General features: G+C 69.4%; 49 protein-coding genes and 1 pseudogene (1 of these 50 only partly in view). 32 read left to right on the top strand and 18 right to left on the bottom strand.

The window, feature by feature from the left end:
• The 5 genes in view from AB0I59_RS32310 to AB0I59_RS32290 are tightly spaced (at most 10 nt apart) and all read right to left on the bottom strand, a layout consistent with a single transcriptional unit that may run on beyond the window.
• A protein-coding gene (locus AB0I59_RS32310) for a M28 family metallopeptidase (protein ID WP_061259509.1) crosses the window boundary here: on the bottom strand, window positions 1–1,172 show its 5' portion. The gene continues 139 nt to the left of window position 1, outside the view; the window shows 1,172 of its 1,311 coding nt (coding positions 1–1,172); it begins with the start codon at window positions 1,170–1,172; its stop codon lies beyond the left edge, outside the window.
• 8 nt (window positions 1,173–1,180) lie between these two features.
• The gene (locus AB0I59_RS32305; RefSeq protein ID WP_358138879.1) at window positions 1,181–1,990 is read right to left on the bottom strand and encodes a carbohydrate ABC transporter permease; all 810 of its coding nucleotides are present in this window, start codon (window positions 1,988–1,990) and stop codon (window positions 1,181–1,183) included.
• Entirely contained in the window at window positions 1,987–2,868 is an 882-nt protein-coding gene (locus tag AB0I59_RS32300) for a carbohydrate ABC transporter permease (protein ID WP_063818917.1), read from the bottom strand. The genes AB0I59_RS32305 and AB0I59_RS32300 overlap by 4 nt, the downstream gene beginning before the upstream one ends.
• Window positions 2,865–4,118, bottom strand: coding sequence for an extracellular solute-binding protein (locus AB0I59_RS32295; protein WP_061259475.1), 1,254 nt, complete (start codon window positions 4,116–4,118; stop codon window positions 2,865–2,867). The genes AB0I59_RS32300 and AB0I59_RS32295 overlap by 4 nt, the downstream gene beginning before the upstream one ends.
• A gap of 10 nt (window positions 4,119–4,128) precedes the next feature.
• A complete protein-coding gene (locus AB0I59_RS32290; protein ID WP_061259508.1) occupies window positions 4,129–4,986 on the bottom strand; it encodes a poly(ethylene terephthalate) hydrolase family protein in 858 nt (285 codons plus the stop codon).
• Between the two features lie 67 nt (window positions 4,987–5,053).
• Here AB0I59_RS32290 and AB0I59_RS32285 point away from each other — a divergent pair, with 67 nt between their 5' ends.
• Complete coding sequence (locus AB0I59_RS32285) at window positions 5,054–5,740, top strand: TetR/AcrR family transcriptional regulator (RefSeq protein ID WP_358138876.1); 687 nt, start codon at window positions 5,054–5,056, stop codon at window positions 5,738–5,740.
• On the opposite strand, the gene AB0I59_RS32280 is transcribed toward AB0I59_RS32285, so the two are convergent.
• The 3 genes from AB0I59_RS32280 to AB0I59_RS32270 form a co-directional block, all read right to left on the bottom strand.
• Complete coding sequence (locus tag AB0I59_RS32280; protein ID WP_358138874.1) at window positions 5,710–7,593, bottom strand: hypothetical protein; 1,884 nt, start codon at window positions 7,591–7,593, stop codon at window positions 5,710–5,712. The genes AB0I59_RS32285 and AB0I59_RS32280 overlap by 31 nt on opposite strands.
• 20 nt (window positions 7,594–7,613) lie before the next feature.
• Window positions 7,614–9,197, bottom strand: coding sequence for a zinc-binding metallopeptidase family protein (locus AB0I59_RS32275; protein ID WP_358138872.1), 1,584 nt, complete (start codon window positions 9,195–9,197; stop codon window positions 7,614–7,616).
• Between the two features lie 69 nt (window positions 9,198–9,266).
• Window positions 9,267–10,277 carry a LacI family DNA-binding transcriptional regulator gene (locus AB0I59_RS32270; RefSeq protein WP_358138870.1) on the bottom strand — a complete coding sequence of 337 codons (1,011 nt, stop codon included), beginning with the start codon at window positions 10,275–10,277 and terminating at the stop codon, window positions 9,267–9,269.
• Window positions 10,278–10,444: 167 nt separating this feature from the next.
• Here AB0I59_RS32270 and AB0I59_RS32265 point away from each other — a divergent pair, with 167 nt between their 5' ends.
• The 5 genes from AB0I59_RS32265 to AB0I59_RS32245 are packed head-to-tail and all read left to right on the top strand — an operon-like array spanning window position 10,445 to window position 16,998.
• On the top strand, window positions 10,445–11,734 hold the full coding sequence (locus AB0I59_RS32265) for an ABC transporter substrate-binding protein (RefSeq protein ID WP_061259505.1): 1,290 nt from the start codon (window positions 10,445–10,447) through the stop codon (window positions 11,732–11,734).
• Window positions 11,728–12,582: a carbohydrate ABC transporter permease gene (locus tag AB0I59_RS32260; RefSeq protein WP_061259472.1), complete on the top strand. Its 855-nt coding sequence runs from the start codon at window positions 11,728–11,730 to the stop codon at window positions 12,580–12,582. The genes AB0I59_RS32265 and AB0I59_RS32260 overlap by 7 nt, the downstream gene beginning before the upstream one ends.
• Window positions 12,579–13,397, top strand: coding sequence for a carbohydrate ABC transporter permease (locus AB0I59_RS32255; RefSeq protein ID WP_061259471.1), 819 nt, complete (start codon window positions 12,579–12,581; stop codon window positions 13,395–13,397). The genes AB0I59_RS32260 and AB0I59_RS32255 overlap by 4 nt, the downstream gene beginning before the upstream one ends.
• Complete coding sequence (locus AB0I59_RS32250) at window positions 13,394–14,383, top strand: serine hydrolase domain-containing protein (protein WP_061259470.1); 990 nt, start codon at window positions 13,394–13,396, stop codon at window positions 14,381–14,383. The genes AB0I59_RS32255 and AB0I59_RS32250 overlap by 4 nt, the downstream gene beginning before the upstream one ends.
• A gap of 14 nt (window positions 14,384–14,397) precedes the next feature.
• Window positions 14,398–16,998 carry a family 78 glycoside hydrolase catalytic domain gene (locus AB0I59_RS32245; protein ID WP_358138867.1) on the top strand — a complete coding sequence of 867 codons (2,601 nt, stop codon included), beginning with the start codon at window positions 14,398–14,400 and terminating at the stop codon, window positions 16,996–16,998.
• 971 nt (window positions 16,999–17,969) lie between these two features.
• On the opposite strand, the gene AB0I59_RS32240 is transcribed toward AB0I59_RS32245, so the two are convergent.
• Window positions 17,970–18,989: a sugar kinase gene (locus AB0I59_RS32240; protein WP_358138865.1), complete on the bottom strand. Its 1,020-nt coding sequence runs from the start codon at window positions 18,987–18,989 to the stop codon at window positions 17,970–17,972.
• A gap of 104 nt (window positions 18,990–19,093) precedes the next feature.
• The gene (locus AB0I59_RS32235) at window positions 19,094–19,918 is read right to left on the bottom strand and encodes an IclR family transcriptional regulator (RefSeq protein ID WP_358138863.1); all 825 of its coding nucleotides are present in this window, start codon (window positions 19,916–19,918) and stop codon (window positions 19,094–19,096) included.
• A gap of 177 nt (window positions 19,919–20,095) precedes the next feature.
• Between AB0I59_RS32235 and AB0I59_RS32230 the strand changes: the two genes are divergently transcribed.
• The 6 genes from AB0I59_RS32230 to AB0I59_RS32205 all read left to right on the top strand — a co-directional run bounded on the left by AB0I59_RS32230 (window position 20,096) and on the right by AB0I59_RS32205 (window position 26,417).
• Window positions 20,096–22,951 (top strand): FAD-binding and (Fe-S)-binding domain-containing protein, encoded by a 2,856-nt coding sequence (locus AB0I59_RS32230; RefSeq protein ID WP_358138861.1) that lies wholly within the window; start codon window positions 20,096–20,098, stop codon window positions 22,949–22,951.
• Window positions 22,952–23,515: 564 nt separating this feature from the next.
• Window positions 23,516–23,665 (top strand): hypothetical protein, encoded by a 150-nt coding sequence (locus tag AB0I59_RS32225; RefSeq protein ID WP_358138859.1) that lies wholly within the window; start codon window positions 23,516–23,518, stop codon window positions 23,663–23,665.
• Window positions 23,666–23,680: 15 nt separating this feature from the next.
• Complete coding sequence (locus AB0I59_RS32220) at window positions 23,681–24,559, top strand: DMT family transporter (RefSeq protein ID WP_358138857.1); 879 nt, start codon at window positions 23,681–23,683, stop codon at window positions 24,557–24,559.
• A complete protein-coding gene (locus AB0I59_RS32215) occupies window positions 24,556–25,416 on the top strand; it encodes a DMT family transporter (protein ID WP_358138855.1) in 861 nt (286 codons plus the stop codon). Before AB0I59_RS32220 ends, AB0I59_RS32215 begins: the two co-directional genes overlap by 4 nt.
• 98 nt (window positions 25,417–25,514) lie before the next feature.
• Entirely contained in the window at window positions 25,515–25,883 is a 369-nt protein-coding gene (locus tag AB0I59_RS32210; protein ID WP_358138853.1) for a hypothetical protein, read from the top strand.
• A 168-nt stretch (window positions 25,884–26,051) separates the two neighbouring features.
• Window positions 26,052–26,417, top strand: coding sequence for a hypothetical protein (locus AB0I59_RS32205; protein ID WP_358138851.1), 366 nt, complete (start codon window positions 26,052–26,054; stop codon window positions 26,415–26,417).
• 219 nt (window positions 26,418–26,636) lie between these two features.
• Here the strand turns inward: AB0I59_RS32205 and AB0I59_RS32200 are convergent, their stop codons facing one another.
• From AB0I59_RS32200 to AB0I59_RS32185, 4 genes are all read right to left on the bottom strand, one after another.
• Complete coding sequence (locus AB0I59_RS32200; protein ID WP_358138849.1) at window positions 26,637–26,867, bottom strand: hypothetical protein; 231 nt, start codon at window positions 26,865–26,867, stop codon at window positions 26,637–26,639.
• Between the two features lie 206 nt (window positions 26,868–27,073).
• Window positions 27,074–27,616: an HK97 family phage prohead protease gene (locus AB0I59_RS32195; RefSeq protein WP_358138847.1), complete on the bottom strand. Its 543-nt coding sequence runs from the start codon at window positions 27,614–27,616 to the stop codon at window positions 27,074–27,076.
• 469 nt (window positions 27,617–28,085) lie between these two features.
• Entirely contained in the window at window positions 28,086–28,256 is a 171-nt protein-coding gene (locus AB0I59_RS32190) for a hypothetical protein (protein ID WP_358138845.1), read from the bottom strand.
• A 1,005-nt stretch (window positions 28,257–29,261) separates the two neighbouring features.
• On the bottom strand, window positions 29,262–29,987 hold the full coding sequence (locus tag AB0I59_RS32185; RefSeq protein WP_358138843.1) for a hypothetical protein: 726 nt from the start codon (window positions 29,985–29,987) through the stop codon (window positions 29,262–29,264).
• A 457-nt stretch (window positions 29,988–30,444) separates the two neighbouring features.
• Between AB0I59_RS32185 and AB0I59_RS32180 the strand changes: the two genes are divergently transcribed.
• Window positions 30,445–30,948: a phage holin family protein gene (locus AB0I59_RS32180; RefSeq protein WP_358138841.1), complete on the top strand. Its 504-nt coding sequence runs from the start codon at window positions 30,445–30,447 to the stop codon at window positions 30,946–30,948.
• Between the two features lie 189 nt (window positions 30,949–31,137).
• Window positions 31,138–32,613 carry a hopanoid C-3 methylase HpnR gene (hpnR, locus tag AB0I59_RS32175; protein ID WP_358138839.1) on the top strand — a complete coding sequence of 492 codons (1,476 nt, stop codon included), beginning with the start codon at window positions 31,138–31,140 and terminating at the stop codon, window positions 32,611–32,613.
• 144 nt (window positions 32,614–32,757) lie between these two features.
• On the opposite strand, the gene AB0I59_RS32170 is transcribed toward hpnR, so the two are convergent.
• The gene (locus AB0I59_RS32170; RefSeq protein ID WP_061259457.1) at window positions 32,758–35,595 is read right to left on the bottom strand and encodes an AfsR/SARP family transcriptional regulator; all 2,838 of its coding nucleotides are present in this window, start codon (window positions 35,593–35,595) and stop codon (window positions 32,758–32,760) included.
• A 219-nt stretch (window positions 35,596–35,814) separates the two neighbouring features.
• Here AB0I59_RS32170 and AB0I59_RS32165 point away from each other — a divergent pair, with 219 nt between their 5' ends.
• The 5 genes from AB0I59_RS32165 (at window position 35,815) to AB0I59_RS32145 (ending at window position 39,453) form a co-directional block, all read left to right on the top strand.
• Window positions 35,815–35,979: a hypothetical protein gene (locus AB0I59_RS32165; RefSeq protein WP_228642974.1), complete on the top strand. Its 165-nt coding sequence runs from the start codon at window positions 35,815–35,817 to the stop codon at window positions 35,977–35,979.
• Between the two features lie 72 nt (window positions 35,980–36,051).
• Window positions 36,052–36,558 carry a MauE/DoxX family redox-associated membrane protein gene (locus tag AB0I59_RS32160; protein WP_061259503.1) on the top strand — a complete coding sequence of 169 codons (507 nt, stop codon included), beginning with the start codon at window positions 36,052–36,054 and terminating at the stop codon, window positions 36,556–36,558.
• On the top strand, window positions 36,558–37,100 hold the full coding sequence (locus tag AB0I59_RS32155) for a TlpA disulfide reductase family protein (protein ID WP_061259456.1): 543 nt from the start codon (window positions 36,558–36,560) through the stop codon (window positions 37,098–37,100). The genes AB0I59_RS32160 and AB0I59_RS32155 overlap by 1 nt, the downstream gene beginning before the upstream one ends.
• Window positions 37,097–38,929: an ABC transporter ATP-binding protein gene (locus AB0I59_RS32150; protein WP_358138836.1), complete on the top strand. Its 1,833-nt coding sequence runs from the start codon at window positions 37,097–37,099 to the stop codon at window positions 38,927–38,929. The genes AB0I59_RS32155 and AB0I59_RS32150 overlap by 4 nt, the downstream gene beginning before the upstream one ends.
• The gene (locus tag AB0I59_RS32145; protein ID WP_358138834.1) at window positions 38,926–39,453 is read left to right on the top strand and encodes a S26 family signal peptidase; all 528 of its coding nucleotides are present in this window, start codon (window positions 38,926–38,928) and stop codon (window positions 39,451–39,453) included. Before AB0I59_RS32150 ends, AB0I59_RS32145 begins: the two co-directional genes overlap by 4 nt.
• Before the next feature lie 98 nt (window positions 39,454–39,551).
• Here the strand turns inward: AB0I59_RS32145 and sigJ are convergent, their stop codons facing one another.
• Complete coding sequence (gene sigJ / locus AB0I59_RS32140) at window positions 39,552–40,541, bottom strand: RNA polymerase sigma factor SigJ (protein WP_358138832.1); 990 nt, start codon at window positions 40,539–40,541, stop codon at window positions 39,552–39,554.
• Window positions 40,542–40,715: 174 nt separating this feature from the next.
• On the opposite strand from sigJ, the gene AB0I59_RS32135 reads away from it, so the two are divergent.
• From AB0I59_RS32135 to dnaE, 4 genes are all read left to right on the top strand, one after another.
• Complete coding sequence (locus AB0I59_RS32135; RefSeq protein WP_358138830.1) at window positions 40,716–41,117, top strand: hypothetical protein; 402 nt, start codon at window positions 40,716–40,718, stop codon at window positions 41,115–41,117.
• Between the two features lie 217 nt (window positions 41,118–41,334).
• Window positions 41,335–41,841 (top strand): carboxymuconolactone decarboxylase family protein, encoded by a 507-nt coding sequence (locus AB0I59_RS32130; RefSeq protein ID WP_061259452.1) that lies wholly within the window; start codon window positions 41,335–41,337, stop codon window positions 41,839–41,841.
• 483 nt (window positions 41,842–42,324) lie between these two features.
• Complete coding sequence (locus AB0I59_RS32125; RefSeq protein WP_358138828.1) at window positions 42,325–42,819, top strand: hypothetical protein; 495 nt, start codon at window positions 42,325–42,327, stop codon at window positions 42,817–42,819.
• 249 nt (window positions 42,820–43,068) lie between these two features.
• Entirely contained in the window at window positions 43,069–46,659 is a 3,591-nt protein-coding gene (gene dnaE, locus AB0I59_RS32120; RefSeq protein WP_061259450.1) for a DNA polymerase III subunit alpha, read from the top strand.
• A 469-nt stretch (window positions 46,660–47,128) separates the two neighbouring features.
• On the opposite strand, the gene AB0I59_RS32115 is transcribed toward dnaE, so the two are convergent.
• Window positions 47,129–47,623 (bottom strand): cupin domain-containing protein, encoded by a 495-nt coding sequence (locus AB0I59_RS32115; protein ID WP_358138825.1) that lies wholly within the window; start codon window positions 47,621–47,623, stop codon window positions 47,129–47,131.
• Between the two features lie 380 nt (window positions 47,624–48,003).
• Between AB0I59_RS32115 and AB0I59_RS32110 the strand changes: the two genes are divergently transcribed.
• The 9 genes and pseudogenes from AB0I59_RS32110 (at window position 48,004) to AB0I59_RS32070 (ending at window position 56,467) form a co-directional block, all read left to right on the top strand.
• Window positions 48,004–48,654, top strand: a complete 651-nt coding sequence (locus tag AB0I59_RS32110; RefSeq protein ID WP_061259448.1) for a site-specific integrase — start codon at window positions 48,004–48,006, stop codon at window positions 48,652–48,654.
• Between the two features lie 360 nt (window positions 48,655–49,014).
• Window positions 49,015–49,143, top strand: coding sequence for a hypothetical protein (locus tag AB0I59_RS32105; protein ID WP_358138823.1), 129 nt, complete (start codon window positions 49,015–49,017; stop codon window positions 49,141–49,143).
• A gap of 878 nt (window positions 49,144–50,021) precedes the next feature.
• Window positions 50,022–50,228: a hypothetical protein gene (locus AB0I59_RS32100; protein WP_358138821.1), complete on the top strand. Its 207-nt coding sequence runs from the start codon at window positions 50,022–50,024 to the stop codon at window positions 50,226–50,228.
• Between the two features lie 12 nt (window positions 50,229–50,240).
• A pseudogene (locus AB0I59_RS32095) lies at window positions 50,241–50,501 on the top strand (transposase); the annotation flags it as partial.
• 157 nt (window positions 50,502–50,658) lie between these two features.
• Window positions 50,659–51,372, top strand: coding sequence for a TetR/AcrR family transcriptional regulator (locus tag AB0I59_RS32090; protein ID WP_358138819.1), 714 nt, complete (start codon window positions 50,659–50,661; stop codon window positions 51,370–51,372).
• The gene (locus AB0I59_RS32085; RefSeq protein ID WP_358139008.1) at window positions 51,254–52,990 is read left to right on the top strand and encodes an ABC transporter ATP-binding protein; all 1,737 of its coding nucleotides are present in this window, start codon (window positions 51,254–51,256) and stop codon (window positions 52,988–52,990) included. Before AB0I59_RS32090 ends, AB0I59_RS32085 begins: the two co-directional genes overlap by 119 nt.
• The gene (locus tag AB0I59_RS32080) at window positions 52,987–53,124 is read left to right on the top strand and encodes a hypothetical protein (protein ID WP_358138817.1); all 138 of its coding nucleotides are present in this window, start codon (window positions 52,987–52,989) and stop codon (window positions 53,122–53,124) included. The genes AB0I59_RS32085 and AB0I59_RS32080 overlap by 4 nt, the downstream gene beginning before the upstream one ends.
• A complete protein-coding gene (locus AB0I59_RS32075) occupies window positions 53,121–55,073 on the top strand; it encodes an ABC transporter ATP-binding protein (protein ID WP_358138815.1) in 1,953 nt (650 codons plus the stop codon). The genes AB0I59_RS32080 and AB0I59_RS32075 overlap by 4 nt, the downstream gene beginning before the upstream one ends.
• Window positions 55,074–55,606: 533 nt before the next feature.
• Entirely contained in the window at window positions 55,607–56,467 is an 861-nt protein-coding gene (locus AB0I59_RS32070; protein WP_358138813.1) for a hypothetical protein, read from the top strand.
• A gap of 368 nt (window positions 56,468–56,835) precedes the next feature.
• Here the strand turns inward: AB0I59_RS32070 and AB0I59_RS32065 are convergent, their stop codons facing one another.
• Window positions 56,836–57,315, bottom strand: a complete 480-nt coding sequence (locus AB0I59_RS32065; RefSeq protein ID WP_358138811.1) for a MarR family winged helix-turn-helix transcriptional regulator — start codon at window positions 57,313–57,315, stop codon at window positions 56,836–56,838.
• Window positions 57,316–57,671: the final 356 nt, after the last annotated feature.

The following is a 57,671-nucleotide window of genomic DNA, read 5'->3' as shown; positions in this document are numbered from 1 at the left end:
AGCGGCACCCCTTCGGGGTGGAAGAAGGCCCCGTCGGTGGGCGGCATCGGGGAGAACACGTCCGGCGGCAGCACGAACGAGCGTCTCAGGTCCTCCGCGACGAGGGCCGCCGCCACCAGGCTCTCCAGCTCCGGCTTCCTGGTGGTGAACCACCAGCCGGGCTCGGGGTCGCCGGTGGGCACCAGTTCGCCGTCCACGACCACGCACCGCCGGGCGGCGTGCTCCAGATGGAGCTGGAGTACGACGTCGCCCAGCAGGCCGCGGTTCTCCTCGATGAAGGCCCGGGTGCCCGCGGCGTGCGCCATGTGACCCGCGGTCAGCAGGAAGATCAGGTTGTGCGGCCGGTCCCGCTCGGGCACGCCCGCCCAGTACTGGGCGGCGGCCAGCACCAGCGCGATCCCCGAGGCGTCCTCGACGGCCGAGGCCCAGGGCGCGTCGTGGTGCGAGCCGATGATCACCCACTGGTCGGAGCGGCCGGGGAGCGTGCCGATCACGTTGTGCGAGACGGCCGGGCCCGTCTCCGACTCGACGGTGAGCGTGCCCGTGCAGGGGCCCTCGTCGACCAGGTCGAGCACCCGCCGCGAGTCGCCGCCCGACAGCCAGACGGCCGGGAGGTCGCGGTGCACGGCGTCGTAGGGCACGTAGTAGTCGCGTGTCTCCCACGGCACCCCGGTCAGCGCCCCCGCGAAGGCGGCGGCGCCGCCGTCCATGACGCCCTGGATGACGTCGAGGTAGTCGAGCTGGAACGGCAGCGTCTGGACCAGCTCGTCGAAGACGCCCTCGGGGTCGTGCGCGGCCGTCGCCAGGTCCCTGACGTAGGACTGCGGCAGCTCGGTGAAGGTGTACTCGGGCACGACGATCGCGCCCGGCACGACCTCGCGCCTGACCGGCGCGCTCACGATCGCCTTCGGCGTGGTGTACGGCAGGGCGGACGCCGCCACCCGCACGACTCTCGACGGGTCGGCGTCCAGGCGCACCACCAGGGCCGCAGTCACCGGCCGCCAGACGGGCAGCTCGACCGGCGCCAGCCGTACGTCGTGGAGCCCGAACTCGGTGAAGCGCTCGGCGGCCCACGCGGCGGTCCAGTCGTCGGCCGGGTAGCCGGGACGCCTGATGCCCCGCGAGGTGACCGTCTCGATCCACTCCATCATCCGCACAGCGTCGGGGACCATGTCCGGGATCATCGTTTCAGCCCTCCGAAGGTGAGCCCCGCCACGTAGTAGCGCTGCAGCGCCACCATCAGGATGAACGGCGGCACGGCGGTGACCAGTGCCGCGGTGGTGGTCAGGTGATAGGTGACGCCGACCTCGCTCTGGAAGTTGGCCAGCCCCACCGGCAACGGCCACAGCTCCTGCTCGTTGGCCACGATCAGCGGCCACAGCAGGTTGTCCCACTGTGCCAGGAAATGCACGAGGAACAGGGTGATGAGCGCGGGCTTGAGCAGCGGCACGGCGATGCGCGCGAAGATGCGGAACTCCCCCGCGCCGTCGACCCGCGCGGCCAGCAGCAGCTCCTTCGGGATGCCGAGGGCGAACTGCCGCACCAGGAAGACGCCGAACGCGCTGATCATGCCGGGCACCATCATGCCCTGGAAGGTGTTGACCCAGCCGAGCTCCTTCACGATGAGGAAGACGGGGATGACCAGGACCATCGGGGTGAGCGCGAGCGTGCCGATCACCAGCGCGAACAGGACGCGGCGGCCGGGGAAGGACAGCTGGGCCATCGCGTATCCGGCGGCGGCCGAGAACATCACGTCCAGGACGCCGGTGCCGACGCACAGGATGAGGCTGTTGCGCAGGTAGGTGGGCAGGTTGCCCTCGCCGAACAGCACCCCGATGTTCTCGGGCAGGTGGAAGCCGTTGAAGACCAGCCCGCGCAGGTCGGTGTCGTCGGGCGCCGAGGCGACGACGAGCATGGCGTAGACCGGCAGCAGCATGAACCCGACCGCGACGATCAGCCAGACGGCGCGCAGGATCGTTCCCGCCCTCATTCGTCGCCTCCCTTCAGGAACCCGAACTGCAGCGCCGAGACGATCACCATGGCGACGAGCAGCACCATGCCCATCGCGGCGGCGTAGCCCATGTGCTCGTAAGGGAAGGCGTTGGCCCAGATGTAGTACGGAAGCACCTGGGTGGCGTCGGCGGGCCCGCCGCCGGTGAGCAGGAAGGCGGGCACGAACGCCTGCATCGATCCGGCCACCGAGATGACCAGGACGAACAGCAGGGTCCTGCGCAGCAGCGGGAGCGTGATCCGGGTGAACGTGGTCACCGCCCCCGATCCGTCGATGGCGGCGGCCTCGTACACCTCGCCGGGCAGCGCCTGCAGCCCGGCGGTCAGGATGATCACGAACAGCCCCATGCTCTTCCAGACGACCATCACGACCAGGGCCCAGATGGCCAGGTCGGAGCTGGTCAGCCAGGACTGCGGATCGATCCCGACCAGCCCGAGGAGGGTGTTGGCCATGCCGTGGTCGGAGTAGATGATCACCCAGACCATGGACGTGGCGGCGAGCGGCATCACGGCCGGAATCATGACGAGCGCTCTGAGCCAGCGGTTGAGCCGTCCCGGCTTGCTCAGCGGCACGGCCACCAGCAGGGCCAGCACGATCGTCGGGACGACCGTGCAGACCGTGTAGACGACGGTGATCCACGCCGAGTTGAGGAAGCCGGGATCGGCGAACATGCGCTCATAGTTGGCGAGGCCGATCCAGTTGGGCGTCCCTGCCATCTCGTAGTCGGTGAAGCTGAGATAGATGGCGGCCAGGAACGGGACGAGCCAGAACACGACGAAGAAGACGGCCACCGGAAGGGTCAGCGCCACGCCCGCCGTGGCCTGGGGCCGGGCTCTGACCCTGCCGAGCACGCTCACAGGACCAGTCGCACGGTGGAGTCGAAGGTTGCCGCGGCCTGGGCGGGGCTCGCCTTGCCGTGGGCGACGGAGTCGACGGCGCTGGCCGCGGCCTTCGCCAGTTCGAGGGTGCCGGGGATGATCGGGCCGAAGTCGACATGCGGGATGCTGTCGGCGACGATCTTCATGATCTCGGACTTGCCGCGCGGCCCGGCGTCGCGCCAGCCCTTGGTCGGGATGATGATGCCGTTGTCGAGGTTGGCGGTCACCGACGGGGCGCCCTGCAGGTAGTTGACGAGGTGCCAGGCGGTGAACTGGTTGGGCGAGTCCTTGGCCACGCCCCAGCCCCAGGTGTAGGCGGGAACGACGGGCGGGCCGCCGGCCCAGGTGGGCATGGGCGCGACGCCGTACTGCTTGCCGAAGGTGAGCGTGTCCTTGCCCAGCTTCTCCAGCGCGGGGCCGAGGAAGGCGCCGCTGACGACCATGGCGGCCTCGCCGGAGTAGAACAGGCCGAGCGCGCCCAGCGGGTTGGAGAGCGTGGGGTTGCCGATCCCCGCCATGTACGTCAGGGCGCCCCGGCCCTGCTCGGTGGCCAGCGACGCCTTCGCGCCGCCCGCCGCGACGAGCTCGCCGCCCTTGCCCTGGATGAGGGCGGTCAGCATCATGAGGGCCCACTGCGGGTCGCCGTAGAGCCACTGCAGGCCGACCCGCCTGCGGTCCTTGGAGGTGAGCTTGGCGCTGTACTCGGCGACCTCCTCCCAGGTCACCGGGGGCTTGTCGGGGTCGAGTCCGGCCTCCTCGAACCGGTCCTTGCGGTAGTAGAGCATGCAGGGGTTGAAGTCGATGGGCACGCCGTAGGGCACGTCCTGGTAGGTGAGCGGGGTGGTCGTGCCCGGCTCGTAGTTCTGTAGCGGGAGCGCCTTGGTGTCGACGGGCGCGAGCCGCTTCTTCTTGGCGTGCGCGGGGAAGCTCCAGTGGCCGATCTTGAAGACGTCGGGCGGGGCGCCGCCGCTGAAGGCGGTCAGCAGTTTGGCGTCGAGCTGGCCCACGGGCAGGTAGAGCAGCTTCACGTCGACCTGGAACTCGGCGATGTAGCGGTGCACGAGCTCCTGGAACTGCCCGCCGGTGTCCTGCGAGCCGTGCAGCCAAACGGTGACCTCGCCGTGCGGCCTGCCGTCCGCGGCCTGCTGCCGAGGCTGGTCCTTGCCGCATCCGGCGAGCAGGGTGAGCGCGCCGACGGCGAGTAGCCCACGCCGCGTCAGATCCGCCATGGTGGTTCTCCTAGGTGAGGTTCTTGAGGGCCTGGTTCTGCCAGGCGGAGTTGGTGGGGAGTTCGGCGGTGCCGCCGGCGAACGCCCCGCGGGCCTGGGTGTCGGCCTGGAGGCGGTACCTCAGCCAGGCGGTCACGTAGCCGAGGAAGGCCCCGCCGGTGTTCTGGATGTCGTTGTGCCCTGCGCCCTTGAGCAGCGCCCTGCCCGCTCCCGCGGTGGCCTGGTCGTAGTAGCCCTGCACGGTCGCGGCCGAGGAGATCAGCCAGTCGTTCGCGCCGCTGAGGAAGAGCACCGGGCAGGTCAGGTCGGCGACGGAGAACTCGTCTCCTGGGCTGGCCATCCACTGCGCGGGCACGGCGATCGGCACGACGGTCTTGATCAGCCCGGCGGAGTGGTTGGCCGCGTTGATGGATCCGCCCGCGCCCTGGGAGTGGCCGACGGCGGCGACCTGGGCGGTGTCCAGCTTGCCGTGGAAGACGCTGGCGGGGTCGGTGTTGAGGCCGATGAGGTGCTGGGCGGCGGCGAGGATCTCGGCGCCGGTGCCCGTGGTCGTGTCGGTGGAGGCGACCACCGCGAAGCCCCACGAGGCGAGGTGGTTGAGCAGCCCCGGATAGTTGTCGGGGGTGGCCCACGAGCCGTTGCCCCATGTGACGATCGGGTGGGTGACGCCGCCCGAGCCCAGGGTCTGCGGGTAGTAGAGCCGGTGGCCGCCCGAGGTGCCGGTGGCGACCGGCCACGGACCCGCTGCCTTGTAGATCGTTTCGATGGTGGAGGCGGCGTTGGCCTCGGTGGTCCACGACAGGAATCCGGCCGACATGAGGCCGAGCGCCCCTGCCCGCAACGCCTGCCGACGGGTGAAGTTCTCCATGGTCACCTCGTAGGGGGATTTGGAGACGTGAACGTCTCCTAAGAGAGGGAAGTACGATCGGTGAGCGATGTCAAGACATGAACAGAAGGAAGTTCCGGCGGCCCAGCCACTCCCCAGGGGGCGGCACGGACTCTCGCCCGACACGGTGCGCAACTCCCAGCGAGACCGCCTCGTGGAGGCCATGCTGAGGCTCGTCGCGAGGCGTGGATACGCCGCCACGAGCGTGCCGGACGTGATCGCCGCCGCGCGGGTGTCGCGCAACGCCTTCTACGCCCAGTTCGCCGACAAGGAGGCGTGCTTCCTCGCCGGATGCGAGCGCGACCTGCCCGAGATGATCGACTCGATCTACACGGCCGCGTCGGGGGCGGGCGACCGCTGGAGCGAGGCGCTCTGGCTGGGGATGGCCGCCTACCTGCGGTGGTGGCAGGAGCGCCCGGAGTACGCTCAGGCGTACTTCGTGGAGTTGCCGAGGGCGGGTGAGCGGGCTGTCGAGCAGCGTGACGCCGCCTACCGCCCCTTCCTCGACATGCTCGGGGCGCTGGCCGCGCGGGCCAGGCTGGAGGATCCCTCGCTGCCGCCGCTGCGTGCCGCGGTGCCCCGCCTGATCGTCTACGGGATCACCGAGTTCATCGCCTCGGAGGTGCGTGAGGGCCGCGTCGCCATTCTGACGTCGTCGGCCGGCGACCTCTACCACTACACGGTCGCCCTGCTCGCCGGCCCCGATCACGGCAACGCGACCACCCCTTCCGCCTGAACCAGCCAGCCTTCGGGGAAGCACTCCTCCGCCGCCATATGGGCGACGGCGGCCAGCAGGCCGCCGTTGCCCGGCAGGTAGAGGGGCAGCAGGCCGGGCCACTGGTGGTTGTGGCCGCTGGCCAGGTAGGTGTTCTTCGGGGCGTCCATCAGCAGCGCGTCCACGGCGGTGTCAGGCTCGCCGAGCCTGGCCGCGCACATGGCGAGCATCGGATAGTCCCAGCCCCAGGTGCTCTCCAGGTCCCAGTCGGCGAGCACGTCGTGCAGGGTGGCCCGCATGGTCTCGGGGTCGATCAGCGGGGTGGGCGGCACGAACCCGAGCGCGCCGGTCATCGAGGGGTGGTCGGTCCTGATCGTGTACGGCTCCACGCCGATGGCCGCGTAGACGCCGTCGCGCACCAACGGCCGGGCCAGGCCGTGCAGGACCCGCGCCCACTCCGGGTCGGGATCGAGGCCGAGCAGGCACCGCCACCGCTGGGCCGTCTCCAGCCCCCACCACCAGTAGGCCAGCTCGAACGTGGGATCGCGCACCGACCGCCTGGACTCGTAGTAGGACTCCTGCGCCGGGACCAGCGGCGGCCCCAGATGCCCGCCGCCCGCGAAGGAGGCCATGAACTCGGCCGTCTCGAACACCAGGTCCCGGTAGTCCTCCAGCGCCCCCGGGCGGACCCGGCGGAGCAGCTCGGCGAAGTAGATCAGGTGCGGCTGCTGCCAGACGATGAAGGCGCCGATCTCGCTCGGGCTCTCCCTGCCCTCCGGCCCCACCTGCTTGGGCCAGCGGGCGCCGCGGAAACCCTGCCGGCCGGCCGTGGCCCTGGCCCGCGGCAGGATCGAGCGGTACCACGGCAGGCTCCGCTCCAGCAGCTCGGGCCTGCCCCACAGGGCGAAGTGGGCGGCGTGCCACCAGTGCATCTCCAGGTGGAACTTGCCGCTCCAGGAGTTGACGGCCAGCCCGGTCTCCTGCGGCGGGGTGGAGCCCGCGCAGTTGACCGCGGTGAGGTACTGCGAGAGCACGACCCGGCGTTCGAGCTCGGGCGCTCGCGGGTCGGTGCTGCCGTCGAAGGTCACCGCTCCCCCGCTCGTCCAGAACCTCTCCCAGTGGGCGGCGGCAGCCGTACGGACCTGGGAGAAGGACGGGAGGGCGGGGCCGACGGGGTGGCGCGCGAACTCGACGACGAGCTCCAGCTCGTCGCCCTGGATCAGGTACACGTGACCGCCGCGCGACGTGAGCCGCGCCGGCCCCGCCCACTCGGCGGCCACGTGGTATCGGTCCGCGTCCAGGACGCGGGTGAAGTCGCAGCGCGAGCCGTACGGCGTGCGCGTGAGCGCGTGCGTGGTGGTGTGCCTGTCGGGTTTGTCCCAGTCGGCGGTGGTGTGCCAGCCGTCGCTGGCGTAGGGGAAGGCGATCCTGATCCCGCCGCCCACGACGCGGATGGCCAGCAGGTCCCGCTCGGGGTGACAGACCGTCTCCACCTCGTACGGCAGGCCGCCCAGCTCGAAGGAGCTGGACAGCGTGCCGGTCCACAGGTCGAGGGTCTGCGCCGACCGGCCGAGCGGGGCGGCCTCGTCGACGTCGAGGCCGATCCGGCCGAGATGCAGGCGGTGCGGGTTCACGTGCAGCCAGCCACCCGCCTCGGTGGCCGGATACAGGTCCGGATAGCCGACTCCGTCGTAGTCGGTGAACGCGTCCTCCAGCACGTGGCCCTTGGGGTTGGGCATCGTGTGCCAGCCCCACTGTGCCTGCGTGCCCAGCGGCGCGAAGGTCTGCAGCCCGGTGGCGTCGGCGGTGAAGGCGAACTCCCCGTTGCCGACGGTGAGCGGGCACCCGGCGTCGGCGATGGTGTGCCGACGCACGAGCGTCCTCCTGTCGATGCTCACGCACACCCCGGCGTGCCGGAGGCGCGCTGCTGGCGCATGGCGGTCACGTCGCCCGCGACGGCCGACTGGGCCATCGGGCCGAGGTCGAGCACGACGTCGGTGAAGGCGAGCGACGCCTTGCGCATCGCCGGCAGGTCGATCGCCTCGGTGCCGAACTGCGGCGAGAACAGCGTCTTGGGCGCGGCGATGGGCGAGATGACGGGCAGCAGGTGCTGGTTGTACGGCGTGCCCTCGCCACCGAAGCCGCAGTGGTGCGGCACCGTGACGAGGTCGGCCGCCGACAGGCCCTTGAGGATCGCGGTGCGCTTCACGTCCCAGTACTGGATGTGGCCCTTGACCAGTTCACGCAGCGGCGTGCTCTCGCTGACGGGGACCATCAGCAGTTCGGTGAGGGTGGAGTTGGCGACGAGCTGCTTGCCTGGCAGGCCGTTCGGCCGGGCGACCGCGTCGTAGCGCTTGGCGCCGAGGTGCTCGAGCACGACGACGGAGGAGACCCCGCCCTGGTCGTACTCGGCGTCGAGCTGGGCGGCGAGCTGACCCGCGCCGCCCTCGCGGACGCTGGGGCCGGTCAGGTGCTGGTAGAGGTGGCCGGTCACGAACGCGAACTGCACGGTGCGCGGACGGCACTCCACCGGTAGCGACGACAGGTAGCGGGCCATCTCGATCATGGTGAGCGGCCCGTTGTCCCACACCGGGCTCATGCCGTCGGTGTGGCTCTCCACGACGATCTTCTGGGCGCTCCCGCCGGGAAGCGTCGCGAGCAGGGTGCGGGTCGTCGTCGGCGTCCAGGCGGCGTTCACGGTCAGCGTGGCCTGGACCGGCTGCCCGGCGGCCAGCGCGTCCTTGATCTGCTTGCCCTGGTCGGCGCCGACGTACGCGCCCGGCACGCCGTACGGCAGGCCCTCGTAGGGCGCGTACATGCCCTGGATCTGCGCGTGCGGGAGCTGGCTGACCTCGATCACGCCCACCGCGCCCGCGGCGGCGGCCGCCTTGAGGTCGGCGTCGGCCGCGGCCGGGGCCTCCATCGACTCCGAGCCGAGCAGGTTGATCGTGAGGCCCGGGTCGTACATGGAGTAGCCGAGGCCACCGAGCGGATAGAACAGCAGGTTGGGCAGGCTGGTCCACGGCAGGTCCCTGACGACGATCTTCCCGGCGGCGTTGGCCGCGGTGATGTTCGTCCCCGCGGCCAGGTGGACGAGCGGCGCCGAGACGCCGCCCGCGCCGGTGGAGGAGGAGAACGGCACGGGGGCCGCGACCTGCACGGCCGTACCGCCGACGGTCAGGCCGGTACCGAGGCTGTCCCAGCGGTCGATGGCGTAGGGCAGGGAGGAGAACTGGAGGCCGGGGATGGCCGCCATCTCGTCCTCCAGCCAGTCGACGTAGTCGGCGTGCGCGGTGGAGCCGGTCGGCCTGGGGCCGAACGCCTCCTGCTGCTCGGCCAGGGTGCTCAGGCGGGCCTCGGAGGCGAACGCGGCGGGGTCGACCCTGACCGGGCAGGCCAGAGCGGCCGCCTGGGCGAAGGCCGGTTGCGCGGGCGCGACCAGCGGGAGGAGAAGGGCGAGGAGAGCGAGTCGTCTCACGTGGGGGGTCCTTCCATCGAATCGTTTTAATACGTGGTCCGCGACAGTCCCCCGACATGCGGCTGGTTCTCAGGGGCGAGGCGGTCCTGTGGTTCCGCGGACGATCAGCGTGGGCGACACCGACGACGTCACCGAACGCGTGCGTCCCTCGATGCGTTCGACGAGCAGGCGCGCGGCGGTCGCCCCGATCACGTGCCCGTCCTGGTCGACGCTGGTGAGCGAGATGCGGTTGAGCGAGGCGATGCCGATGTTGTCGTATCCGGCGACGGAGAGGTCCTCCGGCACCGACAGGCCCGCCTCGTCGGCTGCGCGCAGCACGCCGAGCGCCGCGATGTCGGCCCCGGCGAAGATCGCGGTGGGCCGGTCGTCGCGCGCGAGCAGTTCCCGCGCGCCCTCGAAGCCGCCCTCCTCGGTGAAGGAGGTGGCCAGCACGTCGTCGGCGAGCCCGTGGGCGCGCATCGCCTGGCGGTAGCCTTCGGCGCGCACCGTGTGCGGCAGTCCCTGGGCGCGGGCCCGCTCCAGGTGGGTGATGTGCGCGATCCGGGTGTGCCCGAGCCCGACCAGGTGGTCGACCACGAGCCCCGCCCCCATCACGTCGTCGTCGACGACCGCGTCGTAGGCCGCGGCGCCGCCGTGCCTGCCCACCACGACGACCGGGGTGGCCGTCGCGATGGCGGCGAGTTCGGCGTCCGCCATGACCGGCGAGATCAGGATGAGCCCGTCCATGCTCCGGTCGATCATGGCGTCGGTCATCCTGGCCTGCGTCTTGGGCTCGATCCCGCCGGGTCCGAGCAGCACCTGGTACTCGGTGTCGGCCAGCCGGCCGGTGACGCCCTCGATGATGTCGGGGAAGAACGGGTTGCGGGTGTCCGAGAGCATGACGCCGAGGGTGTAGGTGCGTCCGCGCAGGGCGCGGGCCGCGGCGTGCGGGCGGTAGCCCAGCTCGTCGATGGCCTGCGTCACCTTGGCCTGCATCTCCGCGCTCACGCCGTAGGCCCCGCGGACCACCTTGGACACGGCGGCCGTGGAAACCCCGGCTCGCCTGGCCACATCGGCGATCGTCACCCGTCCGCTCGTCACACGCCGTCCTTCATAGAGCTTTCGTAGAACGAACTACACACTTTTCTGAAACGTGAGGCTAACCCGTCACCGCTACTCAGGTCTACCTCTTGACGGGCGATTCTCTCGTGCCCTAACAATGGAGAACGTTCTACATAATACTCCCCAACATGAACAGGAGCACGGGCGTGAGAGCACCATCTCGTCTGCTCGGCGCGGCGATCGGGGCCGCCCTCGCCCTGTCTCTCTCCGGCTGCGGGTCGTCCGCCCCGGAGGGGACCGGTCAGGTGAAGCTGACCCTGTGGCACAACAGCGCGGACCCGGCGCCGCTGCTGGAGATGTACAAGAAGTTCGAGAAGCAGTCCGGCCACAAGATCGAGCTCGTGTCGATCCCGTCCGACGGCTTCGAGGACACCACCCAGACCAAGTGGGCCACCGGCGACCGCCCGGACATCCTGGAGTACCACGCGACGACGAGCGGCCTGCTCGCCCTCAACCCGGCCGAGAACCTGCGCGACCTGACCGGCGAGGCGTACATCGCCAGGTCCGGCGACCTCTACCAGTCCGCCGGGTCCGTCAACGGCAAGGTCTACGCCGCCATCACCGGCTTCCCCCAGGTCTTCGGCCTCTACTACAACAAGAAGGTCTTCACCGCGGCCGGGCTGACCCCGCCCACGAACTTCGCCGAGCTCGCCGCCGCCTGCCCCACGCTCAAGGCCGCCGGGGTCACGCCGGTCTTCGAGTCGGGCGGGTCGATCTGGCCGGTGCAGATCCTGCCCATCCTCTACCTGGCAGGCGCCAACCAGTCCAACGCGTACGGCAAGGCCATCGCGGGCCACAGCAGCACGCTGGCCGACGCGGGCTCGCCCTTCGTCGCCGGCCTGACCGCCTACGCCAAGCTGAAGGCCGACGGCTGCTTCAACAAGGACATCGTCACCGCCAAGTTCGAGGACTCCATGAAGGCCCTCGTGACCGGCAAGGCCGCCATGGTCGCCCAGCACTCCGACATGCTCCCGGCCCTCCTCGCGGCCGCGGGCGGCGACCAGAAGACCGTCGACGAGTCCGTCGGCTTCGTCGGCCTGTCGAGCGACAAGCCGCTCGCGACCTACGCGCCCGGCCCGATCGGCACGTTCTACCTGCCCAAGACCGGTGACGCGGCGCGGGAGAAGGCGTCGCTCGACTTCGTGCGCTTCATGACCGGCCCGGCCTACGCCGAGTACGTCACCGCGTCCAAGACCTTCCCCGTGTTCAAGGACGTGCCCAACCCGCAGGGCGTCTCGTCCGTGCTGCAGGACGTCAAGAAGGCGTACGACACCGGCGCGGTCATCGCCTTCAACTCCGACATCCCCGGCATGGGCGGGCTGGCCCAGCTCATGTCCGAGCTGATCGCCGGGCAGAAGGATCCGCAGAAGGCGGCGACCCAGCTACAGGGCCAGGTCGAGCAGGCGGCCAAGGCGGCAGGGCTGCCCGGATGGTGATGCGGAACAGGGCGGCCTGGCTGCCGTGGGCACTGCCCGCGATCGTGCTGGTCACGGTCTTCTTCGTCGCCCCGTTCCTGCTCAACGTCCGGTTCGCGTTCTCCTCCTGGACGAGCTTCCGAGCCGAGATCACCTGGAACGGGCTGGAGAACGTCCGCACGCTGATCGACCAGGACCTGCTGGCCAACGCGGTCACCGTGACCGTGCTGTACGCGATCCTGTGCATGGCGATCCAGAACACGGTCAGCCTCTCGCTGGCCCTGGCCCTCCAGCGGACCAGCGGGATCAACACCGTCTTCCGCTCGGCGTTCTTCCTGCCGACGCTCATCTCGCCACTGGCCGCCGGATACATCTGGCGCGGGCTGCTCGCCCCCGACGGGGCGATCAACTCCTTCCTCGGCGTCGAGTGGGCGTGGCTGGGCGAACCGTCCACCGCGCTGGTGGTGGTCGCGTTCATCGACGCGTGGAAGTGGAGCGGGCTGATCACCCTCGTCTACATCGCGGGCCTCAACTCCATCCCGAAGTCGCTGCTGGAGTCGGCGAAGGTCGACGGGGCCGGGCCGTGGACCCGGTTCCGGCGGGTGGTGTTCCCGCTGCTCGCCCCGGCGCTGACCTTCAACGTGGCGGTCACGCTGGTGGGCGCGCTCAGCGCGTACGACGTGATCGCCGCCACCACCGGCGGCGGGCCCGGCGACCACACGCGGGCCCTGAACGTGGTGATGCGCCAGCAGTGGGGGCAGGGCTTCTTCGGCTCCGCCAGCGCGCTGGGCTTCACCGTGACGCTGTTGGTGATCGCCACCGCCGTGCCTCTCGTGTGGTGGCTGCGGCGCAGAGAGGTGACGGGATGAGAGCGGTCCTCAAGTACACGGCGCTGACACTCTTCGCGATCCCGTGGGTGCTCGTGCCCATCTGGCTCGTGGTCGTCAACTCGTTCAAACCCGCGGGCGAGGCAGCCGAGCTGGGCCTCGGCCTGCCCAGGACGTGGGCGATCGCCGAGAACTACGGCATCGTGCTCGACCGGGGCGGCTACCTGATGGGGCTGGTCAACAGCCTCAAGGTGACCGTGCCGATCGTGGTGGCCGTGGTGTTCCTCGGCGCGGCGGCGGCGTGGGCGTTCGGGCGCAGCCGGTCGCGGTGGTTGCAGGCGGCCTACTTCGTGATGGGGCTGTCGATCCTGCTACCGCCGTCGATCATCCCGACCGTCTACCTGCTGCGCGCCCTGTCGCTGGACGGCGGCTCGCTCGGCTACGTGCTCACGATGACCGGCTGCCGCCTGGGCATCGTGATCTTCCTGGCGACCGGATTCGTCCGGGCGTTCCCCCGCGACCTGGAGGACGCCGCCGCCATCGACGGCGCCTCCCGCCCGCAGGTCTTCGTCCGCATCCTGCTGCCCCTGCTGCGGCCGGTGCTGTTCGTCGGCAGCGTGGTCCTGATCATCAACGTCTGGAACGACTTCTTCTTCGCCCTCTTCCTGCTCCAGGGCAGCGCGAACGCCACGCTGCCGCTGAGCCTGTTCCAGTTCGCCTCCGGCACCTTGCAGAGCCTGAACTGGAACCTCGTCTTCGCCCACGTCCTGCTCACCACGCTGCCCCTCGTGGCGGTGTACGTCGTCGCGCAGAAGCGCGTCCTGGCCGGTCTTACGGAAGGTGCATTAAAGGGATGACCACTCACGGCATCGCGCTCGACTGGGTCAGGCGCGAGATCAAGGAGGGGCGGCTGCCGTGCGCGGTGTTCGGCGCCGCCACCTCCGACGGGATCCAGGTGCTGGAGGCATTCGGCGAGCACGACGGCCGCGCGACCAGGACAGAGGACCACTTCGCGCTGTTCTCGGTGACCAAGCCGCTGATGGGGCTGGCCGCCCTGCGCCAGGTCGAGCGCGGGTTGCTGTCGCTGCGCCGCCCGCTGCGGGACGTACTGCCGAACTTCGCGCGGCCGGACGTGACGCTCTGGCACCTGCTCACCCACACCAGCGGCATCGCCGAGCAGACGCTCACGCCCGACGACCTGCTGGAGCACCTCGTCACCGCGCCGTCGATGTTCGAGGCGGGCACGCTCAGCCAGTACTCCAACCTGGCCTTCGCCGGTATCGCGGAGATGGTCCGCGACGTCACGGGCCGCGACGTGGCCGACGTGATCGACTCCGACCTGAACACGCTGGTGCCCGGCGGCGGGCGGATCACGTTCGACCCGGCGTGCGACGCGGCCGAGGTCCACGGCATCGAACTGCTCGGGCCTGGCTTCGACTTCGACAAGTTCATACGGCTCCGCCACCCGGCAGGGGCGCTGTTCTCCCGCGCCGAGGACCTCCTGGCGCTGGGCGGGGCGCTGCTGCGCGGCGACCGCGAGCTGATCCACCCGACCACCCTGGCCGCCATGACCACCCCGCAGACGACGGGTCTGGTCAAGCTGCAGCCCGACCCGGTCAACGCCGGGCAGGACTGGGGCCTCACCTGGAACCTGCGCCACTCGGCTCCCGGGCTGCTCGACCGGCGGCTGTACGGGCACGGCGGCGCCTCGGGGTGCCAGTGGTGGATGTACCCGGAGCAGGACGCGTGCTTCGTGCTGCTGATCAACGTGATGGCGCCGAGCCTGTCCGGCGTCGACGTCGACGGTCTGCACAACGCCTTCACCACCGGGCTCGATGCGTGAACCGGGATTCGGGGGTGCTCGGAGTGCAGGTCTCAGGCGCGCAGGCGCCGTTCATCCGTTCGGCCCCGCCCGGTTCACGGGCGGGCCTGACGTGCGGTCTGGCGGATCCGGTGGGCGTGGACGAGCCGTCGCCCCGGCTGTCGTGGAACGCCCGGCTGCTCAGGGAGGCCACCGTGGTGGTGTCCTCGGACGGGCGCGAGGTGGGGCGGTCGCCCGTGCCTGCCGGATCGCACTACGCGGACGTGCCGGATGAGTGGCTGGCGCCGCTGACGCCGTACACGTGGAGTGTGGAAGGACACGCGACCGGCGCGTTCACCACGGGCCTGCGGGCGCGCGGTGGGTGGGAGGCCCCCTGGCTGGCGGGCGACCCTCGGGCGGCGGTGAGCCTGCGCGGGTCGTTCACGTGGCGTCCCGCTCCCGGGCGCGCCTGGCTGGCCGCCACCGCGCTGGGCGTCTACCGGGCGCTGCTCAACGGGGTACGGCTGGGCGAGGAGGAACTGGCCCCCGGCTGGACCGACTACGGCCACCGGACGCGCTATCGGCTGCTGGAGCTCACGGAGCTGCTCGTACCCGGCGAGAACGAGCTGGAGCTGTGGCTCGCTCCCGGCTGGTACGCGGGTCACGTCGCCGGCGGAGGCCCGCGCCGCTACGGCGACCGGCCCGCCGCCAGCGCCCAGGTGCTCGTGCGGGACGACGACGGGGTCCGCCGCGTGTTCGCCACGGACGCGGCCTGGACCCGGCGGGATCTCGGCCGCCCGCGCGCCGACCTGGTGATGGGCGAGACCGTCCAGGCCCCCTCCCGGCAGGTCGGACCCGCCGAGACGACGGCCGCCTCGGAGATCCTGGTGGAGGCCGACCCCGCTCCGCCGGTGCGGGTGATCGGCACGGTGCCCGCCGTGTCCGTGACCGAACCCGCGCCGGGCGTCCAGGTCGCCGACTTCGGGCGGAACGTCGTCGGGCGCGTACGGCTGCGCGTCGACGCGCCGGGCCCCGTACGGATCGTGGTGCGGCACGGGGAGGAGCTGACCGCGACCGGGCGGCTCTACACCGACAACCTGCGCACCGCGGACCAGCGTGACGAGTTCGTCCTCGGCCCCGGCTCGCACGTCGTGGAGCCCGCGTTCACCTTGCACGGGTTCCGGTACGCGGAGGTCACCGGCTGGCCGGGCACGCTGACGCCGGACGACCTGGAGGCGGTGCTGCTGTCCTCCGCGCTCGCCGTCACCGGCTCGCTGACCGTGAGCGATCCCGCCGTACGGCAACTCGTCGCCAACATCGGCGCGTCGGCGGACGGCAACCTGGTGAGCGTGCCGACCGACTGCCCGCAGCGCGACGAGCGGACCGGCTGGACGGCCGACATCTCGGTGTTCGGCTCGACGCTCAGCTTCCTGCGGCACACGCAGGCGTTCCTGTCCGGCTGGGTGACGACGCTGATCGACGGGCAGCGGGCCGACGGCGCGGTCCCGCATGTCGCGCCGGTCCTGCCCGAGTACGGATACGACTCCCCCGTGTGGTCCGACGCGCTGGTCGAAGTGCCGTGGCTGCTGTGGCGGCGCTACGGCGACGACCGCACGCTGCGCCGCGCGTACGACCCGATGCGGCGGTGGGCCGACTACTGCCTGGCCCAGGCCGAGGACGGCATCAGACCGGGCAGGGCCCTGGGCGACTGGCTGGCCCCCGGCACGGTCGAGACGCCCAAGAGCCTCATCGCCACCGCCGCCCTCGCCCGCAGCCTCCGCCTGGTCGCACACGTGGCCGACGTGCTCGGCGAGCCGCACGCGCCGGAGTACGGCGAGGCGTTCACCCGCGTGTCGGGCGCCTTCCAGCGGGCCTTCCTCAGCGGGCCGAGGCTGCACACCGAGACGCAGACCGGCTACGCCGTCGCCCTCGCCTGGGACCTGGTCCCGCCCGAGGACCGGGCCGCGTCGGCGCAGGCGCTGGCCGAGCTGGTCCGCGCCGACGGACACCGGCTCATGACGGGCTTCGTCGGCACCCCCCTGCTGCTGCCCGTGCTGTCGGAGACCGGCCACCACGACCTGGCGTGCCGGATCTTCAACCAAGAGGGCTATCCGTCCTGGCGCTACCAGCTCCGCGCCGGGGCAACCACCATGTGGGAGCGCTGGGACGCCTGGCACCACCGGCACGGCCTGCAGACGCCGACCATGAACTCCTTCAACCACTACGCCTACGGCTGCGTGGGCGACTGGCTGTTCCGGCACGTGGCGGGCCTGGGCGACGACCCGCGCGGGACGGGTGGCGGCTTCGGCGAGCTGCTGCTGCGTCCCGGCCCCGTCCCGCTGCTGCGTCAGGCGCACGCCCGCTACGAGAGCGCGTCGGGGACCGTCGAGTCGGGCTGGCGGGCCGGACCCGACGGAGTCCAGTTCACGTTCGCCGTCCCGGAGGGCGTGACCGCCCGCGCGGTGCTGCCCGTGCGCGGCGCGTGGGACGGGATGACCGTCAACGGCACCTTCCTCATGGGTCTCAGCGAGCAACTGCCGACCACCAGGCTGGCCGACGGGGGCTGCGCCCTGAACCTGCCGCCGGGCCGCTGGTCGTTCACGGCCCCTGCGGCGGCCACGGCCCACCTCCTCCAGGAGTGGGACGACCTGGGCTAGTGAGCTACTTGTGAGGCTCGCGGTCGCGGCTCGGTTGGGCATGGCACGGGGACGGTGACCAGGTGGCGGGGCCGATTCGTCGCCGACCGACTGGACGGGCTGGGCGATGGGCCCCGTCCCGGTGTCTACCCCGCACCCAGTGCCCGGCTACGCGTTAGCCGGGCACTGGTGTGAACGGCATCCGCGCCACCCTGCTCGCTGCCGGCTGAGTTCCACGTGCGCTGAATAACCGCCCGGCGCGTCTTAATCACCCGGAGTGCGGAACTTATCGACATCCTTTTCCCGGTCCCACCCCAGCCATGCAAGGTAGTTCACCGAAGACGCCACCGCCAGAATCACACCAAGGCGAGCACCCGCCCCGAGGCGACGAGCATGGGATGCTCCCTCATTTGCCACAGTCCCCCACTCTTGCGACGGATCCGATCGTCCGCAGCATATGTGCCGCGTAATTGGCTCATCGGGATCAAGGGCGGCGCTCCGCACCGCCTCGCGGCCCCCTCTGCCCGGCGAGACCACCCGACTACAGTTCGTCGTGCGCTTCCGCATTCCGTCGAGCCTCGCGCTCCGCCCATTCACGACGCTGAGCCGCGCGCTCCGCCGTCACACGCACATGCAGACTTGAATTCCGTCGCGCCTCATGCCTGATCGCCAGCCGAACCGCCCAGTAGATGAGAAAGAACAAAACCACTGCCGGAACGGCCCAGGCCACCAGCAGATAAAGATATGTCCCAACCATCTATCGACCCTCCGCATAGGGGAGAACAAGTGTCCCCGATTTGCCATTCAACGTCTACCGGCAGCCCGGCGAGCTGCGCCGGCCGCGAGGCGGACGGCTGTGAAAGCTCCGCTGGTCCGGGGACGTGGCGACTCGAACCGGACGCGAAGGGCTCCACCCGCTGCCGGACAGGTACGAGTTGCCCGGGGGACGCCCGCATCGCACCGCGAGACGAACGTCAACTACCAGCAAGGCGTTAAGGGAGTCCCGGCGTTCCGGAAGCCGCCGGGCTCTCCGCTCGGAGAGCGGTGGCCAGGAGGGCGCGGGCTTCGGCCGCCGGAGGGAGGCCCGCGTTGTCACCGTACGTCGCGACGATGGCGGCGGCCAGGTGGGTGCCGATCCGGGCGGCCGCCTCGGGGGGTGCGCCGCTGAGGCGGGCTGCCAGGTAGCCGCCGAGCATGGCGTCACCCGCGCCCACGGGGTCGAGGACAGTGGCTGCGGCGCTCGGCATGTGGCGGGGGGCGCCGTCGGGGCCGGCGTACCAGACCCCGTCGGGGCCACCCTTGAGCAGGACCTCGTTGACGCCGGCTGCGTGTGCCGCGGCGAAGACGTCCTCGGGGTGTGTGGCGCCGAGCAGGTCGGCGGATTCGTCCTGTCCGAGGGCGAGGAGGCCGACGCGGTCGAGCATCGGGCGCAGGGCGGCGGCGATGCGTTCGGTCGGGGCGAGGTTGGGCCGGAAGTTCGGGTCCAGGACGACCATCGTTCCGGCCCGGTGGGCGCCGTCGATCAGGGAGCGGACGAGATCCAGGGGTCCCTGCCCCAGCGCGGCGGTGATGCCGGTGAAGGCGACGGCGCGGGGGCGGCACGCCAGGATCCGGGCGGCGTCGTCGCGCCCGAGGGCCGCGGCGGCGGAGCCGCTCCGGTAGTAGTGGACGCGCCGTCGGCCGTCCGGGCGGACGTCCTTGAAGTACACCCCGGTGGGACGCTCCGGATCGACCTCGACCAGATCGGTGGCCACACCCAGGGCGCGGGCCTCGGCGACCACGCGGAGCCCGAACGGGTCGTCGCCGACGCGAGAGGCGAACGAAGCGCGCAGGCCCAGCCTCGCCACCGCGGCGCAGACGTTCAGTTCGGCCCCCGCGATGTGGACCTCCAGGTGATCCGCCGAGCCCAGTGCGTCGCCCGCGGGTGGTTGCAACAGCAGCATCGCCTCTCCCACGGCGACGACGTCGGGCGAGGTCACCGGGTGTCGGCGCAGGTCATCGGTCACGCTCATGGTGCTCCTCGATAGGGGTACGGCGTCGCTGATAGCAGAAATGGGGGCGTCCTCTCCACCCCTTCATCGAGACGCGGCGGCCCGGCCAAGTGCGGTGGGAGTGCTCATCGCCCGGACTCGCCGAGGTGTCCGAGCGCGCGGCGGATATCGTCCACCGCGTCGACCAGCGCTTTCATCGGCGTCCGGAACGTCAGGGCGCTGATGCTCACCGCGCCCGAGGGGATGATCCGCGAGGTGACGTACACCGGTATTGCGAGGCAGTTGATCCCGACCTCGTTCTCCTGGTCGTCGACGCCGTAACCGCGCTCGCGGGTGGCCTCAAGCTCGCGGTGCAGGCCATCGACCATGTACACGGTCCGAGCTGTCCGACGCGCCAGCGGCGCGTCGGCGATCCACTGCTCGACCGCCTCCCGCGTGTCCAGTCGGTGGGCCAGCAGCAGCTTCCCGACGGCAGTGGCGTGCGCGGGGGCGCGGCCGCCGATCGTGGAGGCCAGCCGGACGGCGCCGCTGGGCGGGTCGACCTTGGCGCGGTAGACCACCTCGCGGCCGTCGAGCACCGCGTAGTGCGCGGTCTCGCCGAACCGGGCGGCCAGCGTCTCGAGCACCGGGCGGATGCGTACGTGCTCGGGGCGGGCCTCGTGGTGGGCGAAGGCCATCCGGAGGAACTCGTCGCCGAGCATGTAGCGACCGCGTACGTCCTGGTCGGCCAGACCGGCTCGGCGCAGCGCGCCGAGCGCCCGGTGCACGGTCGGCTTGGGGCTGTCGATGACCCGGGTCAATTCCTCCAGCCCGATGCCGTCCGGGTGGCGGGCCAGTTCCTTGAGAACCGCGAGGACCCGGTCCGACCCGACGAGACGGTTGTCGTCGGCCCGCCCCGTGCCGCTGTCTTCTGGGGCTGTCGCGTGATTCGGCGGCCGCGTATCCTTCATCGCGTTCCAAAAGATAGACTAACGTATCAATTATTGGAAGGCGATCTTCTGTGCAGCTCCGTAGCGCCCAGTGGTGTGCGGGCCAGGACCGTAACCCCTACATCCACCGGGCATGGACGCGTCGCGGTGGCTCCGACCTGGACTTCCTCATTCGCTCCAGCGACTCGGGGGTGAGCCGTGAGTCGCACTGACCGGCGCGTACGGCATGTCCCGAACCGGCGCCGCGACGACGACCTGCTGTCACCCGATGCCGGGCTGCTGGCCGCGCTGGAGGAGGCCGCGCCGGGCGCGGTCGCGGCCCGCGCCTCCGACCGGCTGTCGTTCGCCCATGACGCCTCGCACTATCTGCTCGTCCCCCGGGCAGTGGTGACCCCGCGGGACCCGGCGCAGGTGGCCGCGCTGCTGCGGGTCGGCGCCGCGGGGGGCGTGCCGCTGACGTTCCGCTCCGGCGGCACCAGCTTGTCCGGCCAGGCCACCGCCGACGGTGTGCTGGTCGACACCAGGCGCCACTTCCGTGGGATCGAGGTCCTCGACGACGGCGCGCGGGTCCGGGTGCAACCCGGCGCGACCGTGCGCGCCGTCAACACCCGGCTCGCCCGGTACGGACGCAAGCTCGGGCCCGACCCGGCCAGCGAGTCCGCCTGCACGATCGGCGGCGTCGTCGCCAACAACTCCAGCGGCATGGCCTGCGGCACCGAACTCAACACGTACCGGACGCTCGAGTCCGCGCTGCTCGTGCTGCCCAGTGGCACGGTGATCGACACCGGCGTGCCGGACGCCGACGACCGGCTGCGCACCCTCGAACCAGACATCCACGCCGGGCTGGCCCGGCTGCGCGACCGCGTGCGCGGCGACTCGGCGTCCGTGGCGACCATCGAGCGGCTGTACGCCATCAAGAACACGATGGGCTACGGCGTGAACTCCTTCGTCGACCACACCCGCCCGGTCGACATCCTCGCCCACCTGGTCATCGGCAGCGAGGGCACGCTCGCCTTCGTCGCCGAGGCGACCTTCCGCACCGTCCCGGCGCACCACCACGCCGCCACCGGACTGCTGCTGTTCCCCGACCTCGCCGCGGCCACGGGTTCACTGCCGGCCCTGGTCGAGGCGGGCTTCGCCACCGTCGAACTGCTCGACGCCACCAGCCTTCGCGTCGCCCAGCGCGACCCGGAGGCGACCGCGGAACTGCGCGGCCTGGCCGTACGCGACCACGCGGCGCTGCTGGTCGAGCACCAGGAGCCGACGGCCGAGGCGCTCGGGGAGCGGGTCGCCGGGGCCGGGCCGGTGCTGCGCGGCCTGCCGCTCGTCACCCCGGGCGCGCTGAGCGGCGACGCCGCGACGCGGACGGCCCTGTGGCACATCCGCAAGGGCCTGTACACGGCCGTCGCCGGTGCCCGCCCGTCCGGAACGACCGCGCTCCTGGAGGACGTCGCGGTCCCCGTGGGCCACCTGCTGGAGACCTGCACCGAGCTGACCGGCCTGTTCGACCGGCACGGCTACACCGGGAGCGTCATCTTCGGCCACGCCAAGGACGGCAACATCCACTTCCTGCTCAACGAGGACTTCGACCGCCCGGAGAACCTGTCCCGCTACCTGGCCTTCACCGAGGACATGGTCGACCTCGTTCTCGGCCAGGACGGCACGCTCAAGGCCGAGCACGGCACCGGCCGCATCATGGCCCCGTACGTCCGCCGCCAGTACGGCGACGAGCTGTACGACGTGATGTGCGAGGTCAAGCGCATCATCGACCCCAGCGGCCTGCTCAACCCCGGCATCCTCCTCAACGAGGACGAGTCCGTGCACATCAGCCACCTGAAGTCCACGCCCACGGTCGAGCCCGAGGTGGACCGCTGCGTGGAGTGCGGCTACTGCGAGCCGGTCTGCCCCAGCAAGGACCTCACCACCACGCCCCGGCGTCGGATCGTGCTGCGCCGGGAGATCACCCGCGCCCGTGAGAGCGGCGACGCCGAGCTCCTGCGCCGCCTGGAGGAGGAGTACCGCTACGACGCCGTGGACACCTGCGCCGTGGACGGCATGTGCCAGACCGCCTGCCCGGTCCTCATCGACACCGGCGACCTGACGCGGCGGCTGCGTGCGGAACAGCACGGCCGTGCCGCCCAGCGGACCTGGCGGAGCGCGGCCCGGCACTGGGACGGCGCGACCCGCGCGGCCTCGGTCGCCCTGACCGCCGCTCGCGCGGTGCCCCCAGCGCTGCCCCGGGCCGCCACCGCCGCCGGGCGGGGCCTACTGGGCGCGGACACGGTGCCCGAGTGGTCGCCCGAACTGCCCCGCGGGGGCACCCGGCGCCGCGCACGACCGTCCCAGGCGCCCGCGGCGGTCTACTTCCCGGCCTGTGTCTCCACGATGTTCGGCCCGGAGGTCGACGGGGGCGTGCGCGACGCCTTCCTGACGCTGTGCGACCGCGCGGGCCTCGCCGTACGGGTGCCGGAGGGCATCGCCTCCCTGTGCTGCGGCACGCCGTGGAAGTCCAAGGGGCTCACCGAGGGCCACGCGGCCATGCGCGACCGGGTCGTTCCCGTGCTGCGCCACGCGACGGAGAACGGGGCGCTGCCCGTCGTGGTCGACGCGTCCTCCTGCACCGAGGGCCTGACCCACCTGCTGGCCGCCGAGGGCATGGAGGTCGTGGACGCGGTCGCGTTCGTGGACGCCGCCGTCCTGCCGCTGCTGCCCGCGGCCCGGCGGATCCCGTCGCTCGTCGTGCACCCCACCTGCTCCTCCGCGCGGCTCGGCATCGACCCCGCGCTGCTGCGGGTGGCCGCCGCCGCCGCGGAGGAGGTCGTACGGCCGGATGACTGGGGGTGCTGCGCTTTCGCCGGCGACCGGGGCCTGTTGCACCCCGAGCTGACCGCCTCGGCCACGGCGGCGGAGGCGCGGGACGTGCGGGGGCGTCCGGCCGCGGCCCATGTGTCGCTCAACCGCACCTGCGAACTCGGCATGAGCCGGGCGACCGGACAACCCTACCGGCACGTGCTCGAAGTCCTCGAGCACACAACCCGTCCGCTACCCACCTGATCCCCGACCCCGGCGGAAGGACCATGGCCACGGAGTAAGAGGCCGGTGGGACCTGGACCGTACGGGTGCTCACCCGTGCCCGAGCGGTGCCGGGGTGGTTCCCTCGGCGTATGGCCATGGTGGCTACGCACGGAACTGCGGGGCATCGCCCCCGACCCCAGGATCGCAGCGCGGCGGCACAGCGTTTCGAGGTGCATGCGCTCGCTCGGGCACGGTCGCGCAGGCGCCCGTGAGGCGTAGGACTTGCTGAATCCACGCTTCGATCGGATCCGGCGCCGCAAGCGCGACATTCGCCATGTGGTTCCCCCGGCTGATTGATAAGGGCAATAAGGGCTTCCCGCTGCGCTGCGGGCAAAAGTGATCTATCCGAGCACTGCCCCCGTTCGGCGGCGGCAACACCGGACGCGCTACGGAGAGTGACTGCCCATTGTGGATCGTCATTAACGGGAGTTCCCATACAGCGACGATCTGGAGACCCTGGCGGGGTGATCTTCGGGATCGCCGCCGCCGCTCCGTGTGGGGCCACCCTTCCCGGGTAGCGGCCGAGACCAGGGGGTGGCGCACATGAAACCGAGAAGGTCCCGGGTGGTGGTGGTCACCGGAGCGAGCACCGGCGTGGGCCGGGCGACCGCCCGCGCGTCCGGCGCGCGCGGCGAGCCCAGTCGAACCGCGGCGTGTTTCGCCGCCGCCCCCGCGCGGAGCAAACGCCGCTGACGACGTCCACGCGACATGATCCTCACGGTGCTGCTCGGCCTGATGGCGGCGGCCCTCATCGGGGTCGGCTTCATGGCCCAGCAGCACGCCGCGTACGCCGAGCCGCTCGGCGAGATCCTTCATGTGCGTCTGCTGCTGCACCTCATGCGCAGGCCCCTGTGGCTGTTCGGCATCGGGGCGATGGCGGGAGGGCAGATCCTCGGGGCGCTGGCGCTGCAGCGGGCCGGCGTGGCCCAGGTCGAACCGCTGCTGGCGACCAACCTCATCTTCGCGCTCGCGGTCTCCGCCCTGGTCTACCAGGAGCGCCTCGGCCGCGGGGAGTGGCTGGGAGCGGTGCTGGTCAGCGGCGGGGTGGCGGTCTTCCTCGCGTCCGCGCGACCCCATGGAGGCAGAGTGCCACACCCCTCCTCGATGACCTGGATCGCGGTGATGGCCGTGCTGGTGGTGACGGCCGGTCTGGTCGTGGTCGCGCTCCATACCGGCCTCAAGACGCGGGCGATGCTGCTGGCCGCCTCCGCGGGCGTGCTGTACGGGCTCCAGGACGCTCTGACCCGGGGCTCCCTGCTCACCCTCGAGCGCGGGACGCAGGCGCTGGCCACCAGCTGGCCGCCGTACGCGCTTCCCATGGTGGCGGTGCTCGGCATCCTGCTGAACCAGAGCGCGTTCGACGCCGCGCCGCTGCGGATCTCGCTGCCCGCCACCACCGCGGCCGAGCCGATCACCGGCATCGTGCTGGGCGTCGTGATCTTCAGTGAGCACCTGCGGGTCGACGTGGTGGCGCTGGCCGGCGCGGTCGCGGGCCTGGTCGCGCTCGTCGTGGGGATCGTCATCCTCGGCCGGTCGCCGTTCCTGGCCAAGAGCGACGCCGGGCGGCCGGGCGCGGAGGGCCGATGATCGCGGTCGTCTGCGCGCTGCTCGCCGCGGCCAGCAACGCGGCGGCGTCCGTCCTGCAGCGGCGTGCGGCGCGCGACGAGCCGCGGCACCGGGCCCTCAGCCCGGTCCTGATCTGGGACCTGATCCACCGCCCCGCGTGGCTCGCCGGGGTGGGCGCGCTCATCGCCGGGTTCGTCCTCCAGGCGGTGGCCCTGTCCGCCGGGCAACTCGCTCTGGTGCAGCCCCTCCTCGTCACCGAGCTGCCCTTCACCATGATCCTGATCGCGCTGGCGTCGCGGAGCGGCCTCGACGCGCGGGCATGGCTGGCCACGGGCCTGCTGACGGCGGGGCTCGCGACCTTCCTCGCCACGGCCGCGCCACGGGGGAAGGGCGCCGTCGTCACGCCCGCCGCCCAGGTGCCGGCCGCCATCGTGACGGTCGCGGTCGTCGCCGCGCTGGTCGTCGCCGCGCGGCTCCTCGCCGCCGCCCCGCGGGCGGCGGTGCTCGGGGCCGCCGCCGGCATCGGCTTCGCCTTCACCGCGACCTTCATCAAGCAGACCACCTCGCTCTTCCAACGGGACGCGTCGGCGCTCGTGACCTCGTGGCAGCCGTACGCGATGGTCGCCACCGGGCTGTGCAGCTTCGTCCTCCTCCAGAACGCGCTCCAGAGCGGAACCCTCCTCGCCGCCCAGCCGGCGCTGACCATCAGCGACCCCGTGGCGAGCGTGCTGTACGGCATCACGATCTTCGGCGAGGAGATCAGGACCGGGGGATGGATCGCTCTGGAGGCGGCCGGCGTCGGGCTGATTCTCTACGGGAGCATCCTGCTCGCCCAGGGGCTCGCGAAGCGGGAGCGGGACGGGCACACGGGTTCATGAACGGCTGGAAGGCTCCTCTCTGGGGACACGGGATGCCATGACCACTCACGCGGCGCGTCGTCTACAACAAAGGCGGGTCGGCGCCTGCCCGCAACGGCATGTTCGTCGCCGTCGCCGTGCGCGTGGAGGCGGTGGAAGGGCCAGACCACACGCCGCCGCGGATGATGCAGGCTGGCTTCCAGTGGCGGGGCGGCGAGGAGTCCTTCTTCGCGTCGAACGGTGAGATCCCGCCGTGGAACGGTCTGGTGAACCAGCCGACCGTCACCCGTGACTTTGCTCCGGGCGATCCTGAGATCGTCTATGTCACGTTCGATGTGCCCGCGCGCGGCGGGACGCTCGTGTACATCTCCCCGGGCGGCAAGCGCGCCCGCCGGGCGATTCCGAAGGCGCAGGGAGGGAAGGGGCTGGCTCAATTCCTGCGCTTCATCAAGACGAACCGCCTCACACAGTCACCCGACCGGCGGTGATGTCGTCGAGCCGCCGGGCGAGCCGGGCGCGGGTTTCCTGCTCGCGCAGCAGTTCCTCCAGCTGGCGGGACGACGGCGCCCAGGGCGAACGCCGCCCCGCCCTCCGGAGGGTCGGACGCCAGGTGCACGGTGAGGAATCCGTCGCCGCGCCTCCGTAGGATCACGCTCATGCCCCCTCGATCGATCGCCAGACTCCGCAACGCCGGTGTGACCACCACCTGCGTCGGCGTTCTCGCCGTCATCCTGATCGTCCTGAGACAGACCCCGTTGCTGGCCGAGTTGCTGGGCTTCTTCTCCAAGGCCCTGAGACGCATGAACTCGTCGCCGGTGGAGCCCGAGGTGGCGAGCGTCGTCATCCTCTGCGGGGCCGGTGTCGCGGTGGTGGGGATCGTGATGGTGGTGGCGGCCACGGTGCTCCAGGCACGCGCCGCGCAGGCCGGAGCCGGGCCGGAGGCCGAGGTGGGGCAGGGAGAGCCGGACGCCGAGACGGAGCAGGAAAAGAAGGAGGATCAACCGGTCGGCGACCAGGGCTGAACCCGGGTGAACCTGGCCGAACCCGCGTGGCCACGCGCCGGTGAATCCCCCGGCGGCCCGGCCGCGAAGGGGCGTTCCGCATGTCCGGGGTCGAGGAACGACGGGACAATCATCAGCGGCGAGATGGATCATGGTACAGATGGTCACCGCGATCTGCGGAAACATACAAGATTGCGGTATCTCGCCGGACTATCCCGCCAGCCGGACTCGGTCGACCAGTCAGGTGTTGGACGCGATGATGCCGGCGACCGAGCCCACCAGACCCACCACGGCTACCGCGCCGGCGGTGGACATGAACGGCCACAGCGTGTTCACCGGTGCGAAGTACACCAAGACCATCAGCGCCAGTCCTAGTATGAGCAGGCCGCCAAACGTGTCGCTGAGGTGGGCCAGCACGCCCTTCACGTCCCGCAGCCCGGCCTTGTCGCCGGGGGGCCAGGCTCTATCCATGCAGGTCAGACCTATATTCGTTGGTTTTTTCCGCGATTGCTACCGGAACCCCTTCTTGGGCGTCGCGGAGCTGGCGGCGCAGCCGGTTCACCTCGACGGCGTCCGGCCTGGCCAGGGCTACGAGAAGCCGGCGCCACCAGCGTTTCACGCCGTCACCACCAGGGACGCGGCGATGATCTCCATCACGGCCAGGTACTCCCCTACCGTCAGCTCCTTGTAGCTGGTCGGCTGCGCGGACGGGGCGGTCGAGTCCGGCTTGACCGGCGCCTCCTGCGAAGCTCCTCAGCCTGGCCCGGCTGGTCGGCCGCATCCAGCCCGTCCGGGACGGCGGTGCCCCAGGCGATGCGGGCCGCCCTTTCCCCGCGCACATACCAGTGGCGGAGCTGTTCGGCGTTGCCTCTGTTCCGGTCCGCGCCGCCGTCCTTCCGCTCCAGCACCTGGGCGACGGCCTCGGCGATGTCCTGCGGGGTTACGCCGTCCGGGACGTTCACGTCCACGCTGGCCTCGCCGCAGAGCTGTGACTTCACCGACAGCGTCATCGCGAGCGGGTTCGCCGCCACCAGCACGGTGCTGTACTCGAACAACGCCAACTCGAAAATGTGGCGGATGCCCCTACTGTCGCGCTTGGAGCGGCCGGGGACGACGGCGTATCCAATCGACCACTCGCACTGCTCGCGGAAGAACTTGACGTTCTCGTACGCGCGGCGGCCCTCGTCCGTGCCCAAGTTGAACTGGCCCTTGATGAACACCGCGCCGGCCTCGGCAGGCCACCGATGACCTGCTCCACAAACCCCACGGGATCTGCGAGCCACAGCCCGTACCGGGTGCCGAGTTCGTCCTCCGCCGCGGCGAGGATCTGCGCCAGATCCCCCACCGCGAGGGACGCGAGCGTCGGCCGACGCACATCCGGCGGCAACGCCATCAGGTCGTTGAGGATCCGCGACGCGAGCTTCGACTTGCCCGGCCGCTCGCTGGCGGGGGCGGGCAGAGTGAGCGCGCTCATGCGCCACCCGTGCAGCCGACCCGCCACATGCAAGGCGACCGCGCGCTGCGCGTCCACGACATCGCGGACGTGCAGCCCGATCACGTGCCCGCAGCAGGGGCAGGCCGCCCACGCGTCGATCAGGTCGCGATCCTTCACGACGCGGGATCATGTGCGGCCGGACGTGCTTAGGTCATAGGCCAAGGCTCCTCGGCCACCACGGCGTACCCGTTGGACTAGCCAAGGAACTTCGCGAACGCCTCCGCCCGGGTGTCGCCTACGGTGATGACGAAGGACGAGAAGACGTCCTCGGCGGCGGCCGTGTCCGTGGTGACCGTCCCGTCGTCGTTCAGGGCGATGCGGCCGTGGTTCTTGCCGCTCAGACTCTTCAAGTACAGGTGCTTCACGATGTTCCCTTCTCCGCGTGCTCGGCCAGCTTGTCGAGCCGGGGTTGACGTTCTCCCACCAGTCGTGACGGCCGAGCTCCTCGAACCGTCGCCGCACCTCGGCGAGGCGTTCCCGGGTCGCTGTGATGTCCGCCGCGGTGAGGTCGTTGCTCTTCCACTCCCCCCGCATGTCCAGATAGTGCTCGGTGAACAGGCTCAGCTTCCGCACCTGCGGCAGCTGACCCGGGACGGGCGGGTCGAACGCCGAGTTCGCGTGGTCGATGCCTGTCACCTTCTCCCCGTCCACGAGCCAGTTGGCGATCGTCCGGTCGTGGTTGGAGATGAGCACGTCCAGCAGGCCGATCCGTTTCCCTTCCGGGGTGAACGCCGCCAACTGCATGTCCTGCTCGTGGTGGCCGTCGACGTCCATCGCCATCGGCGCCGACCCGAACTGGAGGAACACGACCCGGCCGTCCCCGTCGGGAGGCCGGTGCGCCGCCGGCACCCGCGCGTCGACGGCGTACCCGACGAGCGCTCAGCTCCTCCCGGTCGGCCATGTCCTCGCTCGGCAGCGACTTGCGGATGCCGAGCCCGCCGCTGGCGAACTCGACCCGGTCCACGGTCGCCGTCGCGCCGAGCCCGATCTCCCCGTACGACGCCACCCCGGAGGCGACGTCGTCGACGAGGGTCTTCGCCGCCGTCGGGTACGGGGTGTCGCCCGGCTCTGGCCTCGGGTTGGAGTCCGGGATGCCGTCCGGCCGGGCGAGAACCGGGTCGGACAGGCGACCCGCCAGGGAAGGTGTCGACGGGGATCCAGCCGTGCCAGAAGCGTTGGCCGGGCTTCGGGGTCCGCTTCTCTGCGAGGATGACGGCGGTGTAGGTGGCGCCGTCCCGCGTCCAGGTGATCGTGTCAGGTTCCACCGGACCCGATCTATCTGGGCGAACGTCCTACCGTCTGCCGTCAGGATTGCCGAGCTCTACCGCTGCACGCGAGCCCAGCGCCTGATGCGGCTCGCCCGATTCCCATCAGGGGGCGATCACATTCGGTTCGGGCTGGTCGGGTTTAACGCGGGCCCAGTTGCCGGTCTTCGTCAAGATTCCACCGAAGTAGACCACGTCGTAGGCGTGGGGGATCACCGTTGTGCCTAGCTCCTCTTCTGAGAGCAGGTCCGCGGACACCCGGAATGGCTGGCCGTGATCATCGATGACTTGCTGCACTTCCCTGTCTCCGTCGACTACGGTCAGCTCTAGGCGGAACTCGCAGTAGTGCTTGAGCGTCTGTGCCCAAACCTCGAACACAGCCTCTTCGTCGTGCTTCAGGGAGACGGTCTTCTTCGCGAAGTAATCCCCCCTCATCTCCAGCGGCCATCCAGGGAAACCGTTCGAGTCCAGCTTGATGATTTGAGCGCGCGGGTTTGGTCGGTCGAGGTTCAGGCCGACGCCGATGAGCGTGTCTTCCCCTGCGGTGATGTTACTCATATAGGTGCCTGTGAGCGGTGCCATGCACTTGCTGAGCGCCCGCATGCCGGTTACCCGCACACGCTTGTCGCGGTCGCCGCGTACGACCAGCTTGATTGTCGTCACCTCAGGGTCCACAGCTCCTCGAGCGCGCAGCCACTCCTCCTGTCCTCTGCCTCCTCTGACGCTCTTGTTGAGGGTGCGTAACTCGGCCCTGCTGAACATGACGCGCTCAGCGAAGATCCACGACCAGTCATCGCCCACGCGCTCCGTTCTGGCCACGACCACCTTCACTGGAGGTGTGGTCGGTGATGGGCTGCTTGATGCGGGCGTCGGCTGCGGTGTCGGTGTCGACGCTACGGAGGGGGGCGGTGTGGGTGTCGACGCTGCGGAGGGGGGCGGCGTGGCGGAGTCGCCGAACGGCTTACTAGCGATCGCAGTGAGGACGGCGACCAGGACCGGCGTGATCACCGTGACGCCGACCCACGTCGTCGCCCGCTTCCACCGAGGAACACGCCCGCCTCGCGCTGGCCTGGGCCTGCCTTTGAGCCGGGGCCTGAACTTTGGGCGGCGCTTCCCGCTACCCACGGTCGTACCTGTATCTCATGCGGCTGACCGATCCAGGATTAGATCAACGATGGTTGTTGATACTCCCTGAGTGCACGGCAGTCAACGCCCCGAGGCGAGCGATGCGCCCCCTCTCTACAGCTACCGCTGAGAGTTCAGCTCTGGCTGGTCCACCAGGCTTTGAATGCGTCCCGGTCGAACCGGCCATTCGGCAGTTTCACCTCGTCTGGGAACCGGTCCTTCGCGCGCGCCCACCGCACGCGGGCCGCGGACCCGGTCGACGGACAACCCGTCCCAGGCCGAGGAAGACGCCGCAAGCCGGCTTGCGGCGGACGCGGCGGAACTGGTGCGCCAGGAGATCACGCAGCTTCGCGCTGAATTGGCGGCAGACACGCGGCGTGCGGGTGTCGGCGGCGGCCTGCTGGCGGCAGGCGGCGTCTTCGGCCTGCTGGCACCGCACGCGAGCTCGGTCGCGCTGCTCCGCGCGCTCGAATCGGTAATGTCTCCCCGACGCGCTGCTCTCGTGCTGTCCGCCGGCTACCTAACCGCGGGCGCCGTGCTCACACTGTCGGGGGTGGGACGGCTGCGTGAGACAGGCGTCGTCACCAGGCGAGCGGTGTCGCGGGTGAAGCAGGACGTGAGGGAGGCCGCCGGGGCCACACGCCGCCCTGCAGTCGAAACCCGTTGAGCTCACGAATCGCCCAGCCGCCGGCGCATTCGCCAGTGCCATGGTCGCCGCCCGCGCCGTCACACGGGGCGGAGACCCGCCTTGCCGGGCATATCGCTCGATTACGGTACGAATCGGTTGGGTAGCAGACTGCTACGACCTGCCGTGACGCCGCGGTCGGGGCCGGGCGGAGCAGAACGGGGAGTGTGGATGCGCACCCTATTGGTCAACCCCAGCGGCCTGATGTACTCGGAGATCTTCCTTCGGTTGGAACCGCTGGGCCTGGAACGGGTGGCGGCCGCGCTCCGCGCGGCGGGTCACCAGGTGCGCCTTCTTGATCTACAGATCTTCTCCCACCGTGACCTGCGTCGGGAACTGGTCGACTTCGAACCCGAAGCCGTCGGATTCGGTCTGAACTACCTGCCCAACGTGCCGGAGGTGCTCGATCTGGCCCAGCGCGTCAAAAGCATGTTCCCGCGCTGTTTCGTGTTCGCGGGCGGGCACAGTGTCTCGTTCATCGCGCCGCACGTCATCGCCCAGTCCAACGGGGCCCTGGACGCGATCCTGCGAGGTGAGGGCGAGGTCGGGACGCCGTTGCTGCTGGACGCCGCTCGCGACGGAGGGCTTCTCGAGGTGCCGGGGGCCGTGACCGCCGACGGCTTCTCCCGTAAACCGCCGCTCCTCCTGGACAGCCTGGACGAGCCGCGACCGGCGCGGGACCTGACCCGGCGCCGAGACAAGTACTTCATCGGAGTACTCGACCCCGCCGCTTCCGTCGAGTTCACCCGCGGCTGCCCCTGGGACTGCTCGTTCTGCAGCGCCTGGACCTTCTACGGCCGCAACTATCGGAAGTTGTCGCCGGAGGCGGCCGCGGAGGACGTGGCCTCGATCCGGGAGCCGGGAGTCTTCATCGTCGACGACGTCGCCTTCATCAGGCCCGAGCACGGCGACGCGATCGCCGCGGAGCTGGAGAAGCGCAAGGTGCGGAAGGAGTACTACCTGGAGACGCGCGCCGACGTGCTGCTGCGCAACCCGGAGGTGTTCCGGCGATGGCGGCGGCTGGGGCTGAACTACATGTTCCTCGGCATGGAGGCGCTGGACGAGGAGGGACTCGACCTGTATCGCAAGCGGACCAGCCCCGACCAGAACGTCAAGGCCCTCGAACTCGCCCGCGCGATGGGGCTCACCGTCGCCATCAACCTCATCGTCGATCCCGCCTGGGATGTCTCGCAGTTCCAGATCGTACGCCAGTGGGCGCTTTCGGTACCCGAGATCGTCAACCTCACCGTCATGACGCCCTATCCCGGGACGGAGATCTGGCACACCGAATCACGCAAGCTCACCTCACGTGACTACCGGCTGTTCGACATCCAGCACGCCGTGGTCCCGACGACGCTTCCCCTGCGCGAGTTCTACCGGGAACTGGTGAAGACGCAGGCGGTGATGAACCGCAAGCACCTCGGCGTGGCGGGCGCGGCCAAGACGATGGGGATCATCGGCCGCAACCTGCTGCGTGGGCAGACCAACTTCGTCAAGGCGATCTGGAAGTTTCCCTCCGTCTACAACGCCGACCGGCAGCACGGAGATCATCTCCGTGAAGTGCGCTATGAGCTGCCGGTACCCGACCAGCGTGCCGTCCAGCAGGCCGACCGGCGGGAACTGTACATCCACCAGCGGCCACAGTGAGCCCACCCAGTCCTACGGGGATACGCGGCTGTTGGCACCAGATGATCGACGGACTCCCCGAACAGCAGGAGGGGGCGTTCATCGCCTGCACCCTGTGGCTCGCGCCGCCGCCTCAGAAGAGAGCACCCGCTAACGGCGATCAACTCAAGTCGCGCCGCTGCCGAAGTGTTTCACGATCCGCTTCCGGAGCGCCGCCGCGTCCGCGTCGTTGAGTTCGTCGAGGATCGTCAGGGCTGCCTGCCAGCGGTCGCGGGCCTGGGCGATGTCACCCGTCGCGGCGTATGTGTCGCCGAGGTGGGTGAGGGCGGCGGCTTGGAACGAGCGGGCACCCACCTCCTGGAACAGGGCGAGGGCCTGCTGGAAGCAGTCGATCGCTTCGTCGAAGCGGCCGAGGTGGTGATGGGCGTAGCCGAGGCTGTCCAGCGTGCCCGCCTGGCCGTACCGAGAGCCGATCCGCCGCTGCAGGATGAGGGCCTGCTCGCCCGAGGCGAGGGCCTCGGCGTAGTCCCCCACACGGGCGCGACACCAGCCGACCATGTTGAGGGCGTTCGCCTGCCCGGTGACGTGGTCTGCCGATCGGAACAGAAGCAGGGCCTCCGAGGCGTGGTCCAGCGCCGTGCGGTAGTCGCCCTGTCCCTCCAGCGCCAGTGCGAGACTGATGTGCACGTTGGCGCGGGCGGTGTCGTCGCCGTGTCCGGTGGCCAGTTCCAGTGCCTCCCCCAGGTGGGCACGCGCCTCATCGAAGCGGCCGAGCTGTGCGCAGGCGGTGCCGAGGACGCGGAGCACCCTGATCTGGCTAGTCCGGTCGCCGAGACGCCTCGTGGCCTCCAGCGCTATGCGCTGTACGGTCATACGGTCGGTCCAGTGCCCCCGGCGTTCCAGGAACTCGGTCGTGGTCCAGGCCAGTTGCCAGGCGTGGACGTCGAACCCTGATCGGTGCGCGTGCCGCACGGCCGCGAGCAGGTTCTGGTGCTCAGCGGCGAACCAGTGCGTCGCCCGCTCGGAATCCGGCACCTCACCCCGTGTCACTCCCGGCCCGGGTTGCGCCACCACCACCGGGTCGCGGTGAGGGTTGAGCGACATGGCCGCCGTCTGGGCGGTGTGCAGGTAGTGGTCAAGTAGCCGGTGTGTCGCCGCGTACCCCTCGGCGGCATCGTCCCGCCGGGAGAGTTCGGCGCTGTAGGCCCGGAGCAGGTCGTGGGAGGCGAACCGGCCGGGCCGGTGCTCGGTGACCAGGCCCGCCGCGGTCAACTCGGCGAGCAGGCCACGCGCCGTCTCCGACGTGACCCCGGCGAGGCTCGCCGCGGCCGCCGTGGCGATGTCGGCGCCCGCGGTCAGCCCGAGCAGACGGAACATGCGTGCCGCGGCAGGCCCCAGCGTGCGGTACGACCAGGAGAAGACCGCGCGGACCTCGCCGGCCTCGTCCCCTGCGCTGAGGAGGTCGAGCCGCCCGCGCTCGTCACGCAGTTCGTCGGCGAACACCGACAGCGGGGAGGCTGGATGTCCGGCGGCTCGGGCGGCCACGATCGCCAGTGCCAGGGGCAGCCGTGCGCACCAGGTGATGATCCCGTCCACCGCATCGGGTTCGGCGGCGGCGCGCTCGGGGCCCAGGCGCCGCGCCAGCAGTTGCCGCGCTTCGCCGGCGGCCGGCGGAGCCAGGGCGAGCGGATGGGCGCCTTCCACGGCGACGAGGCTGGTGAGCTGGTTGCGGCTGGTCACCAGCACCATGCTGCCGGGTGCCCCGGGCAGCAGTGGTCGTACCTGCTCGGCGTCGCGGGCGTTGTCCAGCACCACCAGCATTCGGCGCCGGGCGAGCAAACTGCGGTACAGCGCCGTCTGCGTGTCCACGTCGGACGGCAGGCTCGAGGCCGGGACGGCCAGGGCGTGCAGGAACCCGCCAAGTGCCTCGCCCGGTGTCATCACCGGCCCGTTCGCGGCGAATCCGCGGAGGTTGACGTAGAGCTGGCCGTCGGGGAACCGTGCGGCGGCCCTGTGGGCCCAGTGCACCGCCAGAGCCGTCTTTCCCACGCCCGCCGTGCCCGACAGCGTCGCGATCAGGACCGCGGTGGGCTGGTCGGCAGCGCGGGCGATGATCTCATCAAGTTCGGCGATCTCGGTGCCGCGCCCGGTGAACCCGCGCACGTCCAAAGGGAGTTGCGCCGGTGGCGTGGTCCGTACGTCCGCGGTCGCCGGTGAAGCCGTGCCGGTTTCGGCCGCCGTCGGCGGTGTGGCTGCCGGTCCGGACTCCCCTCCGTTCCCGCGCAGGAGCGCCCGGTGCAGCTCGCGCAGTTCCTTTCCCGGGTCCAGGCCGAGCTGGTCGGCCAGCCGTCGCCGAAACGTGTCGTAGCAGTCCAGAGCCTCCGGGATGCGTCCGGCGGCGTGCAGAGCACGCATCAGCGCCGTGACCAACGGCTCCGCCAAGGGGTTCTCCAGCAGCAGGTCGGCGAGCGGCCCGATGACCGTGACCGCTTCGCCCAGGCGTAGTTCCGCCTGCGCCCAGCGCACCGCCGCGTCGAGGTGCTGCTGGTGCCATGCCTGTCGCACGCGGTCCACCCAGTCGCCTTCGATGCCGCAAAGGGGGGTGCCCCGCCACAGGCCCAGAGCCTGCCGCAGCAGCCCGGCCTCCTCCGTCTCCGCGCATTTCCCGCTTCGCGCCTGTCCGACGAGGCGCCTGAAACGATGCAGGTCGATGCTGTCGGGATCGACGTCCAGCACGTACCCTCCGCTGCGGCGCCTGAGCTGCGCCGATGCTTCCTCGCCGGCGCTCACCTGCTCCAGCACCCGCCGCATCCTGGCCAGGTAGACATGGAGCGTGTGCCGTGCCCGCTCCGGCGGAGCCTCGCCCCACACCCGATCGACCAAGGTCTCCGCAGGCACCGGCCGTGGGGTGTCCACCGCCACGGCCGCCCACACGGCCCGCTGCCGCGGAGGTCCGAGATCCACCGGCCGGCCTGCCGTCCACAATTCCATCGGGCCCAGCATGCGTAACTCCACGATGTTCTCTCCCCCGTAACCGCGAGCTCTGCCGGTTCTCACGTCGACCAGGTGATTAAGAAATCTGCAGGGTTTTGGCCACTTTCCTGGCCGATGCTGAACCCGTGATCACCCCCGTGTCAACCGGGTTCACGGGGGACGAAGTATGGACCGAACCGCCCGGAAGCGTGATCGGCGACTTCGGTCCGAAACGCGAAGGAGAGCATCGTGAGCCGTCTCATCGACCGGATGATCGATCGGATCGTCCCCAAGACCACCGCGTCCGCCTGTGACTACCGCGACGTGTGCAACGCGGCCGGCCACCCGGGCCTCTGGTGGCGCGAGTGCTGTGCGCAGACCGGCTGCAAGTGGACCTACGTCGGCTCCTGCTGACCGGCGGCCGTGACGACACCGGGTGGCGGCGCCATGCCGCCACCCGGGCTTCCCGCGAGGAGTGACATGGGCATGGAGTACGTGAGGGCGGCGTGCGCCACCCTGATCGCTGTGGTCTTCGCGGCCTCCGCAGTGTCGAAGCTGCGGGATTTCAGGGGGTTCGCCCGATCACTTCCAACGCTCGCCCCGGTCAGGGCCCGCCTGGTCCGGCCGCTGGCCCTGGTCGTCGTCGCTGCGGAGACGGCGACCCCGATCCTCCTGGCGGTGCCCCGGGCGGCCTCGTACGGCTTCGCGCTCGCGTGCGCCCTGCTCACCGCGTTCACCGCCGCGATCGCCGGCGTCCTACGACGGGGGCGGCAGGCTCCGTGCCGGTGCTTCGGCGCGTCCAGCGAGCCGGTCGGTCGCCGTCACCTCGTCCGTAACGGCGCGCTGTTGATCAGCACGGTCCTCGGCGGGCTCGCGCCACAGGGCCTTCCGGCTCCGGCCGGTCTGGCGGTGGCGGCCACGGCGGGTGTCGCCGGAGCGATCCTGATCATTTCTTTCGACGACGTCGTCGACCTGTTCGCGAGGAGCTCCTGATGCCCTACCTTGCCGCCGCCGTGGTGTTGCTCGGTGTGCTGTGCCTGCTGAACCTGTCGCTCGTGATCGGGGTCCTGCGCCGGCTGAGAGCGCAGGCCGTCCAGACGGGCGTCGCAGCGGGGGCGCCGCCCGCGCTGGGACCGCGCTCTTCCATCGGGGAGTTCACCGCCGTCACCACTGACGGCGAACTGGTGTCCGCCGCCACCTTGACCGGGGTGGTGGGCTTCTTCTCCTCCGGCTGCGAACCCTGCCATCGGCTGCTGCCGCGTTTCGTCGAGCAGGCGCGGAAACTGGGGCGCGAGAACGTGCTGGCGGTGTTCGGCGGCGACGACGAGGCGGCGGTGCGGGCCCTCACAGCTGTCGCCCGGGTCGTCGTGGCCGACCGCGACGGCGGAGCGGTGGCGCGCGCGTTCCAGAACACGTGGACCCCCATGCTGTATCTGATCGGCGACGACCACAGGATCGTCGCCGTGGGCACTCGCATGGAGGAATTGCCCCTCCCGGACCGGTACGACATGGCCGCGGGCAAGGGGCGGCGGTGAGCGCCGTAGCGAAGAGGGATCTGCGCGTCAGCCTGCGAGAGCAGCGCGCCTCCATCGCTGAGGCCCTCTCGCTCATCTGGCGGGCGGCATCGGTGGACGTGACGGTACTCCTGCTGCTGACCTTCGTCGCGGCCGCGGCGCCGATCGCGACCGCGTGGCTGACCAAGCTGGTAATCGACCGGTTGACGACTCCGGGCGGCGCGGTCGCGGAACTCGCGCTCGGACTGGCCGTCACCGGACTGGGAGCCGCCGTCCTCCCGGCGATGCTCCGTCACCTCAGGGCCCACATCGGCCGGGCCGCCAACCTGGCCGCCACCGAGCGGCTGTTCGTGGCGGTCGGACGCCAGGTCGGGCTGCGCGCCTTCGAGGATTCGGCATTCCATGATCGCCTCCGGCTGGCCCAGGGGGCCACCGGTCGCATCGCCGAGTTGGTGGACGGCATCGGCAACGGTCTCGGCGGCGTGCTCTCCCTCGTCGGTTTCGTGGCATCCCTGCTCATCCTCAGCCCGGTGATGACCACCGTGGTGCTCCTGGCCGCCCTTCCCGCCCTCGTCGCCGAGCTGTATCTCGCACGGCGCCGAGCGAGCACGGAATGGAACATCGAGAAGTACTACCGGCGGGAGTTCTTCTATATCCAGCTGCTCACCGGGGTGGCCGCGGCCACGGAGATCCGCCTTTTCGGCATCGGGGCGTTCCTGCGCGCCCGGATGATCGGCGAACGACTGTCGGCGGACGCGGCGATCCGGCGGATGGACCTGCGGGAACTCCGTACCCAGGCCGGACTGACGGTGCTGAGCGCGGGGGTGGCCGGGGTCGGCCTGTGGTGGGCGATCGCCGCGGCACGGCGCGGCGAGCTGAGCATCGGAGACGTCTCCATGTTCCTCGCGGCCGTCGGCGGCGTGCAGTCCGCCCTGGGGACGCTGAGGTCGTCGATCACCGGCTGGCAGGCGAGGCTGCTCGCCTTCGCCCACTACATCGCCGTCGTCACGGCCGAACCGGACCTGCCGCACACGGAGCAGGGGCACGCACCGACGCTGCGGCAGGGCATCGAACTGCGGGACGTGTGGTTCCGCTACAGCGACGACCATCCCTGGGTCCTGCGTGGGGTGAACCTGACCATCCCTCACGGATGCGCCGTCGCACTCGTCGGGCTGAACGGCGCGGGCAAGAGCACGCTGGTCAAGCTGCTGTGCCGGATGTACGACCCGACCCGAGGTCAGATCTTGTGGGATGAAACGGATCTGCGCGACATCCCCCCGGCCATGCTGCGCGAGCGGATCAGCGCCGTGTTCCAGGACCACATGAACTACGACATGACGGCCCGCGACAACATCGGCCTCGGCGACCTGAGCGCACGGCACGACCAGGGACGCATGGAGGAGGCGGCCGCACGTGCCGGGCTGCACGACACGCTCGCCGCCCTTCCCCGGGGTTACGACACGCCACTCACCCGCATCTTCGTGATCGGGGACGACAAGGATGATCCGGCGACCGGCGTCGTCCTGTCCGGCGGTCAATGGCAGCGGCTCGCGCTCGCCCGGGCCTTCGTGCGAAACGACAGGGATCTGATGATTCTCGACGAACCGAGTTCCGGCCTGGATCCGGAGGCCGAACACGAGATCCATACCCGCATGCGGGAGTACCGCGAGGACCGGACCAGCCTGCTGATCTCTCATCGGCTCAGCGCCGTCCGCGACGCCGACTACATCGCCGTCCTCGACGACGGACGGATCACCGAACACGGGTCGCACGACGTGCTGCTCGCCGCCGGCGGCAGCTACGCCAGGCTCTTCCGGCTCCAGGCCGCCGGATACCAGGAGGCTCTGTGAAGCTTGCTCTTCCGGCCGCCGGGATACTGCTGACCGTCGGCCTGCTGGCGCTCTGGGCCCGCCTCGGCTTCCTGGCCACGACCGTCCGCGGTACGAGCATGGAACCGACGTTGCGACCGGGCGACCGCCTGCTGGTCCGCAGGACGAAGCGCGTCCGCGCGGGACAGATAGTCGTCTTCGTCTACTCCGGCGGGCCGCACACCGACGAGCCCGTACCCGAGCGGGACCGCACGCTCCTCATCAAGCGGGCCGTGGCCGTGCCGGGTGACCAGGTGCCTGTCGAATGGGAGCATCCGGATGTCCACGAAGTGGCAGGCACGGTGGTGCCGCGCGGAGCTCTCGTCGTGCTGGGCGACAACCGCGCGACCAGCTGGGACTCCCGGCACTACGGTCTGGTGCGCCACGACCGCTTCGTCGGCGTCGTGATCCGGCGGCTGCCCGGACGGGAACCGTCCGAAGGGGATACCGCGCATGGGGCCATGGCGCGATTGCGCCCCGACCACCTCGCCGCCCGCGAGCAGTGATCGCCCAACGAACGTGGCGAGGCCGAGTGTGATGGCCACGGGCCGGTCCATCGAAGGATTCGCCCGCCGTACGGGAGCCGCCCTGTCGATGAGCAGGCCTAGGCCCGATGTGCTTCCCCCCGGTCTGGCTCGATGATCTGCTTGGGAAGCCGCTGTGGCCCCACCGTCCACGGCCAGAGTTTCTCGGGGTTGCGTACCGCCCAGATGCGCTTGATCCGGTCGCCTGGCACGTCGAACGCCGCCACCGTCACGGTGACACCGTTGTACTGGGCGACCAGACCGGGCTGACCGTTGACCGTACGCTCCAAGATCGTCAGGTTGGGTGCCCGGTTGGTGATCGCGATGATGTAGCGGGCGACCTGCTCGGCGCCTTCGATCGGGTGGAGTACGGCGCTGACCAGGCCGCCGCCGTCGGCGATCATCGTGGCGGCGGGGTCGAGGAGGCCGATGAGGGCGTCGATGTCCTTGGCCTCCCAGGCCCGCTTGAAGTCCCTGACGAGACCGGCCCGCTGGGCGGCCGGAGCCGCGGGAGCCCGCGACGCGCGGATGCGACGGCGGGCCGAGGAAGCCAGCTGGCGACATGCCGCCGGGGTACGGCCGACGATCTCGGCCACCTCGGCGAAGGAATACCGGAACACATCGTGCAGGACGAACGCGACACGCTCGGCCGGGGTCATCGACTCGAGCACGACCAGAAACGCCATGTTGATCGACTCATCGAGCGTGACCCGGTCGACCGGGTCGACCGTGCCGCCGCCCCGCCCGTTGATCCACTCCGTACGCTCGGGCAGCGGCTCCGGGATCCACTCGCCCACATAGCTCTCGCGCCGGACCCGTGCCGAGCCGAGCAGATCCAGGCAGATGCGACTGGCCACCTTCGTCAACCAGGCACCGGGAGATTCGATGGCCTCCTGCTCCAGCCGGGACATGCCGTACCAGCGGGCGTACGTCTCCTGGACGACATCCTCGGCATCGGCCAGCGAGCCCAGCAACCGGTACGCCAGATTGATCAGCTGACGCCGCTCGCTCATGATCACGCTCAGGCCCGGATCGAGCCGGCCGTGTCCCGGCTCGGATGGGACGGTCATCGAATCCCCGACTTTCCCTCTGGTGCATCCGCTCTCACCAGATCGACGAGACGACGCACCGAAGTGTGAGGCCGGCGCGTCGCCTCACATTCCCCGCAGGTGTGCCGTCGGACTACTGAGACACCGGGTCCCCAGCCTCGGACACCGCTGAGATTGAGAAGGGAAACCCTCGGCATGCCCACGCGCACGACAACGAAGCAAGGCAACCTCATGTTCTTGCGTATCGCGATCACCCTGCAAACCGTGGCCGTCTTCGTCCAGGCGATCACCGCGGGGCTTTTGTTGTCCTCACCCCACGGTGGGGCGCTGCACAGTGCTGGGGCGTACACAGCGTTCGTCGTGACGCTGGTGCACCTGGTCGTCGCGATCTTGGTGTGGCGGCCGGGCGGCGGCTCGCCCCGACCCATCCTGTACGCGGTCGGGTTCTTGGGGCTCGTGCTGGCGCAGGTGGCGCTGGGCATCGCGCATGTGAAGACCCTGCACGTCCCATTGGGCGTCCTGTTGTTCGGCATGAGCGTCCTTCAGCTCGTCTGGATCTGGACCGGCCGCCGCGCTCACCTGGCCGCTGCGGCGTGACGGTCGCGGGGTCGCCTCACATTCCCGGCGGTTGTGTCGTCGGACTACTGAGACAGCATCCAGCACGCGGGAAAGCTCGCCGACCCCGGCCGGTATGCGAACAGCCGTCGACAGCTCGGTCGAAACGCGTGATCGTCCTCGCGGCCGGCCGCATCGTGACGGCCAACCGGGTCGCACGCCTCGAACCTCGCTGAGATCGAGAAGGGAAAACGTCGCCATGTCCACGCCCACGACGACGGAGCAGGACAACCTCCAGTCGCGTCTGCCCGACCCCATCCAGCTCTTCCCCGAGATGGCGTCAATCGCCGGAGCCATGTCCAAGGCCATCCGGAACGGTGCGATCCCGGAAACCACCATCGGCCTGGTGCAGCTGCGCGCCGGGCAGATCGTCGGCAGCACGTACCACACCGTCCGGCAGACCGGCCTCCTTCGCAAGGCCGGGGAGACAGAGGAGCGCATCACCGCGGTGGCGTCATGGCAGGACGCCCCCTACTTCACCGACGCCGAACGGGTCGCACTGGAGCTCGTGGAAGCCGTCCTCACCCCGAACCCGTTCGGGGAGCGCGTCCCCGACGAGTTGTTCGCCAAGGCATCCGCCCACTATGACGACAAGGCGCTCTGGACGCTCACCCTGGCGATGAGCCAGATCTGCTTCTTCATCCCCGTCGCTCTCATCGGCAAGCCGATCCCCGGTAAGGCCCTCGGGAAGAATTACAGCAGGTAGCGCCCGACTGGCTCAGGATGAGGACATGGCAACTGTTCCTCACCCTGAGCACGCCGGCTCTGCGCAAAATCCCACGTGGCCGATCCGCACCAGGTCCGGCCGCCTCGCTCCCAAGAAGGCCCCGGCACCCAACACCAGCAGGACAGCGACCTGAAAGGTCCCCTCGCCCAACGGTGACATCTCTACAGGCTCACTCGATTCCGAGGTTCGACCTGCAGCGACACCGGCCGCCCGGACCAACAACGCCGCGCCGGTTGACGACCCGTACCGTGCTGCGGGGCGAGCTCTGCCTCGGAGGATCTCCGCCTGAATTCCGATCGAGGTTCCGCGGGCCGGCCCTCGTCATGACATGCTCCGCCGGCCCTTTCATATTCGGCACGATGGATACTCCCCCATCTGCTTGACCCATGGAAGGCGCCTGTGGACGACGACCTCCCGTACGCCATGACTCTCAGCCCTGCCACCGAGCCGATCGACGAGTTCGTGACCAAGCTCGGCGGAAATCCCGTCTGGCTGGAGGCACCGCAATGGCCGGTCTGCGTCCGGCACGATCGCCCGATGGCCTTCATCGGCCAGTTCCGCCTCCCCGGCAGAGAGCCCCGCATGGCCTACCTGTTCATGAGCGAACATTGCGAAGGATCGTGGGATCCGGAAGCGGGCGAGAACGCGCTCATCGTCCAGCCCGGCCGTCTCCCGCCCTTCATCCAGATACTGCCCGGCTTCACCGGTCCAGACGGGATCCGTGGCGATGTCCACGTCGATCTCGACGAGGTCGACCCCGAATGCCTGAAACCATGGGAGTCCCGAATCATGGGGCAACCTGCGTGGCTGCAATCCGAGGAGTATCCACCCGGCGCCTGGTCGTTCTTCTTCCAGCTCAACGAATCGGACTGCGACTGCGCGAACTTCGGCGGCGGCGTGGGTTACGGGTTCCTCAGCGCGGACGAGCTGGAGGGCCGTTTCCTCTGGCAGTGCTGAATCCCGAACTCCCGACGCCATCCCGCCCGACGGCGCCGAACCCGCGCCGTGTCGGAGCCGTGGATCCGCCCGTCTTGGGACGGCGACTGCTCATGCTCGTCGAGGGGGCGACCTGCGCCTGCCGGCAATCGTGCCCAGGCATGTCCCTCCCTTTCTCCGCGAGGGTGGTCGGCCACTGCGGCTCCCTCGATAGAGTTGGGTCGCCTCCAGCGCCCCATCCGCCCCACCCCGGAAAGGCCAAGATCACCCGTGGCTGATTCGTTCGTTCACCTGCATGTTCACACCGAGTACTCGATGCTGGACGGCGCGGCGAAGATCGGCAAATTGGCGTCGCGAGCGGCTGAACTGGGGATGCCTGCGATCGCGATGAGCGATCACGGCAACATGTTCGGCGCCTACGAGTTCCAGGCCAAGATGAAGGCCGCCGGGGTGAAGCCGATCATCGGGATCGAGGGCTACATCAGTCCCGAGTCCCGCTTCCACAAGCAGCCGGTGTTCTGGGGGGAACCCCACCAGCGCAAGTCGGATGAGCGGACCGGGCTGGGCGGTGACGTGTCCGCCAGCGGCACCTACCTGCACAAGACGATGTGGGCGATCAACGCCCAAGGTCTGCGCAACCTGTTCAGGATCTCTTCGCTGGCCTCCCTCCAGGGCCACATGAAGAAGTACCCCCGCATGGACGACGAGCTGTTCGCGGAGTACCACGAAGGGATCGTCGCCACCACGGGCTGCCCGTCCGGCGCGGTCCAGACCCGGCTCCGGCTCGGCCAGTACGACAAGGCGCTGGAGCACGCCGCCAAATATCAGGACATCTTCGGGCGGGACAACTACTTCCTCGAGATCATGGATCACGGCGGGATCCCGATCGAGACGGGCGTCCGCAAGGACCTGCTGCGGATCGGCGAGACGCTCGGCATCCCACCCCTGGTCACCAACGACTCCCACTACGTCACCGAGGACCAGTCCACCGCGCACGACGCATTGCTCTGCGTCGGCACCAACTCCCAGATCAGCGACCCCAGCCGGTTCCGGTTCTCCGGAAACGGCTACTACGTGCGCTCCGCCGAGGAGATGTGGGCGCTCGACCCGAACTCGGAGACATGGGCGCAGGGCTGCAAGAACACCCTGTTGATCGCCGAGCGTGTCGAGCCCTATGACGAGGTGTTCGCCCACCGTGACCTTGCCGCCAAGTTCCCGGTCCCCGATGGGGAGACCGAGATGAGCTGGCTCCGCAAGGAGGCCCACCGTGGCGCGGTCCGTAGGTATGGCGACCCCGTGCCGGCCCATGTCATGGAACGGATCGACTACGAGCTCGGCGTCATCGAGGGCATGGGGTTCCCCGGCTACTTCCTCGTCGTCGCCGACATCTGTAAGTACGCCCGCGACAACGGCATCTGGATCGGCCCCGGCCGAGGATCGGCCACCGGATCGATGGTGGCCTACGTCACCGGCATCACCGAGCTCGACCCCATCGAGCATTCCCTGCTGTTCGAGCGGTTCCTGAACCCCGAACGTATCTCCATGCCCGACGTCGACCTCGACTTCGACGAGCGTAGGCGCGGTGACATGATCCGCTACGTCACCGAGAAATACGGCGAGGACAACGTCTCGCTGATCATCACCTACATGACGATCAAGTCGAAGGCGGCGGTCAAGGACGCGGCCCGCGTCCTCGGCTACCCCTTCATGGTCGGCGAGAAGATCACCAAAGCGTTTCCCCCCGCTGTCATGGGCAAGGAGATCCCGCTCACCGGAATCTTCGACGAAAAGCACCCCCGGTACCCCGAGGCGACCGAACTTCGCAAGCTGTACGAGGAAGACCAGGACGTCAAGCAGGTCATCGACACCGCACTCGGCCTGGAGGGACTGACCCGAGGCACCGGCGTGCACGCCGCGGGTGTCATCCTGTCCTCCCAGCCCTTGATCGATGTGATGCCGATCTTCATGCGGCCCGACGACGGCGCCCGCATCACCGGCTTCGACGGGCCCAGCAGCGAGAACATGGGCGCGCTGAAGATGGACTTCCTCGGCCTGCGCAACCTGACCGTCATCGGTGACGCCGTCCAGAACGTCAAGGACAACCGCGGCATCGACCTGGACATGCTCTCCCTGTCGCTGGACGACAAGAAGACATACGAGTTGCTGGCGCGCGGCGACACGCTTGGGGTGTTCCAGCTCGACAGCTCGATGATGCGCGACCTCACCAAGCTGATCGCCCCGGCCCGATTCGAAGACATCTCGTCGGTCCTGGCGCTGGGCCGTCCCGGTCCGATGGGTGCCAACGCCCACACCAACTACGCGCTGCGCAAGGCCGGACAGCAGGAGATCACACCGATCCACCCCTCGCTCAAGGAGTCCCTTGAGCCGATTCTGGGCACCACCTACCACCTGGTCGTCTACCAGGAGCAGGTCATGGCCATCGCCCAGCAACTGGCCGGCTACACCCTCGGCGGCGCCGACATCCTGCGCCGGGCCATGGGCAAGAAGAAGAAGGAGGAGATGGACAAGCAATGGGCCACCTTCTCCTCCGGAATGGTCGACAAGGGATACACCGAGGAAGCCGCCAAAGCCGTCTGGGACGTACTGGAACCGTTCAGCTCCTACGGGTTCAACAAGTCCCACACCGCCGGCTACGGTCTCGTCTCCTACTGGACCGCCTACCTCAAGGCCAACTACCCGGCCGAGTACATGGCGGCCCTGCTCACCTCGGTCGGCACCAACAAGGACCGGATGGCGCTGTACCTCGCGGAATGCCGCCGCATGAAACTGAAGGTCCTCCCGCCCGACGTCAACGAATCCGGGCTGCGTTTCAGCGCCGTCGGCGATGATGTCAGGTTCGGGCTCGGCGCGATTCAGAACGTCGGCGAGAACGCCATCAACGGCATCATCACCACCCGCACGTCAAAAGGCGCCTACACCGACTTCAATGATTTCCTGACGAAGGTGCCGCAGGTCGTCTGCAACAAGCGCACCATCGAATCACTCATCAAAGCCGGCGCGTTCGACGGGCTCGGCCACCCGCGACGTGGCCTGGTCCACATCCACGAGCAAGCCATCGACGCCGTCATCGACGTCAAGCGGAAAGAGGCATTGGGCCAAGACTCCCTGTTCGGCGCGTTCGACGACGATGACGACGGCGGAATGAACAGCGTCTTCCAGGTCGCGGTTCCCGAGGGCGAGTGGGACAAGAAGACCAAACTGTCATTCGAGCGGGAGATGCTCGGACTCTACGTCTCCGATCATCCGCTCAACGGAGCGGAACGCGTGCTTGAACGCAATCGCGACCTGACCATCGCCCAGGTGCTCGACGGCCAGGCAGGGTTCGGCAACGTCCGCATCGCCGGAATCATCTCCGGCGTCGACAAGAAGGTCACCAAGAAGGGCGACGTGTGGGCCATCCTCAAGATCGAGGACCACGACGCGTCCATCGAGGTCCCGTGCTTCCCCCAGACCTACCAGTTGTACGGGACCAACCTCGCGCCCGACCTGGTCGTCTCCGTCACCGGGCGGATCCGCTCACGCGGCGACGGTGACGATGCCACCGTCTCGTTCAACGCCACCGACATCGCGTTCCTTGACATCTCCGGGATCCAGACAGATGGACGCGAACCCGTAGTGATCTTTCTTCGCGAGGAACGCGTGAGCAAGGACCTTGTCAGCGAGCTCAAACGCATCTTGACGGTGCATCCCGGTGATACACCGGTCCGTCTCCGTCTGGAACGCCTCAACCGCAGGATCAGCCTCGTCGAGCTGCCCGACTATACGGTGAACCTCAACAACGGAGCATTCGCGGGGGACATCAAGGTCCTTCTGGGCGCGAACGCGCTGGTCGGGCCATGACAGATCCAATGCTCCCACTCGGTCCGTCGAGGTTGTCCTGCCGAGCGAGCCTCCCGAATGTGGACGGTGCGGCAGAGAGGGCACCCTGTGCGCACGTGTCCCGCACGATCTGGTGAATACACGCACCGAACCCGCATAGGGAGCGTTTTCCACCTGAAGTGGCAGGTCACGAGCCCGTTGCGGGTCAGCGGTCTTGATCACAAATAGAGAAGCTCCTGGTAGGTGGGTTGTCGATCAAGGACAACACCACTCCAGGAGCGTCGAGTGCTGTTCTGCCGTGCCGCCCTGCCGTTGGCACGTCGCACCCTGGACCACGCGGCACCCTGGACCACGTGGCCGGAGTGATCCGCCGCCATCGCCGTGCCGTCGGTACGCGCCGGCGCACGCACCCGGGCGACACGACCTGCTCGCCCCGGTGCACCTGCGTTAATCAGCGATAGCGGCGTCCGGATTACCACTCCGGCCTGATTCAGGGCGCAGCGTACTGATCGTGCCTGGCATACAGCTCAGTCCATTCCTCCTCGGTGAACTGGCGGCCGGAAGCCACGATTTCGGCGAGTTCCTCGAAGTACGCCTCCCGGGGTGCACCCGGCGTGAACAGCACCAGCATGGAAGCAGGTGCATCGGAATTGTTGCTGAAAGCATGGATACCGCCCGGCGGCACGTACAGGAAGTCGCCCGGTGTCGCGTCCATCCATCGCTCGCCGTTGTACAGCGAGACGGTGCCCTCCAGCACGAAGAACGACTCGGAAATGGTCCGGTGAAAATGGGCGCCGGGGCCGTTCGGGATCGCGGCCATGTCCCATCGGTAGAGACCGAATTGGTCGTCCGTGCTCGCCCCGGTGGCCAGGTAGCCGACCCGGGACTTGACTCCGATCGTGAGGTCCGGTGGCGCGTCGGCCGACCGGAAGGTTGCGCTGGTGATCCCGTGATCGTTCAAGTATCGCGGTGGCGGATAGGACATCGGTACCCGGCTCCTAGGGGTGGATCGATGTGAGCGGCATGACGCTAGGTGACGAAATGGCCCCGTCGGTAGATCCAATTCGTGCCTGTTTGATGGCGCCAAGATCCGACAGGCGGGTGGCCGGCCTGCGTAGCGGCGCGAGCCGGGCACGAACACATCTCCGCCGCGCAGTCCATCCCGCAGGCACAAGATCACGAGTAGTTCTCTGAAGTGGCGGAGCGCGGCGCTCTCCTCGGACTTGGGGGGCTTGGCCAGGTAGCCGGCGCACACCGACTGCCACGGACAAGATCTTTCGGTAACTCGGCCTGCGGCCTGAAGGGAGGGACCTCCCTTGAATCCACTGCCCACCGTCTCCGAAGCAGCTCCGGGAGGGCGGCCTGATGGCCAAGGGCAACAGCCGACGCACTGGCGACCTCTATCTGTGGTTGCTCAAGAAGCGCATCACGCCGTGTCTCGGCGGGGTCCGGCTCGGCAAGCTGTCCACAGCGATGAGTCGGCAGTGGCGGGCCGACCTCCTTGGTAACGGTGTCTCGGTGTCGATGGCGGCCAAGGCGTATCGGCTGCTGCGGGCGGTGTTGATGACGGCTGAGGACGATCAGAATTCCGGCCAATCCGTGTGCCGGATCCGCGGCGCCGGCGACAAGCACCCGGAAGAGCGGCCCGTGCTGACCGTGGCTCAGGTCTTCGAGCTGGCGGACTGGGTAGGCCGTCGCCCGGTCGGCAACGTCCGCAAGCTCAAGAACGGTGCCTACCGGCTGCGCTTCCAGCGGCACGGTGAGATGCGAACCCATCCCGAGGGCTTCACGACGAGGGGCGATGCCGAGCGGGCGCTGTGGAAGATAGGCATGGATGGCCGGGCCGACTTGCACGCAGGACCGGTGGTTCCGCGCCTTGGTGGGAGCGGCTTCAACACCCGCACGCGCTGGGTGGACGTGGTCAAGGAGATAGGCATGCCGGGCCTGCACTTCCATGATCTCCGGCACACCGGCAACATGCTCGCGCCGAGTCGGGTGCGGGGCTCAAGGTCCTGATGGCCCGGATGGGGCACGACAACATGCGCGCCGCGATGATCTATCAGTACGCCGTACAGAGGGCAGACCAAGTAAGCCAGAAAAGGGCACGCCGCAGGTCAGAACCGGCTCTGCCCGCGCCGGCCTGGGCCGCCCAGGTGTCCCCCTGGCTCCCGCCACGGTGGCCCGCCCCTGTCATGGCTGTACGGCTACGCCCTGCGCCGACCCGGTCGACCGGCCCGAGGTCTCCACCGTCGGCACCACCCGGGCCCGCACCTGGAGGAGGCGACCGCGCTGATCGCTATCCGGCCGACGCCGCGGTCGTGGTGCTGCTCAGCGTGTGCGCGGTCCGCGTCGCGCCGCTCTCGATGCCGGGGAGGCGTGGCCGAGGTCCAGGAACTACTCGGCCACGCCTCCCCAGCCACCGCCCAGAGCGACAACCGCGGATGCCACAAGCTCGACTCCCACGCCACGTACCGGATGGCCTCCACCCTCGGTGGGGGTACCTGATCCCGTCAGGGGCAGTCGGTGCGGTCGGCCTGGTAGATCCGGCCCATCGTCGATCTGGACGGTTTCCATGAAGGTCGCGCCTTTGTGCTGGGTGAAGACGATGGCGTACTTACCGCCGCACATCTCGCGCCAGCCGGTGAGGGCGAGTCGTTGCCGGCTCGGCTACTGGCCGACCTTCGCGCACGTCGCCCAGGCCCGGACCCGAACCACCTCGTCGCTCACGTTTCTTACACTGAGGCTCCAGTACCTGTTGGATGTGTCGTTACCCGCATTCCAGATCCGGACCTCGGCATCACTGTAAAGGTCTAGCTTCTCCTCAAGCAGCGTGTACCGGCCCCCGATGGCGATCTTGTCTGACGGGCACGCCGCGAGGGCGTGATCCCCGCGGCCAGGGGCGATGGACACCTCCGGCCCCATCACCGTCTGCACCTCCGACAGACCGGGAGCCCCGCGATCCCCCTGCGATCCCTGGGCGCCGGTGTCTCCCTGCGGGCCTGCGGGGCCAACTGGCCCGGACTGGTTCCAGGTGATCTCCTGTTCACGGGCCCCGCAGCCGCCTTCGCTGGTGGGAGTCGCTGTGGGCCTTATCGTGGCGACGGACTGCGGCGCTGTCGACTCCGGCAGGGCCCCCTGGGGGATTCTGACCATCCCGTCTTCCCGCACACACGCAGTGATCACTCCTGTGGCCGTGTCCTGAGTTGAGGCCACGGCCATCCCCGTCGCTCCGAGACAGAGTCCCGCCAGCACTCCGGCCGTCAAACCTACGCGAGCGCGCATGACATGTCCTCTCGTTGTGGTTACGGGCACATCATGATCAATTGAACTTGTAGGAGGCTAGTACGCCGCTGGGAGCTGTTTAGGGTTCGGATTCAGTGCCCATGTACAAACTGATCGCTAGCGCTCCGGCCCAGGGTGATCGCGGCGAGCGAAATATCCGTCAGGACGGCGACCTCCTCGCCATCCACAGTGACCTGCGCGAACAGGTCCGCCAGACCGAAGGACGCGAAGCGGAATCCAGCGCGGGGATTGGGGACTCCCAATCGCTGCGGGTGGCCGAGACCGTGGGCGCCGACAGTCGTGGGTAGGACGCGGGCAAGAAGGTGCAGGGCCGGAAACGGCATGTGGTCGTGGACACGCTCGGCCTGCTGCTGGTCGTCATGCTCACCGCGGCCGGTGTCCAGGACCGCGACGGTGCCCGGCCGCTGCTGGAGCGGACGCCGTCGTGGATCTGCTGGCGTCGTCGCTGCGTACGCGACTACGAGCGCTTATCCGAGCACCACGAGGCCATGGTTCTCTGGTCAATGATCATTCTTATGGGGCGGCGGCTCACGCGGGCCCGCTCACACAAGCTGTCCTGATGATCGGTTTGCACACAAGCACTAAGGGCGAGACCGACGCCGAGATCGCCGCCGGTTTCGGCGTCGAGCGTAGCGGTAGCTCAGAATAATCAGTTGAACGAGTGAGTACTCGCTCATTAGCCTCGTCCGCATGACAAAAAGGCGAAGGGTGCCGGCTATGGCGCCGGAAGACCGCCGTGTCGCACTCATCGCCGCCACGATCCCCCTGCTGCGCGAGTACGGCACCGCGGTAAGCACCCGCCAGATCGCTGAGGCCGCGGGCGTGGCCGAGGGCACGATCTTCGGCGTCTTCCCCGACAAGGCCTCGCTGCTGCGGGCGGCCCTGATGAGCGCGTTCGACCCACAGCCGGCGGTGGACGCTCTGGCGGCCATCGGCACACAGGTCGAACTGCGCGCGCGGCTGCGCGAGGCGGTCACGACGCTGCGGACAGGGATGAGCGTCAACGCCAACCTCATGGCCGCGCCCAGGGAGCTGATGGCCGACGACGCCGAGTTCCACGAGCGGATGATGGACGGCCGGCGTCGGATGCTGGCCGGGCTCGCCGCCCTGGTCGAGCCCGACCGCGACCGGCTGCGCCGCTCCCCTGAGGCCACGGCACAGTTGCTGCTCATGCTGATCGCGGTGAGCGTGCACCGCGGCTTCGGCCAGGGCGGCGAGTTCGGAGACATGGACGACGAAGAGATCGTCTCCGTTCTGCTCGACGGGCTGCTCATGCGGCCTTCCCCACCCCTTCGACAGGAAGCACCTCTTGATGCTGCTCCGCCTCCTGCGGGTTCAGCTCAGGCCGTACCGGAAAGAGATCACTCTCGTCGTGCTCTTCCAGTTCGTGCAGACGCTGGCCACGCTTTATCTCCCCACACTCAATGCTGACATCATCGACAACGGCGTCATCAAGGGCGACACCGGGTACATCGCGCGCATCGGGCTGGTGATGCTCGTCGCGACGCTCGTCCAGATGACCTGCTCGATCGTGGCCGTGTACTACGGCGCCCGGACCTCGATGGCCCTGGGCAGGGACCTGCGGGCCGCGATCTTCCACCGGGTGCAGGGCTTCTCCGCCTCGGAGGTCAACAGGTTCGGCCCGCCGTCCCTGATCACCCGGACCACCAACGACGTGCAGCAGGTCCAGCTGCTCGTGCTGATGACGTTCACGATGATGGTGGCCGCACCGATCATGTGCGTCGGCGGCATCGTGCTGGCGCTGCGCCAGGACGCGGCGCTGTCGTCGCTGCTGGTCGTCGTACTGCCGGTGATGATCGTCATCGTGGGCCTGATCGTGATGCGGATGCGCCCGCTCTTCCGCACGATGCAGGAGCGCGTCGACCGGATCAACCAGGTGCTGCGCGAGCAGATCACCGGTATCCGGGTCATCAGGGCCTTCGTCCGCGACCGGCATGAGCGCGAGCGCTTCGGTGTGGCCAACGACCAGCTGACCGATGTGTCGCTGCGGGTCGGGCGGCTGATGGCGTTGATGTTCCCCTCGGTCATGCTGGTGGTGAACCTGTCCAGTGTCGCCGTGGTGTGGTTCGGCGGCCACCGCATCGCTGACGGAACCATGCAGGTGGGCGCGCTGACCGCGGTCATCTCCTACCTGATGCAGATCCTCATGTCGGTGATGATGGCGATGTTCATGTTCATGATGATCCCGCGGGCCGAGGTCTGCGCCGAGCGCATCGAGGAGGTGCTCGACACCGAGCCGACCGTCCACCCGCCGGCGAGCCCCATCACCCCGGAAAGGCACCTCGGCGAGCTGGAGCTGCGGTCCGCGGACTTCCGCTACCCGGGTGCCGAGGAGCCGGTGCTGTGTGGCGTGAGCTTCACGGCGCGGCCGGGCCGTACCACCGCGATCATCGGCAGCACGGGCAGTGGCAAGACGACGCTGCTCAACCTCATCCCGCGCCTGTTCGACGCGACCGGCGGCGAGGTGCTGGTGGACGGCGTCAACGTGCGCGACCTCGCCCCGGCCGTGCTCTCCCGAGCGGTCGGCCTGGTCCCGCAGTCGCCGTACCTCTTTTCCGGCACCGTCGCCTCCAACCTGAGGTACGGCAGGCCGGACGCGACCGACGAGGAGTTGTGGCAGGCCCTGGAGGTGGCGCAGGCCCGCGAGTTCGTCGAGGCGATGCCCGGGGGCCTGGATGAGCCGATCTCCCAGGGCGGCACGAACGTCTCCGGCGGCCAGCGCCAGCGCCTGGCCATCGCCAGGACGCTGGTGCACCGGCCCGAGATCTACCTGTTCGACGATTCCTTCTCCGCTCTCGACTACGCCACCGACGCCCGGCTGCGCGCCGCGCTGGCCGAGGAGATCACTGACGCCACGATCGTCATCGTGGCCCAGCGGGTGAACACGATCCGCGACGCCGACCGCATCCTCGTACTCGACGACGGCCGCGTGGTCGGCAGCGGCAGGCACGCCGAGCTCATGACCACCTGCCCGACGTATCGGGAGATCGTGCTGTCCCAGCTCACCGAACAGGAGGCCGCGGCATGACCGAGCTCGTCGAGGTCGTCAACAGGCACAGCACCTTGGTCATGAGACCGACGAAGGAGGGCATGACCGAGCCTGCCGAGGTCACAATCAAGCACAGCACCTTGGTCATGAGACCGACGAAGGAGGTCTCATGACCACCCAGGCTCCCCCGCGCCGCCCGCAGCCCGGTCCGGGCCCGGGCAGGATGATGTCCGGGCCCGCCGAGAAGGCCCTCGACTTCGGTGGGTCGCTCCGCCGCCTGCTGTGGCTGCTGCGCCCCGAGCGCGCGCTGCTGGTCGTCGTTCTGACCCTAGGTACGGCCAGCGTCGCGCTGACCGTCACGGGTCCCAAGATTCTCGGCCACGCCACGGACCTGCTCTTCTCCGGCATCATCGGGGCCCAGTTGCCCGCGGGGATCACCAAGGAGCAGGCCGTCGCGGGACTGCGGGCCAAGGGCCAGGGCACGTTCGCCGACATGGTGTCGTCGATGAGCGTGGTGCCCGGCCACGGCATCGACTTCACCGCGCTGGCCCAGGTACTGGGCTGGGTGCTGGCGATCTACCTGGTGGCGGCGCTGCTCGGGATCGTGCAGTTCCGGCTGACCACGATCGTCGTGCAGCGGGCGGCGTCCCGGCTGCGCGAGCGGATCGAGGCCAAGCTGGCGCGGCTGCCACTGAGCTACTTCGACGGCCAGCCGCGCGGCGAGATCCTCAGCCGCGCCACCAACGACACCGACAACATCGCGCAGACACTGCAGCAGACGATGAGCCAGCTCATCTCGTCGGTGCTGACGGTCGTGGCGGTGCTGGTGATGATGTTCTGGATCTCGCCGGTCCTGGCGCTCATCGCGCTGGTCACGGTGCCGCTGTCGGTCTACGTCACCGCGGCCATCGGCAAGCGGTCGCAGCCGCAGTTCATCAAGCAGTGGTCGTCGACGGGCAAGCTCAACGGCCACATCGAGGAGATGTACGGCGGGCACACGCTGGTCAAGGTGTTCGGCGGGCAGAAGGAGGCCGCCGAGACCTTCAGCGAGCACAACCAGGCCCTGTTCACCTCCAGCTTCCGTGCCCAGTTCATCTCCGGGGTCATCCAGCCGGCGATGATGTTCATCGGCAACCTCAACTACGTGCTGGTCGCCGTGGTGGGCGGGTTCAAGGTGGCCTCGGGCTCGATCTCGCTGGGCGACGTGCAGGCGTTCATCCAGTACTCGCGGCAGTTCAGCCAGCCGCTGACCCAGGTGGCCGGGATGGCGAACCTGGTGCAGTCGGGCGTCGCGTCGGCCGAGCGGGTCTTCGAACTGCTGGAGGCGGTGGAGCAGTCCCCGGAGCCCGACGAGCCCGCGCGGCCGGCACGGGTCAGGGGGCGCGTGGCGTTCGAGAACGTGTCCTTCCGCTACGCGCCGGACAGGCCGCTGATCGAGAACCTGTCCCTGACCGTGGAGCCCGGCCAGACCGTGGCCATCGTCGGTCCCACGGGAGCGGGCAAGACGACGCTGGTCAACCTCATCATGCGCTTCTACGAGGTGACCGGCGGCCGTATCACGCTCGACGGTCTCGACATCGCCGAGATGTCCAGGGACGAGCTGCGCGCCAACATCGGCATGGTGCTGCAGGACACCTGGCTGTTCGGCGGCACGATCGCGGAGAACATCGGCTACGGGGCGGAAGGCGCCACGCGCGAGCGGATCGAAGCCGCCGCGGAGGCCGCCCACGTGGACCGCATCGCGCACACGCTGCCCGACGGCTACGACACGATGATCGACGAGGAGGGCGCGACGGTCAGCGCGGGCGAGAAGCAGCTGATCACGATCGCCCGGGCGTTCCTGTCCGAGCCGGCGATCCTGATCCTGGACGAGGCGACCAGCTCGGTCGACACCCGGACCGAGGTGCTCATCCAGCGGGCGATGAGTTCGCTGCGAGAGGGGCGCACCAGCTTCGTGATCGCCCACCGGCTGTCCACGATCCGCGATGCCAGTCTGATCCTGGTCATGGAGAACGGGCGGATCGTCGAGCAGGGCACGCACGAGTCGCTACTCGCCACGGGCGGCGCCTACGCCCGGCTGTACTCGGCCCAGTTCGCCCAGGCCGTCGCGAAGGTGGACTAGAGCTCGACCTCGGACGGCTCGCCGCAGCCGAGCTTGGCCACCCGGCGGAGCTTGCCAGGGTTGACCAGGGTGTCCCAGCAGAGTCTCGCTGGGCGGCGCGCGGTTGCGTCCACGGGAGTGGACGCAACCGCCGCGGACGCGTGGGCCGTCCGGGACCGCAGGAGATGGTCGGGGCACCGCCCGCCGCTTGCGTTCCCCGGCCGACCACTCGTGGGTGGGGCTCGCGCGCCCAGCCGCCCGCTCCGCCGCCCCCCGGTATTCGGCACCCGCAGTGCTCCAAATAGAGCGACATCGGCGAAATTTCGACTTATCGGCGACATTCGTGGGGGGGTCCATGAAGCGACCTACGTCCGTCAACAAACGAAAAGAAATCAGCAAGATCCGCTAATCTCGGTTTCGGTTCCCACCGAAAGGGAGAGGCCAAGCGGCATTCGGAGTAATTCTCGAGCGGTTATCAAGGTTGGGCATTTTCCACCATCATCCGATTCGAGAATTATTACGCCGGAACGCGAGACCTTCCAAGGAGAACCAAGTTGCTCAAGTCCAGCAAGCTGGCCGGAGTACTCATGATCAGCACTGTGGTGGCGGGAGCCGCCGTGGCCATGAGTGGCGTCGTCACCCCCGCGTTCGCGGACGGTGTCCCCGTCCCTGTGGTCACCGGCCACCATGGTGGCGTCACCGGCCCTTCGGGCAACAGGAACAGCAACCACAACCGGAACCGAAATAGGAACCGGAACCGGAACCATGAGCACCAGCAGGGGCGTCAGCATGAGCGCCAGAGGCAGAACCAGGAGGTGCGGAACATCGTCGTGACGCCGCACAGGCCGCGGGTCCGGACGCGGCCGACCCCGCCGACGCTGCCCCCGCCCTCCGTGCCGCCCACGCGGCCGACGCGGCCCACGCCCCCGGTGACGACAACGCCGCCGACAACCGTGACGACAACGACACCGTCAACAACGTCGCCCCCGGCGACCACGGTCACTCCTGACCCGCCGCCGACCACCACGGTAGTCACCACCACCGGTACGGGCACCACCGGGACCGTCAACACCGGTACCGTCACCACGGAGACCGTCAGCACGGAGACCGTCAGCACCGAAACTGTCACCACAGATACCGCCACCACGGTCGTCGGGGGGACTACCGCGACCTGCGCCTGCGGGCTCGGCATCGCCGGACTTTCCATCGTGGCGAACGTGGGGCTTTCCGCCGGCGCTTCCCTCGACGCGGACGTGAACACCGCCTGGGTTCCCGTATTTCTCGTCGATGAAAGCCCTGCGGCCATCGCCGCCGAGGCAGACGTCAGGGCCGACCTCGGAACGCTTGTCACGGCAAATGTCGGCACCGATCTTGGACTGGGTCTCGGGACGGACACCTGCGTCGCGCTCTCCTGACAGAGATGATGGAGGTGAGTACCTCCCGCCGGGCCTGACCCTCGGTCCGTATGCAGCGGCCGTCCACTCAGTCGGTACGGCCGCTGCATGGGCTCTTTGAATATGTCCGGGCCGCAGACGACGCGGCTCCGCCGACTCGATGCGGGGCGGCTCAGCACCCCGGGCGTCCACACCATCCGCAGCGGCGCCCAGTAGTTCGGGATCGCGCCCCAGACGCGGTCGGCTTTGCGTCGTTCGTCAGCCACACGACCCCGCGGCCCCATGTGCGCCGGACACCAAGCGCGGCAGACCAGCCGGTTTCGGCGAGATGGCCGTCCTGCTCACGAAGGCGGCGGCCGCACCGCGGGCTGGACACCACCCTTGCGCGCTCAAAGAGCGGATCGCGCGAGCAGGTGCGTGAGGGCCGTGGTGATCCGATGTCGGTCGGTGTCCGGTATGGCCGCTCCCAGGGCCTCGAGCCTCGCGCAGATCTCCTCGTGGACCTTTTCGCCGAGTTGCGCGCCCTCGGTCGTGAGGGAGACCTGGCAGGCCCGGCGATCCCGGGGGTCGGTGACTCGGGTGAGGAATCCTCGCCGCTCCACCCGGTCCACGAGCCCGGACAGGCTCGACTTCTCCAGGTGGAGGAGCCTGCTGAGCTCGGTCATGCCGATCGGGCCCCCGGTCAGCATGCAGAGCAACTGCGCCTGCTGAGGGGTGACGCCGTACTCGCGGCTCACATCGGCGAACACGTACTGCACCACATGCGACATGCGCACAAGCGCGGTGGCGAACGTCAGGTCCGCGCCCATCTCTGTAGCCGTCGTGCCGGTCACCTTGCCACCGTAATCGACGACGGTTCGTACTGCCAACTAATAGCTCGTCACGGGGCTGCGGCGCACGCGTTGGCGGTGTCCTCGATATTCACCCTCATCACCGCGATCGTGGCGGCGCTGCCGGTCTACCTGCCACCCACCGGTCGAGCGCGTAGCGGCGACCGTCCCTGAGACGGCCGCCGTGGACGCCGTGACGTCCTGAAACTGTTTTGGGCACCGACTGGCCCGGCAGCCACTTCGACCTCGAACGGCCCGCGCGATCGAGGCGCATCACGGGACAACGGCCTGCTCCAGGCTGAGCGCGGCGATCAGCCGTATCCTCGGCGCCGATCTGGAGTCCGAGGAGGTCTGCGTCTCCTGGAGGTCGCCCTGATGGCCCTGGACGCCATCCG

Source organism: Microtetraspora glauca, assembly GCF_040656155.1.
Taxonomy (GTDB): Bacteria; Actinomycetota; Actinomycetes; order Streptosporangiales; family Streptosporangiaceae; genus Microtetraspora; species Microtetraspora glauca.
This window is presented reverse-complemented; position numbering and strand designations above follow the sequence as displayed.

Excerpts from the sequence above, each read along its gene's own strand:
- AB0I59_RS32160 (WP_061259503.1), top strand. The coding sequence starts at position 36,052 with ATGGAGTACGTGAGGGCGGCGTGCGCCACCCTGATCGCTGTGGTCTTC.
- AB0I59_RS32100 (WP_358138821.1), top strand. The coding sequence starts at position 50,022 with ATGTACAAACTGATCGCTAGCGCTCCGGCCCAGGGTGATCGCGGCGAG.
- AB0I59_RS32080 (WP_358138817.1), top strand. The coding sequence starts at position 52,987 with ATGACCGAGCTCGTCGAGGTCGTCAACAGGCACAGCACCTTGGTCATG.
- AB0I59_RS32250 (WP_061259470.1), top strand. The coding sequence starts at position 13,394 with ATGACCACTCACGGCATCGCGCTCGACTGGGTCAGGCGCGAGATCAAG.
- AB0I59_RS32220 (WP_358138857.1), top strand. The coding sequence starts at position 23,681 with ATGATCCTCACGGTGCTGCTCGGCCTGATGGCGGCGGCCCTCATCGGG.
- AB0I59_RS32180 (WP_358138841.1), top strand. The coding sequence starts at position 30,445 with ATGCGTCCCGGTCGAACCGGCCATTCGGCAGTTTCACCTCGTCTGGGA.
- hpnR (WP_358138839.1), top strand. The coding sequence starts at position 31,138 with ATGCGCACCCTATTGGTCAACCCCAGCGGCCTGATGTACTCGGAGATC.
- AB0I59_RS32170 (WP_061259457.1), bottom strand. The coding sequence starts at position 35,595 with ATGCTGGGCCCGATGGAATTGTGGACGGCAGGCCGGCCGGTGGATCTC.
- AB0I59_RS32075 (WP_358138815.1), top strand. The coding sequence starts at position 53,121 with ATGACCACCCAGGCTCCCCCGCGCCGCCCGCAGCCCGGTCCGGGCCCG.
- AB0I59_RS32305 (WP_358138879.1), bottom strand. The coding sequence starts at position 1,990 with ATGAGGGCGGGAACGATCCTGCGCGCCGTCTGGCTGATCGTCGCGGTC.
- AB0I59_RS32215 (WP_358138855.1), top strand. The coding sequence starts at position 24,556 with ATGATCGCGGTCGTCTGCGCGCTGCTCGCCGCGGCCAGCAACGCGGCG.
- AB0I59_RS32135 (WP_358138830.1), top strand. The coding sequence starts at position 40,716 with ATGCCCACGCGCACGACAACGAAGCAAGGCAACCTCATGTTCTTGCGT.
- AB0I59_RS32110 (WP_061259448.1), top strand. The coding sequence starts at position 48,004 with ATGGCCAAGGGCAACAGCCGACGCACTGGCGACCTCTATCTGTGGTTG.
- AB0I59_RS32090 (WP_358138819.1), top strand. The coding sequence starts at position 50,659 with ATGGCGCCGGAAGACCGCCGTGTCGCACTCATCGCCGCCACGATCCCC.
- AB0I59_RS32285 (WP_358138876.1), top strand. The coding sequence starts at position 5,054 with ATGTCAAGACATGAACAGAAGGAAGTTCCGGCGGCCCAGCCACTCCCC.
- AB0I59_RS32290 (WP_061259508.1), bottom strand. The coding sequence starts at position 4,986 with ATGGAGAACTTCACCCGTCGGCAGGCGTTGCGGGCAGGGGCGCTCGGC.
- AB0I59_RS32205 (WP_358138851.1), top strand. The coding sequence starts at position 26,052 with ATGCCCCCTCGATCGATCGCCAGACTCCGCAACGCCGGTGTGACCACC.
- AB0I59_RS32240 (WP_358138865.1), bottom strand. The coding sequence starts at position 18,989 with ATGAGCGTGACCGATGACCTGCGCCGACACCCGGTGACCTCGCCCGAC.
- sigJ (WP_358138832.1), bottom strand. The coding sequence starts at position 40,541 with ATGACCGTCCCATCCGAGCCGGGACACGGCCGGCTCGATCCGGGCCTG.
- AB0I59_RS32235 (WP_358138863.1), bottom strand. The coding sequence starts at position 19,918 with ATGAAGGATACGCGGCCGCCGAATCACGCGACAGCCCCAGAAGACAGC.
- AB0I59_RS32210 (WP_358138853.1), top strand. The coding sequence starts at position 25,515 with ATGTTCGTCGCCGTCGCCGTGCGCGTGGAGGCGGTGGAAGGGCCAGAC.
- AB0I59_RS32225 (WP_358138859.1), top strand. The coding sequence starts at position 23,516 with ATGAAACCGAGAAGGTCCCGGGTGGTGGTGGTCACCGGAGCGAGCACC.
- AB0I59_RS32260 (WP_061259472.1), top strand. The coding sequence starts at position 11,728 with ATGGTGATGCGGAACAGGGCGGCCTGGCTGCCGTGGGCACTGCCCGCG.
- AB0I59_RS32115 (WP_358138825.1), bottom strand. The coding sequence starts at position 47,623 with ATGTCCTATCCGCCACCGCGATACTTGAACGATCACGGGATCACCAGC.
- AB0I59_RS32295 (WP_061259475.1), bottom strand. The coding sequence starts at position 4,118 with ATGGCGGATCTGACGCGGCGTGGGCTACTCGCCGTCGGCGCGCTCACC.
- AB0I59_RS32130 (WP_061259452.1), top strand. The coding sequence starts at position 41,335 with ATGTCCACGCCCACGACGACGGAGCAGGACAACCTCCAGTCGCGTCTG.
- AB0I59_RS32200 (WP_358138849.1), bottom strand. The coding sequence starts at position 26,867 with ATGGATAGAGCCTGGCCCCCCGGCGACAAGGCCGGGCTGCGGGACGTG.
- AB0I59_RS32085 (WP_358139008.1), top strand. The coding sequence starts at position 51,254 with ATGCTGCTCCGCCTCCTGCGGGTTCAGCTCAGGCCGTACCGGAAAGAG.
- AB0I59_RS32155 (WP_061259456.1), top strand. The coding sequence starts at position 36,558 with ATGCCCTACCTTGCCGCCGCCGTGGTGTTGCTCGGTGTGCTGTGCCTG.
- AB0I59_RS32255 (WP_061259471.1), top strand. The coding sequence starts at position 12,579 with ATGAGAGCGGTCCTCAAGTACACGGCGCTGACACTCTTCGCGATCCCG.